The 54365-nt window shown below is 67.2% G+C and carries 61 protein-coding genes and 1 pseudogene (1 of these 62 running past the window's edge); 39 read left to right on the top strand and 23 right to left on the bottom strand.

Annotated features, from left to right (window positions below; genetic code table 11):
- The 8 genes from speB to KBY95_RS12990 all read left to right on the top strand — a co-directional run.
- Positions 1-495: the 3' portion of an agmatinase gene (speB, locus tag KBY95_RS13025; protein WP_254965561.1), read on the top strand. 720 nt of this gene lie to the left of the window's left edge; 495 of the gene's 1215 nt are visible here — the last part of the coding sequence; the start codon falls outside the window, past its left edge; the stop codon is at positions 493-495.
- Positions 496-499: 4 nt separating this feature from the next.
- Positions 500-901, top strand: a complete 402-nt coding sequence (locus tag KBY95_RS13020; RefSeq protein WP_254965559.1) for a hydrogenase maturation nickel metallochaperone HypA — start codon at positions 500-502, stop codon at positions 899-901.
- 6 nt (positions 902-907) lie between these two features.
- Positions 908-1609 carry a hydrogenase nickel incorporation protein HypB gene (hypB, locus tag KBY95_RS13015; protein ID WP_254965557.1) on the top strand — a complete coding sequence of 234 codons (702 nt, stop codon included), beginning with the start codon at positions 908-910 and terminating at the stop codon, positions 1607-1609.
- Between the two features lies 1 nt (position 1610).
- Complete coding sequence (glnT, locus tag KBY95_RS13010; protein WP_254965556.1) at positions 1611-2975, top strand: type III glutamate--ammonia ligase; 1365 nt, start codon at positions 1611-1613, stop codon at positions 2973-2975.
- A gap of 128 nt (positions 2976-3103) precedes the next feature.
- A complete protein-coding gene (locus KBY95_RS13005) occupies positions 3104-4114 on the top strand; it encodes an ABC transporter substrate-binding protein (RefSeq protein ID WP_254965555.1) in 1011 nt (336 codons plus the stop codon).
- A gap of 5 nt (positions 4115-4119) precedes the next feature.
- The gene (locus KBY95_RS13000; protein WP_254965554.1) at positions 4120-4896 is read left to right on the top strand and encodes an ABC transporter permease; all 777 of its coding nucleotides are present in this window, start codon (positions 4120-4122) and stop codon (positions 4894-4896) included.
- A gap of 5 nt (positions 4897-4901) precedes the next feature.
- Positions 4902-5669 carry an ABC transporter ATP-binding protein gene (locus KBY95_RS12995; protein WP_254965552.1) on the top strand — a complete coding sequence of 256 codons (768 nt, stop codon included), beginning with the start codon at positions 4902-4904 and terminating at the stop codon, positions 5667-5669.
- Positions 5670-5679: 10 nt separating this feature from the next.
- Positions 5680-6729 carry an aromatic ring-hydroxylating dioxygenase subunit alpha gene (locus KBY95_RS12990; RefSeq protein WP_254965551.1) on the top strand — a complete coding sequence of 350 codons (1050 nt, stop codon included), beginning with the start codon at positions 5680-5682 and terminating at the stop codon, positions 6727-6729.
- Here the strand turns inward: KBY95_RS12990 and KBY95_RS12985 are convergent.
- Both KBY95_RS12985 and KBY95_RS12980 read right to left on the bottom strand, forming a co-directional pair.
- Entirely contained in the window at positions 6678-6887 is a 210-nt protein-coding gene (locus KBY95_RS12985; RefSeq protein WP_254965550.1) for a hypothetical protein, read from the bottom strand. The two genes, KBY95_RS12990 and KBY95_RS12985, sit on opposite strands and share 52 nt — an antisense overlap.
- A 22-nt stretch (positions 6888-6909) precedes the next feature.
- A complete protein-coding gene (locus KBY95_RS12980; RefSeq protein WP_254965543.1) occupies positions 6910-7770 on the bottom strand; it encodes a sugar phosphate isomerase/epimerase in 861 nt (286 codons plus the stop codon).
- Positions 7771-7998: 228 nt separating this feature from the next.
- Here KBY95_RS12980 and KBY95_RS12975 point away from each other — a divergent pair, with 228 nt between their 5' ends.
- The 5 genes and pseudogenes from KBY95_RS12975 (at position 7999) to KBY95_RS12960 (ending at position 13883) form a co-directional block, all read left to right on the top strand.
- Positions 7999-8913, top strand: a complete 915-nt coding sequence (locus KBY95_RS12975; RefSeq protein WP_254965541.1) for a fatty acid desaturase — start codon at positions 7999-8001, stop codon at positions 8911-8913.
- An 11-nt stretch (positions 8914-8924) separates the two neighbouring features.
- A complete protein-coding gene (locus tag KBY95_RS12970) occupies positions 8925-9956 on the top strand; it encodes an alpha/beta fold hydrolase (RefSeq protein ID WP_254965539.1) in 1032 nt (343 codons plus the stop codon).
- 43 nt (positions 9957-9999) lie between these two features.
- Complete coding sequence (locus KBY95_RS16425; protein ID WP_315858930.1) at positions 10000-10131, top strand: hypothetical protein; 132 nt, start codon at positions 10000-10002, stop codon at positions 10129-10131.
- Positions 10132-10143: 12 nt separating this feature from the next.
- A pseudogene (gene glnT, locus KBY95_RS12965) lies at positions 10144-11247 on the top strand (type III glutamate--ammonia ligase); the annotation flags it as partial.
- A 632-nt stretch (positions 11248-11879) separates the two neighbouring features.
- Positions 11880-13883 (top strand): glycosyltransferase, encoded by a 2004-nt coding sequence (locus tag KBY95_RS12960; protein ID WP_254965537.1) that lies wholly within the window; start codon positions 11880-11882, stop codon positions 13881-13883.
- Here the strand turns inward: KBY95_RS12960 and KBY95_RS12955 are convergent.
- On the bottom strand, positions 13792-14148 hold the full coding sequence (locus KBY95_RS12955) for a helix-turn-helix domain-containing protein (RefSeq protein ID WP_315858929.1): 357 nt from the start codon (positions 14146-14148) through the stop codon (positions 13792-13794). The genes KBY95_RS12960 and KBY95_RS12955 overlap by 92 nt on opposite strands.
- Before the next feature lie 145 nt (positions 14149-14293).
- Here KBY95_RS12955 and KBY95_RS12950 point away from each other — a divergent pair, with 145 nt between their 5' ends.
- The 10 genes from KBY95_RS12950 (at position 14294) to KBY95_RS12905 (ending at position 22141) form a co-directional block, all read left to right on the top strand.
- Complete coding sequence (locus KBY95_RS12950) at positions 14294-15361, top strand: alkene reductase (RefSeq protein WP_254965535.1); 1068 nt, start codon at positions 14294-14296, stop codon at positions 15359-15361.
- A 1-nt stretch (position 15362) separates the two neighbouring features.
- Positions 15363-15881, top strand: a complete 519-nt coding sequence (locus KBY95_RS12945) for an NADPH-dependent FMN reductase (protein ID WP_254965534.1) — start codon at positions 15363-15365, stop codon at positions 15879-15881.
- 8 nt (positions 15882-15889) lie between these two features.
- Positions 15890-16582: a pirin-like bicupin family protein gene (locus tag KBY95_RS12940; RefSeq protein WP_254965533.1), complete on the top strand. Its 693-nt coding sequence runs from the start codon at positions 15890-15892 to the stop codon at positions 16580-16582.
- A 71-nt stretch (positions 16583-16653) separates the two neighbouring features.
- The gene (locus KBY95_RS12935) at positions 16654-17019 is read left to right on the top strand and encodes a hypothetical protein (protein WP_254965531.1); all 366 of its coding nucleotides are present in this window, start codon (positions 16654-16656) and stop codon (positions 17017-17019) included.
- 13 nt (positions 17020-17032) lie between these two features.
- Positions 17033-17461 (top strand): Hepatitis C virus core protein, encoded by a 429-nt coding sequence (locus tag KBY95_RS12930; protein ID WP_254965529.1) that lies wholly within the window; start codon positions 17033-17035, stop codon positions 17459-17461.
- A gap of 107 nt (positions 17462-17568) precedes the next feature.
- The gene (locus KBY95_RS12925; protein ID WP_254965527.1) at positions 17569-19737 is read left to right on the top strand and encodes a glutamine synthetase III; all 2169 of its coding nucleotides are present in this window, start codon (positions 17569-17571) and stop codon (positions 19735-19737) included.
- 139 nt (positions 19738-19876) lie between these two features.
- The gene (locus KBY95_RS12920; RefSeq protein WP_254965525.1) at positions 19877-20143 is read left to right on the top strand and encodes a DUF3136 domain-containing protein; all 267 of its coding nucleotides are present in this window, start codon (positions 19877-19879) and stop codon (positions 20141-20143) included.
- Between the two features lie 110 nt (positions 20144-20253).
- Positions 20254-20673, top strand: a complete 420-nt coding sequence (locus KBY95_RS12915; RefSeq protein WP_254965517.1) for a tellurite resistance TerB family protein — start codon at positions 20254-20256, stop codon at positions 20671-20673.
- The gene (locus KBY95_RS12910) at positions 20670-21809 is read left to right on the top strand and encodes an NAD(P)/FAD-dependent oxidoreductase (protein WP_254965515.1); all 1140 of its coding nucleotides are present in this window, start codon (positions 20670-20672) and stop codon (positions 21807-21809) included. The genes KBY95_RS12915 and KBY95_RS12910 overlap by 4 nt, the downstream gene beginning before the upstream one ends.
- Before the next feature lie 185 nt (positions 21810-21994).
- A complete protein-coding gene (locus tag KBY95_RS12905; protein ID WP_315858928.1) occupies positions 21995-22141 on the top strand; it encodes a hypothetical protein in 147 nt (48 codons plus the stop codon).
- A gap of 13 nt (positions 22142-22154) precedes the next feature.
- Here KBY95_RS12905 and KBY95_RS12900 read toward each other — a convergent pair whose 3' ends face one another.
- The 3 genes from KBY95_RS12900 to KBY95_RS12890 are packed head-to-tail and all read right to left on the bottom strand — an operon-like array spanning position 22155 to position 24379.
- Positions 22155-22433 carry a DUF427 domain-containing protein gene (locus KBY95_RS12900; protein WP_254965512.1) on the bottom strand — a complete coding sequence of 93 codons (279 nt, stop codon included), beginning with the start codon at positions 22431-22433 and terminating at the stop codon, positions 22155-22157.
- Between the two features lie 45 nt (positions 22434-22478).
- Entirely contained in the window at positions 22479-23057 is a 579-nt protein-coding gene (locus KBY95_RS12895) for a DUF2808 domain-containing protein (RefSeq protein ID WP_254965502.1), read from the bottom strand.
- Positions 23058-23083: 26 nt separating this feature from the next.
- Positions 23084-24379, bottom strand: coding sequence for a glutathione S-transferase family protein (locus KBY95_RS12890; RefSeq protein WP_254965500.1), 1296 nt, complete (start codon positions 24377-24379; stop codon positions 23084-23086).
- 118 nt (positions 24380-24497) lie between these two features.
- Between KBY95_RS12890 and KBY95_RS12885 the strand changes: the two genes are divergently transcribed.
- The 4 genes from KBY95_RS12885 to KBY95_RS12870 all read left to right on the top strand — a co-directional run bounded on the left by KBY95_RS12885 (position 24498) and on the right by KBY95_RS12870 (position 26838).
- A complete protein-coding gene (locus tag KBY95_RS12885) occupies positions 24498-25016 on the top strand; it encodes a phycocyanin subunit beta (RefSeq protein WP_254965498.1) in 519 nt (172 codons plus the stop codon).
- 323 nt (positions 25017-25339) lie between these two features.
- Complete coding sequence (locus KBY95_RS12880) at positions 25340-25693, top strand: hypothetical protein (RefSeq protein ID WP_254965496.1); 354 nt, start codon at positions 25340-25342, stop codon at positions 25691-25693.
- Positions 25690-26028: a P-II family nitrogen regulator gene (locus tag KBY95_RS12875; protein WP_254949536.1), complete on the top strand. Its 339-nt coding sequence runs from the start codon at positions 25690-25692 to the stop codon at positions 26026-26028. The genes KBY95_RS12880 and KBY95_RS12875 overlap by 4 nt, the downstream gene beginning before the upstream one ends.
- A 90-nt stretch (positions 26029-26118) precedes the next feature.
- Entirely contained in the window at positions 26119-26838 is a 720-nt protein-coding gene (locus KBY95_RS12870; protein WP_254965494.1) for an SDR family NAD(P)-dependent oxidoreductase, read from the top strand.
- Between the two features lie 7 nt (positions 26839-26845).
- On the opposite strand, the gene hemN is transcribed toward KBY95_RS12870, so the two are convergent.
- The gene (gene hemN, locus KBY95_RS12865) at positions 26846-28216 is read right to left on the bottom strand and encodes an oxygen-independent coproporphyrinogen III oxidase (protein WP_254965492.1); all 1371 of its coding nucleotides are present in this window, start codon (positions 28214-28216) and stop codon (positions 26846-26848) included.
- A 38-nt stretch (positions 28217-28254) separates the two neighbouring features.
- The gene (locus tag KBY95_RS12860) at positions 28255-28980 is read right to left on the bottom strand and encodes a biliverdin-producing heme oxygenase (protein WP_254965490.1); all 726 of its coding nucleotides are present in this window, start codon (positions 28978-28980) and stop codon (positions 28255-28257) included.
- 140 nt (positions 28981-29120) lie between these two features.
- On the opposite strand from KBY95_RS12860, the gene KBY95_RS12855 reads away from it, so the two are divergent.
- Positions 29121-29564: a hypothetical protein gene (locus KBY95_RS12855; RefSeq protein WP_254965488.1), complete on the top strand. Its 444-nt coding sequence runs from the start codon at positions 29121-29123 to the stop codon at positions 29562-29564.
- Positions 29565-29797: 233 nt separating this feature from the next.
- Here KBY95_RS12855 and KBY95_RS12850 read toward each other — a convergent pair whose 3' ends face one another.
- Complete coding sequence (locus KBY95_RS12850; protein ID WP_254965486.1) at positions 29798-31183, bottom strand: hypothetical protein; 1386 nt, start codon at positions 31181-31183, stop codon at positions 29798-29800.
- A gap of 438 nt (positions 31184-31621) precedes the next feature.
- Between KBY95_RS12850 and KBY95_RS12845 the strand changes: the two genes are divergently transcribed.
- The gene (locus tag KBY95_RS12845) at positions 31622-32041 is read left to right on the top strand and encodes a tellurite resistance TerB family protein (RefSeq protein ID WP_254965484.1); all 420 of its coding nucleotides are present in this window, start codon (positions 31622-31624) and stop codon (positions 32039-32041) included.
- Positions 32042-32144: 103 nt separating this feature from the next.
- Positions 32145-33074, top strand: a complete 930-nt coding sequence (locus tag KBY95_RS12840) for an L-lactate dehydrogenase (protein ID WP_396095023.1) — start codon at positions 32145-32147, stop codon at positions 33072-33074.
- Positions 33075-33087: 13 nt separating this feature from the next.
- On the opposite strand, the gene KBY95_RS12835 is transcribed toward KBY95_RS12840, so the two are convergent.
- Both KBY95_RS12835 and acsF read right to left on the bottom strand, forming a co-directional pair.
- Positions 33088-33777, bottom strand: coding sequence for a long-chain fatty aldehyde decarbonylase (locus tag KBY95_RS12835; RefSeq protein ID WP_254965480.1), 690 nt, complete (start codon positions 33775-33777; stop codon positions 33088-33090).
- A 50-nt stretch (positions 33778-33827) separates the two neighbouring features.
- Positions 33828-34880, bottom strand: a complete 1053-nt coding sequence (gene acsF, locus KBY95_RS12830; protein ID WP_254965478.1) for a magnesium-protoporphyrin IX monomethyl ester (oxidative) cyclase — start codon at positions 34878-34880, stop codon at positions 33828-33830.
- Between the two features lie 146 nt (positions 34881-35026).
- Here acsF and KBY95_RS12825 point away from each other — a divergent pair, with 146 nt between their 5' ends.
- Genes KBY95_RS12825 through gorA form a run of 3 tightly spaced genes read left to right on the top strand, consistent with a single transcriptional unit; the run spans position 35027 to position 37321 of the window.
- Positions 35027-35332, top strand: a complete 306-nt coding sequence (locus tag KBY95_RS12825) for a metalloregulator ArsR/SmtB family transcription factor (RefSeq protein ID WP_216905208.1) — start codon at positions 35027-35029, stop codon at positions 35330-35332.
- On the top strand, positions 35310-35966 hold the full coding sequence (locus tag KBY95_RS12820; RefSeq protein WP_254965476.1) for a pentapeptide repeat-containing protein: 657 nt from the start codon (positions 35310-35312) through the stop codon (positions 35964-35966). The genes KBY95_RS12825 and KBY95_RS12820 overlap by 23 nt, the downstream gene beginning before the upstream one ends.
- Positions 35963-37321, top strand: coding sequence for a glutathione-disulfide reductase (gene gorA / locus KBY95_RS12815; RefSeq protein WP_254965474.1), 1359 nt, complete (start codon positions 35963-35965; stop codon positions 37319-37321). Before KBY95_RS12820 ends, gorA begins: the two co-directional genes overlap by 4 nt.
- Positions 37322-37336: 15 nt before the next feature.
- On the opposite strand, the gene KBY95_RS12810 is transcribed toward gorA, so the two are convergent.
- The 3 genes from KBY95_RS12810 to cysK form a co-directional block, all read right to left on the bottom strand.
- On the bottom strand, positions 37337-37618 hold the full coding sequence (locus KBY95_RS12810) for a 2Fe-2S iron-sulfur cluster-binding protein (protein WP_254965472.1): 282 nt from the start codon (positions 37616-37618) through the stop codon (positions 37337-37339).
- 95 nt (positions 37619-37713) lie between these two features.
- Positions 37714-38139: a hypothetical protein gene (locus KBY95_RS12805; RefSeq protein ID WP_254965470.1), complete on the bottom strand. Its 426-nt coding sequence runs from the start codon at positions 38137-38139 to the stop codon at positions 37714-37716.
- 37 nt (positions 38140-38176) lie between these two features.
- On the bottom strand, positions 38177-39157 hold the full coding sequence (cysK, locus tag KBY95_RS12800; RefSeq protein ID WP_254965468.1) for a cysteine synthase A: 981 nt from the start codon (positions 39155-39157) through the stop codon (positions 38177-38179).
- Between the two features lie 134 nt (positions 39158-39291).
- On the opposite strand from cysK, the gene KBY95_RS16420 reads away from it, so the two are divergent.
- From KBY95_RS16420 to KBY95_RS12780, 4 genes are read left to right on the top strand one after another with little or no spacing between them, the layout of a single operon-like run.
- Positions 39292-39789, top strand: a complete 498-nt coding sequence (locus KBY95_RS16420) for a MotA/TolQ/ExbB proton channel family protein (RefSeq protein WP_254965466.1) — start codon at positions 39292-39294, stop codon at positions 39787-39789.
- A complete protein-coding gene (locus KBY95_RS12790) occupies positions 39786-40139 on the top strand; it encodes a hypothetical protein (RefSeq protein WP_254965464.1) in 354 nt (117 codons plus the stop codon). The genes KBY95_RS16420 and KBY95_RS12790 overlap by 4 nt, the downstream gene beginning before the upstream one ends.
- Positions 40136-40501 carry a biopolymer transporter ExbD gene (locus KBY95_RS12785; RefSeq protein ID WP_254965462.1) on the top strand — a complete coding sequence of 122 codons (366 nt, stop codon included), beginning with the start codon at positions 40136-40138 and terminating at the stop codon, positions 40499-40501. Before KBY95_RS12790 ends, KBY95_RS12785 begins: the two co-directional genes overlap by 4 nt.
- Complete coding sequence (locus tag KBY95_RS12780) at positions 40498-41196, top strand: hypothetical protein (protein ID WP_254965460.1); 699 nt, start codon at positions 40498-40500, stop codon at positions 41194-41196. The genes KBY95_RS12785 and KBY95_RS12780 overlap by 4 nt, the downstream gene beginning before the upstream one ends.
- Before the next feature lie 13 nt (positions 41197-41209).
- On the opposite strand, the gene KBY95_RS12775 is transcribed toward KBY95_RS12780, so the two are convergent.
- The 7 genes from KBY95_RS12775 to corA form a co-directional block, all read right to left on the bottom strand.
- Positions 41210-42415: an aminotransferase class I/II-fold pyridoxal phosphate-dependent enzyme gene (locus KBY95_RS12775; protein WP_254965458.1), complete on the bottom strand. Its 1206-nt coding sequence runs from the start codon at positions 42413-42415 to the stop codon at positions 41210-41212.
- A 1-nt stretch (position 42416) separates the two neighbouring features.
- The gene (locus KBY95_RS12770; RefSeq protein WP_254965456.1) at positions 42417-43517 is read right to left on the bottom strand and encodes a cell wall metabolism sensor histidine kinase WalK; all 1101 of its coding nucleotides are present in this window, start codon (positions 43515-43517) and stop codon (positions 42417-42419) included.
- On the bottom strand, positions 43518-44210 hold the full coding sequence (locus KBY95_RS12765) for a response regulator transcription factor (protein ID WP_254965454.1): 693 nt from the start codon (positions 44208-44210) through the stop codon (positions 43518-43520).
- 44 nt (positions 44211-44254) lie between these two features.
- Complete coding sequence (locus KBY95_RS12760; RefSeq protein ID WP_254965452.1) at positions 44255-44887, bottom strand: Crp/Fnr family transcriptional regulator; 633 nt, start codon at positions 44885-44887, stop codon at positions 44255-44257.
- Positions 44888-44964: 77 nt separating this feature from the next.
- Complete coding sequence (locus KBY95_RS12755) at positions 44965-45924, bottom strand: CHAD domain-containing protein (protein WP_254965450.1); 960 nt, start codon at positions 45922-45924, stop codon at positions 44965-44967.
- A gap of 18 nt (positions 45925-45942) precedes the next feature.
- Positions 45943-46980 (bottom strand): PstS family phosphate ABC transporter substrate-binding protein, encoded by a 1038-nt coding sequence (locus KBY95_RS12750; protein WP_254965448.1) that lies wholly within the window; start codon positions 46978-46980, stop codon positions 45943-45945.
- A gap of 145 nt (positions 46981-47125) precedes the next feature.
- Positions 47126-48226 carry a magnesium/cobalt transporter CorA gene (gene corA, locus KBY95_RS12745; protein ID WP_254965446.1) on the bottom strand — a complete coding sequence of 367 codons (1101 nt, stop codon included), beginning with the start codon at positions 48224-48226 and terminating at the stop codon, positions 47126-47128.
- A gap of 144 nt (positions 48227-48370) precedes the next feature.
- Between corA and KBY95_RS12740 the strand changes: the two genes are divergently transcribed.
- Positions 48371-48658, top strand: coding sequence for a hypothetical protein (locus KBY95_RS12740; protein WP_315858925.1), 288 nt, complete (start codon positions 48371-48373; stop codon positions 48656-48658).
- 30 nt (positions 48659-48688) lie between these two features.
- Here KBY95_RS12740 and KBY95_RS12735 read toward each other — a convergent pair whose 3' ends face one another.
- Positions 48689-50491, bottom strand: a complete 1803-nt coding sequence (locus tag KBY95_RS12735) for a pyruvate kinase (RefSeq protein ID WP_254965444.1) — start codon at positions 50489-50491, stop codon at positions 48689-48691.
- Positions 50488-52416 (bottom strand): NAD-binding protein, encoded by a 1929-nt coding sequence (locus tag KBY95_RS12730; RefSeq protein ID WP_254965442.1) that lies wholly within the window; start codon positions 52414-52416, stop codon positions 50488-50490. Before KBY95_RS12730 ends, KBY95_RS12735 begins: the two co-directional genes overlap by 4 nt.
- Positions 52417-52549: 133 nt before the next feature.
- Here KBY95_RS12730 and glgP point away from each other — a divergent pair.
- Positions 52550-54365, top strand: a 1816-nt coding sequence (gene glgP, locus KBY95_RS12725) for a glycogen/starch/alpha-glucan family phosphorylase (protein ID WP_254965440.1), incomplete at its 3' end; no start/stop codon positions are given.

The raw sequence follows: 54365 nt of genomic DNA, 5'->3' as shown, positions 1-54365 counted from the left end.
GCCCCAGCCGAAAACCTGGTGCAGCTGGGCATCGGCGGTTGGCAAGTGCCGCGCGAAGGGGTGAAGGTCTGCCGCGAGCGGGGCACCAACGTGCTCACCGTCACCGACATCTGCGACATGGGCCTGGAGGCGGCGGCGAAATTCGCCATCGAGCGGGCCACCGACGGCACCGACTGCGTCTACATCTCCTTCGACATCGACTGCATCGATGCCGGTTTCGTGCCAGGCACAGGCTGGCCCGAGCCGGGCGGGCTGCTGCCGCGCGAAGCCCTCAAGCTGCTGGAGCTGATCGTGCGCAACGTTCCGGTCTGCGGCCTTGAGGTGGTGGAGGTTTCCCCCCCCTACGACGTCAGCGACATGACCTCCCTGATGGCCACCCGGGTCATCTGCGACACCATGGCCCACCTGGTGGTGAGCGGCCAGCTGCCCCGCAAGTCAGCCCCTGCCTGGCTGCACAGCGACTGCAACATGCAGGTCGACCGCGCCTGGAGATAGGGGCGTGCACGAAGTCGACATGACCCGCTGCCTGCTCCTCTCCATGCACGAGTGGAAGCAGCAGCACGCCCCCCGGCGGCCCCGGGTGAACCGGGTCCACCTCGAGGTGGGCACCTTCACCTGCGTGGAGCCCGATCAGCTGGTGGTCACCTGGTCCGATGCGGTGAAGGGCACCTGGCTCGACGGGTCCGAACTGGTGATCGAGACGGTGCCCCTGGTGGGGCGCTGCGTCCGCTGCCAGGCCACCTACAACCCCGATCCGGCCGACGGGTTCCACTCCCCCTGCTGCCAGCACCCCATGGAGGAGATCGTCAGCGGCCGCGAGCTGCGGATCCGCTCCGTCGCCTATGGCTTCGAAACCGCCACCCCACCGCCCACCGCTTCCTGTCCCACCCCCGCCTGCTGAGCCGCCATGCACATGCCCCTCGAAGACAACCTCGGCCTCAACCTGCTGGCGGCCAACCAGCACCGGGCCGACCACAACCGCGCCCATTTCGACGCCTGGAACCTGCTCTGCCTCAACGTGATGAGCAGCCCCGGGGCCGGCAAGACGTCCCTGCTGGAGCGCAGCCTCGCCGCCCTCTCCAGCCGCTGGGCGATGGCCGTGCTCGAAGGCGACATGACCACCCTGCTCGATGCCGAGCGACTGGGGGCCGTCGGGATTCCGGTCGTGCCGATCACCACCGGCCGCGCCTGCCATCTCGATGCGGCCATGGTGAGCGGCGGGTTGAAACTCCTGCAGCAGCGGCTGGATCCGGCCGAACTGGATCTGCTTTGGGTGGAGAACGTCGGCAACCTGGTCTGCCCCGCCGAATTCGCCATCGGTGAGCACCGCAAGGTGGCGCTCCTGAGCGTCACCGAGGGTGACGACAAGCCGCTCAAATACCCGGTGATGTTCCGGGAAGCCGATTGCGTCCTGATCACGAAGGTGGATCTGCTGCCCCACCTGCCGGTGGATGTGGAGCGGATCGAAACCCACATCCGCCAGGTGAATCCCCACACCGCCGTGTTCCGCCTCTCCGCCACCAGCGGCGAGGGCTTCGACGCCTGGCACGACTGGCTCGGAACACAGCTGAACGCCGTCCAAAGCCCCCCCGCCCTGATCCACGCCTGAGATGAGCCACCAGCATCCTGCCTCCGACCCGACCACAGCGCTGCAGGCCGACCTGCGGGCCAAGGGCGTCCGCTACGCCCTGGCGAGCTTCGTGGATCTGCACGGGGTGAGCAAGGCCAAGGCCGTGCCCCTCGAGCACCTGGCCCAGATGATGGCCGGCTCCGAACTGTTCACCGGGGCGGCCCTCGACGGGGTCCCCCAGGAGGTCAGCGACGACGAGGTGGCCGCCGTGCCCGATCCAGCCAGTGTCACAGTGCTGCCGTGGCAACGGGAGGTGGCCTGGTTCGCCAGTGACCTGCATCTGCACGGCCAGCCCTTTGGGGCCTGCAGCCGCCACATCCTTGGCCGTGTCCGCCAGGAGGCCGCTGCGATGGGCTTCCGCTTCAACCTCGGCATCGAGACCGAGTTCTTCGTGCTCAAGAAAGGGGCGGCGGGCGGCTGGGTTCCCTACAGCGATCGCGACACCCTCGACAAACCCGCCTACGACGTGCGCGGCCTGCTCGACAACCTGCCCTGGCTGGGCGAACTGGTGCAGGCGATGAACGATCTTGGCTGGGGCGTCTATTCCTTCGATCACGAAGATGGCCCTGGCCAGTTCGAGACCGACTTCGACTACGCCGAGGTCCTCACCATGGCCGATCGGCTGACTTTCTTCAAGCTGATGGCCAAGGAGATCGCCCATCGTCACGGCCTGCTGGCCACGTTCATGCCCAAGCCCTTCGGCGATCGAACCGGCAGCGGCGCCCACTTCAACATGTCCCTGGCGGATGGACAGACGGGCGCCAACCTGTTCGCGACCCCCGAAGCCACGCCGGGGAAAGTCACCCGGCTGGCCGAACACTTCATCGCCGGCGTGCTCCGCCATGCGCCCGCCATCTGCGCGGTGATCGCTCCGACGGTCAACAGCTACAAGCGGCTGGTAGCCCAGGGAAGCATGTCGGGATTCACCTGGGCACCGGTCTTCGTTTGCTACGGCAATAACAACCGCACCAACATGCTACGGATTCCCTCACCAGGGGGAAGGGTGGAATGCCGTGCCGCCGACATCTCCTGCAACCCCTATCTTGGCGCCGCCCTGATGCTCGCGGCTGGGCTGGAGGGGATCCGAGAAGAACTCGATCCCGGGGCACCCAATCTGGTGAATGCCTACACACTCAGCGCAGCGGAACGCGCCGAACGGGGCCTGACCATGCTGCCCCGAACCCTCGGTGAGGCCGTCGATGCCTTCGCCCGGGATCCACTTGCTGAAAGCGTATTCGGTGATGCCATGTTCAAGTCGTTTATCACCTACAAACGTGAAGAGTGGGAGTCCTATCACTCTGCGGTTTCCGAATGGGAACAGCAACGTTATCTGGAGTTCTTCTGACCCCCTCTCCATAGGCGCTCCAACGATCACCCCACCTCGAACACCATCGCTCGAAGTGATCGTCCAAAACGCTGAAGTCAGCCTCGATCCCCCCTCCTCCAGGCCCATCCCTTTACCCGATTTTACTGATGTTGAAACTCTCTTTGTTCCGTCGTCAACGCCGGGCCCTTTCCATCGTTTTGGTCGCCACCCTCGGGGGAGGACTCCTGGCAGGTTGCCAGCAACCGGTGAGCCAGGAAGCGCCCGTGAAAATCGGCTACAGCGCCTGGCCGGGATGGTTCCCCTGGAAGGTCACCGAAGTCAAGGAGCTGTTCAAGGGGGAAGGCGTCGCGGCCTCCATGCAATGGTTTGACGGCTACCTCGACTCGATCAACGCCCTCAACGCTGGCCAGCTCGACTGCAACAGCCAGACCCTGAACGACACCATCAGTTCCGTGGCTGGCGGAGCGGATCTGCAGGTCGTACTCCAGAACGATTTCTCCACAGGCAATGACCAGATCATCGCCGCCGCGGAAATCACCTCGATTCCAGGCCTGAAGGGCAAGAAGGTTGCCGCCGAAGAAGGCACGGTCGACCACTTCCTGCTGTTGAAAGTGCTCAAGGACGCGGGTCTTTCCGCCAAGGACATCACCTTTGTCCCCCTGGAAACCGGCGCCGCTGCCGCGGCCTTCGCCGCCGGCAGGGTGGATGCGGCGGGCGTCTATGCCCCCTTCACCACCCAGGCCCTGAAGCGTCCAGGCAGCCGGGCCCTGGCCACCTCCAAGGACCATCCCGGTGCGATCAGCGATCTGCTCGTCTGCCGCACGGACTTCGTCGCCAACAATCCCGAGAAAGTCCAGAAGATCGTCAATGCCTGGTTTGCCACGCTCAAGACCATCAAGGACGATCCCGCCGGCACCCTGCCGATCCTTGTGGAGCGCGCCGGTGTCAGCGAGGCGGAATTCAAGGAGTACAACGCCGGCACCACGATTCAGACCCTCGAGGAAAACCGCAGCAACTTCAAACCTGGTACCACGATGCTCTCTCTTCCCTATGCCGCCGAGCAGATCAGCGCGTTCCTGGTGGATACGGGTCTGGCCAAGAGCAAGCCTGACCTGACCAATCTGCTGAATTCCCAGTTCGTCGACAACGCCCCTTGACCACCATGGTCTGGTCTCCCCCCCTGCGGCGCTTCTTCTCCCACCCCTGGGTTCTGGGGGTGCTCGGCATCCTCACGGTCTTTGTGGCGTGGTGGCTGGTCACCTCCAGCGGCATGGTCGACAAGCTCTTCCTGCCTGGGCCAAGGGCAGTGTGGTTGGCGGGCAGCGACCAATTTCAGCAAGGAATCCTGGTGGCCGATGCGGTGGCCAGCGTCCGGAGAGTCTTCCTGGGATTCATGATCTCTGCAGGGCTGGCCCTGCCGATCGGCATCGCCATGGGCACCAACCGGAAGATCTGCCACTTCCTGGAGCCGCTCATGGCTCTGATCCGGTACATGCCGGCGCCGGCCTTCATTCCCCTGCTGATCATTTACTTCGGTCTTGAAGAACTGCCGAAGGTGATGCTCATCTTCATCGGCACCTTTTTCTTCAACACCCTGATGATCATGGACGCGGTGAAGTTCGTTCCTTCCGAACTGGTGGAAACGGCCCTTACCCTGGGGGGCCGGGGCTTACCGATCCTCACCAGGGTGGTGGCGCCCTTCATCGCGCCCCAGGTGCTCGACACCTACCGGATCAACATGGCCTCGGCCTGGAATCTCGTGATCGTCGCTGAACTGGTGGCGGCCAACGAAGGCTTGGGCAAACGCATCAGCCTGGCCCAGAGATTCCTGCGCACCGATGAGATCTTCTTCGGCCTCATCGTGATCGGCTTGATCGGCTTGATCATCGATCTTGGCTTCCGTTTCCTGATGCGACGGGCCTGTTCCTGGGCCAACTGAACACCATGCACCTTCAGGTTTCCCAGGTTTCCAAGAGCTTCGGTGATGGCCGGGATTGCAAGCTCGTGCTCCAGGACATCAGTTTTGAGTTGGTTTCGGGTCAGTTCATGGCCCTGGTGGGGAGTTCGGGGTCCGGGAAATCCACCGTGATGCGCCTGATCGCCGGTCTGGAGCAGCCCAGCGAGGGCACCATCCACCTCGACGGCGAGCTGGTCCAGCGCCCCGGCTCCGACCGGGGCATGGTGTTCCAGAAATACAGCCTCTACCCCTGGCTCACGGCGGCCCAGAACGTCGCCTTCGGCCTGTCGCTCCAGGGCAGGGGGAAGGCGGAGATCCGGGAGCGGACCTCCTACTTCCTCGACGTGGTCGGGCTGGCCGATGCGGCCCGGCTGCTGCCGAGGGAACTCTCCGGGGGCATGCAGCAGCGGGTGGCGATCGCCCGGGCCCTGGCCACCGAGCCGAAGGTTCTGCTCCTGGACGAACCCTTCGGGGCCCTCGATCTGCAGATCAGAGAATCGATGCAGGAATTCCTGCAAGACCTCTGGAAGACCACGGGGCTCACGGCCCTGCTGATCACCCACGACATCGAGGAAGCCCTGCTTCTCGCCGGCACGGTGCACATTATGGCGCCGCGACCCGGCAGGATCGTTCACAGCGTCGACGTGCGGCTGGACCGTTCCGATCTGCGCCACCTGCGGGTGTCCCAACCCTTTCTTGAGCTGCGCGAGGAGCTCGCGGGCCGCCTACGCAGCCTGGATGGCTCCCTGCTCTGAGCGCTCTTCGATGGATTCCGCCCCCGCAGCCGCCTTTCTGCCGCCAGAGCTTTACCGCTCCGAAGCCGTGGCCGCCCTCGAGCGCCAGCACGTCGCCACCCGCTTCTGGCATCCCGTCGCCGCCGCCGCCGATCTGCCGCCCGGGCACGTGCGGGCGCTGGAGCTTCTGGGCCTTCCTGTCCTGCTCTGCCACGACAGCGACGGCCTCGTGCGGGCCTTCCGCAACCGCTGTCCCCACCGGGCCGTGGCCTTCCACGAGCCGACCGAAGGCTCCGTGGCCTGCCGCAGGCTGGTGTGCCCCTACCACGGCTGGACCTACGACCTGGGCGGCACGCTGCTGGCGGCCGCCCGGGAAGCGGAGTTCGTCGACCCGTTCGATCGCGGCGCCTGGCCGCTTGAGGCGCTCGGTTGTCAGGTGCGGGCCTCCCTGATCTGGGTGGCCCTTGGGGCCGATCCGATCCCCCTCGACGACCAGCTGGATCTACCCCTGCAGGAAGCCGCCAAAGCCCTCAGCCAGCCCCTGGTGCCCCTGGCCTTTCACAGGCAAACGCTGGCCTGCAACTGGAAGATCGCCCACGACAACACCCTCGACGACTACCACGTCGCCATCGCCCATCCCACCACCTTGCACAGGATGCAGGGCCCTGTGCGCCACTACAGCCACCGCTTCGGCACCTGGGCCAATCTGCTGGCCACCCCGTGGCAGGACGGGGAGACCGAATTCCTCACCTTCGGCCTGCCGCCCTGGAACCACCTGCTGCTGTGGCCCGACGGGCGGCTGGCCCTGATCCAGTTTCTGCCTGAGAACCTCACAAGCTGCACGATGCAGGTGTGGCTGCTGGGCCCGGAAGCCCGCAAGGGCGAAGGCGGCGTTCTGATGGCGGAGATGGTCAGCTTTCTGGCCGAAGACCGCGTCCTGGTGGAATCCGCCCAGCGGGGCTACGGCGAAGGATTCCGCACGGGACCTCCCCACCGACTGGAGGCCCGGATCCTGCACCAGCAGGCGATCTACGCGGCGCTGCTGGAGCCCTGGTACGCGTCGGGGCGGATGCCCAGATAGACGGCCTCCTTGAACAAGGCGCGCTTGGCGTCGGCATCCTGGCGCTGATCGGCGATCGCGTAGCGGGCGCGCAGGGAAGCGACCAGCACGGCCTGGCGAGGATCGGATCCTGCGGAGGAAAGGGTGGCTGCAGGAGTTGCGATCGGAGCTTCCGTCATGTCCATCACGGCTTAAGTCTGTTCACTGTGAACCTATCCTATCGCCGGCTGCAGCTGGAAAAAGGCGACGCAACCAACCGGCCATGGCGGTATTGATCGTCAGCAGATCGGCCACCGGCTGGTTGGTGAAGGGCAGGGTGGGCATGTAGCCGTCCGGACCGAATTCGGGCGTGAAGCTCGGCGGCGGTGCCCCCCGCTTCAGGGCCCGTTCGCTGAACAGTTGCCAGCAGGCCAGGTGGGCCGCCAACGCCTCGCCATGCTCGGGGGCGAAGGGGTGGGACACCTGAGGACCCTGGGCATGGCCCACCCGGGCATGGATGTGGTCCACCCGATCCGCCATCGCCTGGACCGGCTCCAGTTCCGGGGTCATCAGCCGCTCGGCGACAACACACCAGTGGCTGAGATCCGCCGTGAGCCGCAGCCCGGGCAGGGCGTCCAGCAGGGGGCCAATGGTCCAGGGCATCCCCAGGCAGCGGGATCGGTGGGTTTCGAAGCTCACCGCCAGACCGGTGGCTTCCGCCAGCGCCAGCGCCTCAGCCAGAAAAGAGCGTTGTCGTTCAAGCGGCCAGGCATCGCTGCCGGTGAGCACGGTCACCCGATGGGGCCGTAACCCGACGCAGCCGCGCAGCAGCGCGTCCAACTCCGCCAGGTGTTGCTCCGCTGTGCAGCCCAGCTCCGGCACATAGCCGCCGCCGGTCACCACCTCCAGCACCAGGGGCCTGCCGGAATCCCGCAGGCGGGCGGGGCCTTCCGCGTCGGCCAGCAGGCAGGGATGGCGGATGTTCAGCTCCAGCCCATCGAAGCCACCACACTCGGCCGTCTCAAGAGCCAGGGCCAGGGAGCCTTGGAATCCCCACAGGGAAAAAAACAGAAGGGACGTCACCAGACCCGCCTCAGGCGCGTCCCACTCTTCCCTGCCGCCCCGCGAGGACCGGTAACCGTGCCCACCAGGCGCCAGGCCCGGGGCAAATGTTCACGACGGACGGTGGCAGGCGGACCGCGAGCGGGACAGTGGATCCTGGTCTTCCACGTCCACAGGCCAGCGGCCCCCTTCGTGACTGCTTCACCCTCCTCCGCGCCACCAGCGACCGGCCCCGGAGCCGGCGCGCCGTTGCTGTCAGGCCCTCTGTTGCAGCGTCTCAACGAGCGCCGCGATGGGCCAGGTTGGCGGCAGCTCGGCTTCCATCTCACCCTGCTGGCGGTTGGCGCCTTGCTCTGGGGCTTCCCTGCCTTGCCCGAGCTGCCCAGCCCAGCCCTCTGGGCCCTGCGGCTGGTGGGTCTGCTGCTGCTGGGCTGGAGCCTGGCGTTCGGCTTCTGCGCCATGCACGAGTGCGGTCACCGCACCGCCTTCGCCAGCAAGGACGCCAACGATGCCGTGGCCTGGTGGGCCGGTGTACTGAGCTTCTACAACGCTGATCACTACCGCCGCTACCACCAGTGGCACCATCGCTTCACCCACCAGCCGGGCCTCGATCCCGAGCTGGAGCAAGCCCCCCCCAGCACCCTGGCCAGCTACCTGCTGGAGCTCAGCGGCCTGCCCTGGTGGATCGGCAAGATCCGTGGCCACGCCGCCGGCCTGCGGGGTGACTTCGGCGGCAGGCCCTACATCCCCGTCGAGGCCGCGACGGCGGTCACCCGCTCGATCCGGCTGCAGTTCGCCGTCTACGCCGTGTTGCTGGCGGCCTCCCTCTGGCAGGCCAACGGCGCCCTGTTCTGGTTCTGGCTGCTGCCCCTCGCCGTCGGCCAGCCCCTGCTGCGTTTCGTGCTGATGGCCGAGCACGGCGGCTGCAGCACCGGCAGCGACGGCCTCAGCAACACCCGTACCACCCTCACCTGGGCGCCCCTGCGCTGGCTGATGTGGGAGATGCCGTTCCACGTCGAGCACCACCTGTACCCCTCCCTTCCTTTTCACGCCCTCGCCGAGGCCCACGGCCATCTGGCCCCCCATGAAGTGCACCTCGATCCGGGTTATCTGGCCGTGCATCGAACCTTCGTACGCGACCCCGCCCGGCTCGCCCTCCCCTGAGTCCCGATCCCTTGCCACCCACCCTTGCTCCCCAGCGCCGCTTCGCGCTTGGGGATGTCCCCCTCGCCGGTGGGGGATTGCTGCCCGCCGCTTGGCTCGATTACCGGGTCTATGGAACCCTGGCCGCGGACCGCGCCAACCTGGTGCTCTACCCCAGCTCCTATGGCGCCTGGCCCGAGGACATCGACTGGGTGGTGGGTCCGATCCTCGATCCGGAGCGCTGGTGCGTGGTGCTGGTGAGCCAGTTCGGCAACGGCCGCTCCAGCAGCCCCAGCACCGGTGATCCAGCGCTGGCAGGCGGCCGCTGGCCCGTCGATCACCGCGACAACGTGGCCGCCCAGCGCCGGCTGCTGGAGGAGGTGTTCGCGGTGACCTCCCCCGCCCTGATCTACGGCTGGTCGATGGGGGCCCAGCAGGCCTATCACTGGGCGGTGCTGGAGCCGGAGCGCACCCAGCGGGTCTGTTGTGTCTGCGGCACGGCGCGCACCACCCCCCACAACCGGGTGTTCCTGCTCAGCCTCCGCCAGGCCCTCACCGCCGACCCCAGCTGGGATGGACGCCGCTTCCGGGACGCGCCGGAGCAGGGGTTGCGCACCTTTGCCCTGATCTACGCCAGCTGGGCCGCCAGCCAGCCCTTCTACCGCCGAGGTGCCCATCACCAGCTGGGTTACCCCAGCGTCGAGGCCTATGTGGAGGAGGCCTGGCTGCCGGCGTACCGCCGCCATGACCCCCACGACCTGCTGGCGATGCTGGACGTCTGGCTGGCGAACGACGTGGCCGTCGCCGCGGGGCTCGCTTCGGGGGACGCCGAGGCCGACCTGGCCGCGGCCCTGGGACGGATCCGGGCCAGCACCACCGTGATCGCCGGTCGCCACGACCTCTACTTCACCCCCGAGGACTGCGGAGCCGAGGCCGCCCTGATCAGCGGAGCCCATTTCGAGGTCCTGGAGTCCGACCTTGGGCACCGGGCCGGCAATCCCCGCGATGCCCCGTCCGAGCAGCGCCAGCTGCGGGCCGCCGTGGACCGGCTCTGCGCCGGCTGACCGCCTCCAGGCCCCCTGACACCTGTTCCTTCTCACACCCTCGATGACCGATCTGGCCCGCTTCGCCGCCACCCATGGCATCCGGCACTTCCTCTTTTCGTTCTGCGATCTGTTCGGGGTGCAGCGGGCCAAGCTGGTGCCTGCCGCCGCGGCCGCCGAACTGGCCCGTTCCTGAGCCGGCTTCGCCGGTTTCGCCGCCTGGCTGGACATGACGCCGGCCGACCCGGACGTGCTGGCAATCCCCGATCCCACCAGCTTGATGGTGCTCCCCTGGCAGCGCGAGGTGGCCTGGGTGGCGACGGATCTGCAGGTGGAAGGGCAGGTGCTGGAGCAGTCCCCCAGGCGGGTGCTGCAGCGGCAGATCGCCAAGGCGGCCGCCCTGGGCCTGCAGTTCCGCAGTGGCGTCGAGGCGGAGTTCTTCCTGATGGACCCGGAGCGGGACGCCATCGCCGATGGCCTCGACCGGCAGTCGAAGCCCTGCTACGACCAGCTGGCCCTGATGCGGCACTACCCCCTGATCAGTGCGCTGCTGGAGGGCATGGAGACCCTCGGCTGGGGGCCATACCAGGCCGATCACGAAGACGCCAACGGCCAGTTCGAGCTCAACTGGACCTATGCCGAATCGCTGCTGACGGCCGATCGCCATGCCTTTTTCCGCGTGATGGCGGCCGCCCAGGCCGAACGCCATGGGGTCCGCGTGAGCTTCCAGCCCAAGCCGATCGCGGCCCTCACCGGCAACGGCGCCCACCTGCATGCCTCGCTCTGGGACGAGGCGGGGCACAACGTGTTTCATGACCCGGCGGGGGAGAAGGGCCTGTCGGAACTGGCCTATCAGTTTGTCGCCGGCCTGCTGGCCCATGCCCCGGCCCTGTGCGCCCTCACCAACCCTGTGGCTGGCAGTTACCGGCGCCTGGCCCGCTCCGTCACCAGCTCCGGCGCCACCTGGTCACCCTCCTGGATCAGTTACGGCGGCAACAACCGCACCCACATGGTGCGCATCCCCGACGACCAGCGGATCGAGCTGCGCCTCGGCGACGGCGCCGCCAACCCCTACCTGCTCCAGGCCGCCGTGCTCGCGGCGGGGCTCGACGGCATCGAGCGCCGGCTCGACCCCGGTCCTCGCAGCGATCTGAACACCTATGTGGAAGCCCCGGTGGGTGCCCCCTCCCTGCCCACCTGTCAGGCCGATGCCCTGGAGGCCTTCCGCCACGACGGGCCGCTGCGGGATTCCCTGGGCGAGGCCTTCTGCACGGCCTACGAAGCCCTGGTGGCCCAGCGCCCCGATGCCTGAGATCGCCAGGGGCTCGTTTTGCCTGGCCCGTGGAAGATCAGCAAAACTGCCTATAGCCAGGCAGCCCCAGAAGGAAGAGAGTGACGACATCAACCAGGAGGCTCCAGCGATGGAAGAGACACCACCCGGTCAGATTTCAGGAGTTCGTTGACGGCAGGCCCCTGCTCCAACAGTCTTGTTCCCAACAACGGTTTCCCGTTCTCTCGCAGATCACCCGATGCATCGTTCAGGTGCCCACGGGTTTATGGAAATCGGCTCCTGGATGCCTCGGCCCCAGGTGCCCACCGCCGGCAGCTCCGACTCCGAAAACCACCTCCCGGGGACTCCCACGGATTCCCATTCCAGCTGACCTCTTTCGATGGCGCGTTCATGACGGAGAGGGCATCCTCGGCCTTCTTTCGTCATCACCCATCAATGGTCCCCAAGGACCTGATCGTCAGCCCATCTGATCGTCCAAATCCACACCGACATCAGACCGATCAACACAAGACAGGAACGATCCCCGTTCCACCCAAGCCCGGCTCTCCTGGAAGCCGGGCTTTTTCATGGGCTTCAACGGCAGACAAGCAAGCAGACGGAGGACTGGGGCCCGTCGGAACCTCCTAGGTTTGCTTAACAATTGGTCAGGGTCGATGACGCGTTTGCCCTGGGCCGTGGTGCTGCTGACGTTGCTGGGGGCCAGGTACCTGCACTGGCGCGTCAGCGCCAGCCTCAACCTGGCCACCCCCCTGTCCACCACATTGAGCCTGTTGACGCTGGCGGCTGAGCTGGTGCTGCTGGCCGGCTTCTTCCTGCAGCTGTGGTTCACCCTGCTGCCCGAGCGGCCCGTGCCCCCGGCACGCCCCATCCCTGTGCCAGCGCCGGCGATCGATGTGCTGGTGCCCAGCTGCGGTGAACCGGCCGAGCTGGTGGAGCGCTGCCTGCGGGGCTGTCTGGCGATGGACTACCCGAACCTGACGGTCTGGCTGCTGGACGATGCCGGCAGGCAGGAGCTGGCGGAGCTCTGCGAGCGCCTCGGCTGCCGCTATCTCGCCCGGAAGGACCACCCCCATGCCAAGGCCGGCAACCTCAACCACGGACTGCACCACTGCCAAGGCGATCTGGTGGCGGTGTTCGATGCCGATGTCGTGCCGCTGCGGCCCTTCCTGAGCCGCACGGTCGGCCTGTTCAGTGATCCGTCCGTGGGGTTCGTGCAGACCCCCCAGAGCTACATGAACGCCGATCCGGTGATGCGCAACCTGCGCCTGGAGCGCTGGCTGCTGCCGGATGAAGAGAGCTTCTACCGCTGGATCCAGCCCACCCGCCAGAACCTGAATGCGGTGGTCTGCGCCGGCACTTCCTTCGTGATGCGGCGCGATGCCCTGGAGCGGGTGGGGGGCTTTGAAACGGCCACCCCCTCGGAGGATCTCGCCACCGGCATCCGGATCACGGCCGCGGGCTACCGCAACCACTACCTCTCCGAAAAGCTCAGCGCCGGCCTGGCGCCGTTCACGGCCGCGGCCATGGCCAGGCAACGCTGTCGTTGGGGCAGCGGTTCGCTGCAGACCCTCCGCACCGGCGCCGATCCGCTGCGGATCCCCGGGCTCAGTCCTCTGCAACGGCTGGCCTACAGCGAGGGCATCCTGCATTGGTTCAGCTTTCCGGCCCAGCTGGTGCTGCTCTGCACGCCGCTCAGCCTGGGCCTGCTGGGGATCGCCCCAATCCTCATCGGCGGCGAGGCGCTGGTCAGCATCGCCCTGCCGTTCTTCCTCAGCCAGCTGCTGCTCACCCGCTGGCTGAGTGGCCATGCCCGCGCGGCGATCCTGCCGGAGCTCTACCGCTGGATCTTCCTGCTGCCGATCTGCGCCGCCGTGGTGTCCACGGCCCTGGGCCGGCCACGCCGGTTCAAGGTCACCCCGAAGGCGGTGACGGGCCAGGGGCCCACCGGCCCCGCTGCGGGCCTGCTCCTGCCACTGGTGGTGCTGCTGGCCCTGCAGCTGCTGGCCCTGGGGAACCTGGCGCCGGGTCGGCTGCCGCTGCTGGCCGGCCAGGGGGCGGCGCTGCCGGTCACCGCCGCCACGCTCGGGGTGGTCGCTGGCTGGAGTCTGCTCAATGGTCTGCTGCTGCTGCTGGCCATCCGTAGTTGCTGGGACCGGCCCCGGAGTGATGGGGTGCCCTGGTTCGCCCTGTCCCTACCGGTTCAGCTGCGCCACCAGAGGGGAGTCGAGCCAGGACGCCTGCAGGCGATCAGCGCCACCGGCGCTGAACTCTGCCTGGCAAGCGCAGAGGCGGCTCGCGCTCTGGAGGCGAGCGGGCCTCTCACCTTGGAGGGTCTGTGGCCGGATCTGGCGCTGCCCTTCGTGCCGATGGCCCAGCACGCCAGCGCTGTCGGCGGGACCTGGGGGCCGCTCACCGCGCTGCAGCGGGATCGGCTTGAAGCCCTGCTTTACCGGCGCGAAGGGCTCTGGCCCACCCTGCGGGCGCCCTTCGAGCTCCGCACCCTGCCGCTGGTCTTGCTGCGAACCCTGCAGCGGATCGGGCCGGAGAGCTGGTTTCGCCGCAGCCTCATTCCTCAGCGACCACCGCTGGGGGCGCTGCCGCTCCCCAGGCATGCAGACCTTCCAGCACGGGCAGCAGTGCCTGACCACGTTCGGTGAGGCCGTACTCCACCCGGGGCGGCACCTCGCTGTAGACGCAACGCCACACCACGCCGTCGGCCTCCAGTTCCCGCAGCTGGGCCGTCAGCACCTTGTAGCTCACCCTATTCAGGGACCGCTGCAAGGCCGAGAAGCGGCGCCCATCACCACTGAGCTCACGCACAATCATCAGCTTCCAGCGTCCACGCATCACCCGCAGGGCGAGTTCCGCCGGGCAGACCTGGTGATCACCGCTGCTGCCCTGATCGTCGAGAAAGGTTGTCACGGCTGGAGGGTTACCGGTGGGTGACCCAGGCACCCACCGGTGCGTTCTTGTCAGGCACGCTGCATGTCCGCCAGAGTCACCCCATGACCTTAACGATCCCTTCCAGTCCAGGACCTTCCCGCTCCCCCCTGCCGGTCTCCGCACGATGAGCGACCTGTTCACTCCCCTGGCGATGGGGCCCCTGGAGCTGCCCAACCGGGTGCTGATGGCTCCCCTCACCCGCAGCCGCGCCGAACCTGGCCACGTTCCGGGCCCCCTGATGGCCACCTACTACCAGCAGCGGGCCAGCGCCGGCCTGCTGATCGCCGAGGCCACCATGGTGATGGAGGGACATTCGGCCTTCTGGCACGAACCCGGCATCCATTCGCCGGCCCAGGTGGAGGGCTGGCGGCTCATCACCGAGGCGGTGCACGCCGCCGGTGGGCGGATCGTGCTGCAGATCTGGCATGGCGGGCGGGCTTGCCACCCCCTGCTCAACGACGGCCGGCAGCCAGTGGCGCCGAGTCCGATCGCCATCACCGGCGATGAGGTGCACACCCCAGAAGGGAAGCAGCCCTACGTCGTGCCCAGGGAACTGGCCGATGACGAACTGCCGACGATCGTGGCCGGGTTCCGGCTGGCCGCCCGCAACGCCATCGCCGCCGGCTTCGACGGGGTGGAAGTGCATGGCGCCAACGGGTACCTGCTCGACGCCTTCCTGCGGGACGGCAGCAACCGGCGCCGTGGACCCTATGGGGGACCGATCGCCAACCGGGCCCGGCTGCTGCTGGAAGTGCTGGAGGCCGTGCGCAGCGAATCTCCCCTGGTGGGCCTGCGGATCTCGCCGCTGAACGGCTACAACGCCATGGTGGACAGCGACCCCATCGGACTGTCCAGCTGGCTGGCGGAGCGGCTGAACGACACCGGACTGGACTATCTGCACGTGATGCGGGCCGACTTCCTCGGCCAGCAGCACGGCGATGTGCTCACTCCGATCCGGGCCGGCTTCAGCGGGGTGCTGGTGGGAAACATGGGCTACACGGCCGAGGAGGCCAACGGCGCGATCGCCGCCGGGCAGCTCGATGCGGTGGCCTTCGGCACGGCGTTCCTGGCCAACCCCGACCTGCCCGAACGGTTCCGCCGCGGTGCGCCCCTGCAGGAACCCGACCCGGCCTCCTTTTACACCGCCGGTCCTGCCGGCTACACCGACTATCCCTTCCTGGAGCCCGCCTGAGATGGCCACCGATCTTCTGGTGCTGAGCGCCAGCAACGGCGACAACCTGGCACTCTCGCAACGGTTTGCCGCCGCTGCTCGCGCCCGCGGCATGGGGGCGGAGGTGCTCGACCTCACGGCCCTCTCCCTGCCGCTCTACAACCCCCGCACCCATGCCGAAGCCGGCCTCCCCGCCGCCGTGGGCACGCTCAGCCAGACCCTCGGGGCCGCCCCCCGCTGGGTGATCTGCGCCCCCGAATACAACGGCTCGTTGCCGCCGGTGCTGACGAGCGCCATCGCCTGGCTGTCGGTCCAGGGGGAGGGCTTCCGCACCCTGTTCAATGGTCGGCCGATCGCGATCGCCACCCATTCCGGCGGGCCCGGAGTGGAGGTGCTGGCCGTGCTGCGCATCCAGCTGGCCCACCTCGGGGCCCATGTGGTCGGTCGCCAGCTCTCCTGCAGCCGCCAGAACCCCGCCAAAGACAGCAGCATCGACGACATCGTGCACCGCCTGCAGCGGATGGAACTGATCCAACCCTGACGACCCCCATGAGCCTTGTTTTTCGAGCTGCCGGCGAGCGGTTCCACAGCCAGCTCGACTGGCTGGACAGCTGGCACAGCTTCTCCTTCTCCCACCATCACGATCCGGCCTGGATGGGCTACGGGCCGCTGCGGGTGATCAACGACGACACCATTGCCGCCGGCCGCGGCTTCGGCCTGCATCCGCACCGGGACATGGAGATCGTCACGGTGATGGTGGAGGGCCAACTCAACCATCGCGACTCCATGGGCCACAGCGAGGTGCTTCGGGCCGGGGAAGTGCAGGCGATGAGCGCTGGCACCGGCGTGGTGCACAGCGAGATGAACCAGGGCGAGCGCGCCTGCCGCCTGCTGCAGATCTGGATCGAACCAAACCGGGAGGGCCACGCCCCCGCCTACCGCCAGAAGCCGTTTCAGCTTCGCCAAGGCTGGGTGCCGCTGCTGGATCCGGACGAACGCCAGGGCGCCCTGGCGATCAACCGGCCGGTGCGCCTCTGGCGGGCACGGCCCGCTGTGGGAGACCACCTGGATCTGGCCATCGCCCCTGGGGCCAGCGGCTGGCTGCAGCTGATTGCTGGCCAGGGGACGGCCTTCGGCCGGCCGCTGCAGCGGGGTGACGGCTTGGGGTTCGCTGCGCTCCCCCCGGACAGCTTCGAGGCCGGTGCCGATGGGGCGGATCTGCTGCTGTTCGAACTCCGCTGAGTGGAGCTTGTCGGCACCGGTTGGTGCACAACCTCGACACGGCTTCAGGATGGGGGGAACTGTTGGATGCCATGGCCCGTTTTCTGCTCCTTTTCAGGCCCCGGCTGCCGCTGCCGCCACCCGAACTCATCGGCCGGCTCGATCCCCTGATCCAGCGGTTCCATGCCGAGGTGGAGCATCGCTCACCCGCCCACCTCAGCGCCATGGTCCGGGGGGAGCACGAGACGCTGCGGCTGCAGCTGATCGCCGATGTGCAGGCCAAGGCGGATGGTCCCGTGCTGGAGCTGGTGCTGATGAGCCGGGAGGCCATGGGGGCCGGCGCGCCCCACACCAAGCAACTGTTCGAAAACCTGGTGGCGATCGCGGCCCAGGTCATGCCGGACCTTGACCTGGTGTTTCGATCCGACCGGGACGGCGCCCTGCCCGACCGCAACTGAGACAATGGCTGCGATGCAGACCCTTTTCACGACCCCTGACGCCCTCGCGGAACTGCAGCCACCGCGCGGCTATCGCACGCTGGCCTGGCTCGGACTCGTGACCAACCTGATGGTCCTGCCGCTGGGCCTGGCGGCGATCCTTCTCTGGGGCTTCTGGAGAACGGCCAATGTCGCCATCTACACCAGCGCCGTGCTGCCCGCGGTGGCCCTGGGGGTGGTGGCCTGCATTGCGCTGCTGAAGTGGCGGCTGTGGGGCCAGGTACTGGCCATCGTGGCGCTGTCGCTCGATCTGGCCATCGAAATGGCTTACGGCATCGTGCGGATGGCGCTGGTGGGCGAGGGGCGCCTCCTGCTGGCCGTTGCAGCCCCCCTGGTCTGGGGACTGACCCTGGCCGCGCTGGTGTTCTGGTGCCGGCCGTCGATCCGCTCCTACCTGAGCTGAGGGGCCAACCCGGGCCGCCGAGCAACCTGGCGTTCTGTATCAACGGCACCACCGATGGCCCCCGACACAAGGATTGGATACCCCTCAGCCGAATCCAAGCCTCTCCAATGCCCAGTCCCCAACGCTTCGCCGCCCTGCAGGAGATTCACAATCGTCTTCCGGTGGTGACGCCTCCCATCGAGTCCCTCGATGATCTCTGGGCCAGCGACGTGTTCAGCCTGTCCAAGATGAAGGCAGCGCTGCCCAAGGACATCTTCAAGTCGGTGCAGCGCACCATCAGGGAAAGCGGCAAGCTCGACGTCTCGGTGGCCAACGTGGTGGCCCAGGCGATGAAGGAATGGGCCACCGGTCGCGGTGCCCTTTACTACGCCCACGTCTTCTACCCGCTCACCAACGCCACCGCCGAGAAGCACGACGGCTTCATCTCGGTGCAGGGCGACGGCTCGGTGATCACCGAATTCACCGGCAAGGTGCTGGTGCAGGGCGAACCTGACGGCTCCTCCTTCCCGAGCGGCGGCATCCGCACCACCTTCGAGGCCCGCGGCTACACCGCCTGGGACATCACCAGCCCGGCCTTCCTGATGGAGACCCCCAACGGTCTCACCCTCTGCATTCCCACCGTCTTCATCTCCTGGACCGGCGAGGCCCTCGACAAGAAAACCCCCCTGCTGCGCTCCAACGCCGCCATGAACAAGCAGGCCCAACGCCTGCTGCGGCTGCTTGGTGAAACCGATGTCGCACCGGTCAACTCTAGCTGCGGCGCCGAACAGGAATATTTCCTCATCGACAGCGCCTACGTGCCCCTGCGTCCCGACCTGCTGCTGGCCGGCCGCACCCTCTTCGGCAAGCCCTCCGCCAAGGGCCAGCAGTTCGACGACCACTACTTCGGCGCCATCCCCCAGCGGGTGCAGGTGTTCATGCAGGACGTGGAACGCCAGATGTACAAGCTGGGGATCCCTGCCAAGACGCGCCACAACGAGGTGGCGCCTGGTCAGTTCGAGATCGCCCCGTTCTTCGAGGCGGCCAACGTGGCCACCGACCACCAGCAGCTCACGATGACCATCCTCAAGAGCACGGCGCGGCGCCATGGGATGAACTGCCTGCTGCATGAGAAACCCTTTGAGGGCATCAATGGTTCCGGCAAGCACGTCAACTGGTCGGTGGGCAACCCCACCCAGGGGAACCTTCTGGATCCGGGCAACACCCCCCACGAGAACATGCAGTTCCTGCTGTTCTGCGGCGCCGTGATCCGCGGGGTGCACAAGTTCGGACCCCTGATGCGGGCCGTGGTGGCCACCGCCGGCAACGATCACCGCCTCGGTGCCAACGAAGCACCACCGGCAATCATCTCCGTCTACCTGGGCAGCCAGCTCGAAGACGTCTTCCGCCAGATCAAGGAAGGGGACGTGACGGGCTCCACCCATGCCGGCGTCATGCAGCTGGGCGTCGACACCCTGCCGGAATTCCCCAAGGATCCCGGCGACCGCAACCGCACCTCCCCCTTCGCCTTCACCGGCAACCGCTTCGAGTTCCGAGCCGTTGGCTCCAACCAGTCGGTGGCGGGGCCCCTGGTGACCATGAACACGATCCTGGCCGACTCGCTCGCCTACGTGAGCGACCAGCTGGAGCAGAAGATGGCCGCGGGCGAAAGCCTGCCCGGTGCCGCCTTCTCCGTGCTCAAGCAGATCATGACCGACCACGGCAATGTGGTCTTCGGGGGCGACGGCTACTCCAGCGAATGGCACCGGATGGCCGTGGAGGAGCGGGGCCTGGAGAACCTGCCCACCACCGCTGATTCCCTGCCGGTGCTGCAGCGGCCTGAAATCCGCGACCTGTTTGCCAGCCAGGGTGTCCTCAGCCCCCTGGAGCTGGAGAGCCGCTTTGAGGTCTATGCCGAGCAGTACGTGCTGGCCATCGACGTGGAGGCCAAGCTGGCCGTGCAGATCGCCCAGACCCAGATCTACCCGGCCGCCATGCGCTACCTGGGTGAACTGGCCAGTTCCCTGCAGCTGCAGACGGCGATGGGCCTTCAGGTGTCCCCGGAAACCCAGCACAAGGTCGCGTCCCTCAGCGCCAAGTCGATGGAACTCAGCAGTGCGCTCGAAAGTGCCATCAGCCAGGCTCCCCACGGCACCATGGCGCACATGCGTTACTCCGCTGACACCCTGATGCCCCTGATGCACCAGCTGCGGGAAGCGGTCGATGGTCTTGAGGCCCTGGTCGACGACAACCTCTGGCCCCTGCCCTCCTACCAGGAGATGCTGTTCATCCGCTGAGCCCCCCAGGTCTCAGCAGCGGGAGGGCCTTACGGGGCCCTCCTTTTTTTGGGCCTCCCGGCGGGCGGCACCTCACGTTCTGCACGCTTGGTTCCCTTCGGCACAGTCGGGCCGTCAGGGGAGGTGCTGGAGTCGACCGATGAGCCCTCCAGCCGACCAGCTCCCTGCCGCCGACGGATCCCCCGAACTAAGGGACCTCGAAGATCACTACGGCTCCTACTGCCGGGCCATGGGGATGCTGGTGCGGGAAGGCAAGAGCCTCAAGAACGTGCAGCGCACCGTCTGCTGGCAGCAGCTGGCCCGCCTGCACGACTGCCGTCCGGCCCGCTACCAGGAACCCGATGCCCTCTATCTGAAGCTGTGGCGGGAGAGCGGCAGCGGCGGGACTTCGGCCTCCAAGCGCTGAGCATCGGAGAGCGGAGGCGGGGACTCTTTCGTGGATTCGGTCACATCGGCCACTGACAGGCACCCCTGGGGCGAACGATGACGGGTGTTCTCCTGCTTTCGACGTTGTTCATGGACGCACCTACGGCCTTCGCCGCGGTCGCTCTCGCCGCCGTCTCCTGGGATGGCGCTCTCACCATGGCGGGCACTCGGGCCCTGCGCCACGCCCTGGATTACCGCGCCCCCTTCAGGGGACGCAGTGACAAGGACATGATCACCCTGATGGACACCCTGCTTCAGGGCCTGCGGGCCAAGGGTTCGATCGGGCTGATGGAGGAAGCCGCTGCCGTGCTCGATGACCGCCAGCGCCACACGGCCTACGCCGTGGCGGCGGAGATCATGCGCTCCGACGGCCCTTTGCAGGAGCAGGAACAGAAGATCCTCGCCGACCTGGCCGCCACCCTGCGCCTCGATCCGGAGGAAACCAGCAAGGTCCTCGCGGTGATGGACGTCCTCCATGCCAGCATCCTGGAGCCTGCCGTGAGCGCATGAGTTCCGCCCCCACCGGCCTTCGCATCGCCGTGGTGGGGGCCGGCAGCTCCGGCCTGCTGCTCGCCTTGATCCTGCAGCGCAAGGGCCACAGGGTCACCCTGTTTGAGCGTTCACCGCTGCTGCGCACCGAAGGTTGCGGCATCCTGCTGGTCAAGAGTGGCGTCGAGGCGGTGGCCGCGGCCGCCATCCCTGGCCTGCTGGACGACCTGTTGGCCGGCGGCCATCCCGTGCAGCGGTTCGTCTTCCGCAACCTCAGGGGTGATCTGATCGAAGCCAGCCCGGCCGAACGGGAAGCCGGCGACCTGCCGTCGCTGCTGATTCACCGCCGCGCCATCCTCGACGCTCTCTGGCGCCATCTCGATCCCGCCTGTTTCCAGGGCAGTCGCTCGCTCGTCCGCTGGAGCCAGAGCGACACGGGCGTTGAGGCGCGGTTCGCCGAGGGCCCGCCATGGACGGGCGATCTGCTGATCGGGGCCGACGGGATCTTCTCCAAGGTGGCCACCCTGCTCCGCTCCGATCGCCGCTTGCAGTACCTCGGGGATCGGGTCTGGCGTGGGGTGGTGACGGACGAGACCTTCTGCAGCAACGGGGATTTCTTCGTCTACGCCCGTGGCCGGGGCATCTACGCCAACTTCTTCGATCTGGGCCCCGATGGGGAAGGGAACGGACGCACCCACTGGGGCTTCTTCCAGGAGGAGGCGCTCCCCGACGACCGCGGCACCCGGCAGAAGCTGCTGGAGGAAGGGGTGCCGGCCGCCGCCCTCGCCAAACTTCCCGCCGATGCCGCCGCGATCATCAGCGCCACGGCCCCGGAAGGGGTGGTCGCGAACTGGTCGTATGACATCGACCCCCTGCCGGCGTTCGTGGCGGGGCGGGTGGCCCTGATCGGCGACGCCGCCCATGCCATGAGCTCATCCCAGGCCCGGGGGATGACGGCGGGACTGGAAGATGCGGTGGCCCTGGCCTCGTGGCTCGCACCCGGCGCCTCCGCCACCCCCGTGCTGGCCCTGCGGAGTTATCAGGACGAAAGGCTGCCGGTGGTGCACCGCTACCAGGAGCGCAGCCGCCAGGTCAGCCACCGCACGGGCCGCAGACGCCCCCCCAGCCGCGACCCTGCCGGGGCCCATCTGCCGTAGCGACACCGAAAGATGTTGTGAAGGTGACAGTTCCGATCTGGCACAGGGGGCAGAATGCCATTCCTGTATCGAGGCAAGACGTGGCGATCTCCTTACCTCAGACCCGTGTTCGTGGCCATTCCCAGTCCTGCCGGACCTACCGGCTGGTGGATCAGCAGGGTGAGCCCCATCCCATCCTTGACGACTTGTACGAGTCCCTGGATGCGGCCTGGAGCGAGGCCCTGCACTGGTGGCAGGAAGAATTCGGCCCCGTGCAAGGACCGGTGGGCATCGGCGTGGAAGTGAGCACCCTGAGCGGCGAATGGCGCACCCTGCGCTATCCCGGCACCTGAGGACCTGAGGGTCTCAGCGCACCGTCACCCCTTTCCAGAAGGCCACCCGGCCACGGATGTTGCTGGCGGCCTGCTTCGGCTCCGGGTAGTACCAGACGGCATTGGCGTTTTCCTTGCCGTCCACCACCAGGTCGTAGTAGTGGGCTTCCCCTTTCCAGCCGCAGACGGAGCGATGGCTCGAAGGCCGGATGCAGGCGGCATCCAGCGACTCCGCCGGGAAATAGGCGTTGCCTTCCACCGTCACAATGTCCTCGCTGCTGGCGATCACCGTTCCGTTCCAGCTGGCCTGCATCGTTGACGCCGTCGAAGAAGCGCCATTCTGGCGCCCTCCGACCTCTTACCAGTCCTTGGGCTGGTAGATCCGCAGGGTGCCCACCCCCACGGGACTGGGTAAGGGGTTGGGGCCGAAGGGAATCGCCGTCACCTGAAACAGGTAGGTATCGGCCTGGATGGGGTTGAACCAGGGCCGCAAGGACACCGTGACGGTGGCGCCGGGGGGAACGGGCTCAGGGAAGCTGAGGGTGAAGAGTCGGGAGGCAGGCTCGAAGCTGGCTCGTACCGGAATGGGACGACCCTCGCGGCGCGGAACGCCCAGGAAGGCCCGGGTCCGCTCGACGGCGAAGGGGAATTGCCAGTCGGCACCGCGGGTCTGCTGAATGGTCAGGCCGCCGAGAGAAGCACCCGCCTGCCCATCGAGGCTGAGGGTGAAGAAGTACTCAGCCGGGGATTGGCCCACATTGGTGGTGTAGCTGGTGAGGACCACTTTCCAGGGGGCCCGCACGAACTGGGTGCGCCCCCCCAGCTCAAGGGCGTGGGCGCCTGGTGGCGCGCACCAGGCCAGCAGCAGTGAGAGGGTTGCCACCGGCAGGATGGCGCCGTTCTTCGCCGAGAGCCTGCGCCGCGGAGGACGTGCCATGGCCACCTCAAGCTTCACAACTCACGCTAGAGGGACGCTGCTTCAGAGGGGTTCGCACCGGCCAGGAAGGGCGACGGATCCTGGTCGCGGCGATGCTGAACCGGAATCGGCTCCCCCTGAGCCGAGGGATCGGCTGGATCCAGGCAGGCGGTGAACTCCAGGGATCGGCGCAGCAGACGGGCGGCGTGCAGCGGCATGTCCCTGGGCACGCTGATGCGATCACGCAGGTAGCGCAGCCCCCTGGCCGACCCGGCCGGTGGTGGGCATGGCCTGTCTGTGATCAGGCGGGTGAGCGCACAGCGCAACGCCCGATCCAGACCTTCCGGGCCCAGGGGGTTGCGTGCCAGCAGGGTGTTCCGGTGCCGCAGCACCCTGGCCAGGGCCACGCCCGCCGCCTCGGCCGGCTCGCGCTGGCTGGTTTCGGGGTCAGCTCCAGGGTGGACCAGCACGGGCCAGGGGCCGGCGTCGATCCGCTGGGCCAGATCCCGCTGCTCCGGCGTGCCACTGGCGTGACAGCCCCCCATCTGGGGAGGGAGGTCGTGGGCATGGGTGTGGAAGTCGCTCTGGGTGCCCAGGTAGGTGGAGCGCCGCTCAAGGGCGTCGAACCAGCGGTCGATGGCGGGGTAGCGCTCCCGGAGGAGGAAGCCCTTGTAGTAGGCCAGGCTGGCGTTCATCCGCTCGAGGTAGGGCACGAAAATCAGGTCCACCGTGCCCAGGTCCCCCAGCAGAAACGGTCCGGGGTCGGCGGCGAGGGCGATCGCGAAGCGTTCGGCGAAGCGCTCGAAGCCCTGCTGGCCCCGGGCCTCCTCAGCGGCGCCACGGCTCGGGACGCAGAGCCATTGGCACCAGGCCCGGAACAACTGACGCTCCAGCTGGCGCAGGGGAAGCGCCTCGCGCGCGTTCATCCCCAGCCCCAGGGGACCGAAGGCCGTCTCAAGGACCTCCAGAATGCGATCACTCTCGGTGACCAGACGGCCATCCAGCTCAAGGGCCGGCAGCATGCCGCCCCGCACCAGGTCGGTGTACCAGGGCTCCTTCTGCCCATAGCAGAACATCGTCACCTTGCGGATCCGATAAGGAATCCGCCGCTCCTCCAGCCACAGCCAGACCTTCTGGCAGTAGGGGCACCAAGCGTGGTGATCCCGGTACAGCGTGACGCGGATCTCCCCTGCCGGGCGGCCGAAAAGGCGCTGCTGGGCCTGGGCGCTGGTGGGACCTGCGGCGGGATCCACGAAGGCCGGCGTCGCCAGAACTGGCGCCGCTTCGGAGGCCAGCGCCGCCCAGTCCAGGGGCTCGAAAAGCTCAGACACGGAGCCGGCCATGCAAGGGGAATGGGGCCGATCAGCCTAGACAGACCCCCTTGGCAACACCCACCCCGGCCCTCGCACCGGCACGGACTACGAACCTAAAGTTGGTTGATCCACGCCTTCCAGCGACCCCATGTTCGACGCCTTCACCAAGCTCGTCGCCCAAGCCGATGCCCGCGGCGAATTCCTCAGCCCCGGTCAGATCGATGCCCTGGGAGCCATGGTGGCCGAGAGCAACAAGCGGATGGACACCGTCAACCGCATCACCTCCAACGCCTCCAAGATCGTCACCAACGCGGCCCGCGATCTGTTCGACCAGCAGCCGGCCCTGATCGCCCCCGGCGGCAACGCTTACACCCATCGCCGCATGGCCGCCTGCCTGCGCGATATGGAGATCGTTCTGCGCTACATCACCTACGCGATCTTCACCGGTGACGCTTCCGTCCTGGAAGATCGTTGCCTCAACGGTCTGCGTGAGACCTACCTGGCCCTCGGCGTCCCCGGCGCTTCCGTGGCCGAAGGCATCCGCAAGATGAAGGAGGCTTCCATCGCCATCGCCGGCGATCGCAATGGCATCACCCAGGGCGACTGCGCGGCCCTGATGTCCGAAGTGGGCACCTACTTCGATCGCGCCGCCGCGGCCGTCGCCTGATTGGGGTCGGTCTAACGGTCAGCCATCAACCCACATCGCCGGGAGTTTCTCCCGGCTTTTTTGTGACCGTTCGCTGGCCGGACGGCTGGTTTGTCATTTTCGCTACACGGCCCCGCTTCGCCTGCACTGAAGGTTGCCTTCGATATTTCATCGATTTCACCCAACCCCCGATGCTTTGACCCCCGGCGGATGACCCTGCGTCCCCAGCGACGACCAGACGCTCTCCCAAAGGCCACCTTCGCCACCATCGGTTAAGGGGAGGACGCTCCTGTTGGCGTTCACCACACCCCTGGCCCACCCACAAGCGGCTGCATCACCATCCCATGGGTGATCCTGAGGGCACCATCAAGAAGCCTATCTCTTGCCTCTGGTTGGATAGCGAGTTTTCCTTTCAGTTCGCCGGTTGTTCGATACTTCTAGGCTGCCTATCCACAGATGTGGTCAGGGCGCTTATGGCGATGTCTGGTGACATTGGCCTGATTTTCAACAGGCCGAAAGCCATTCTCCTCAGCGACGGGATACTGGCCTTGGGAACTGCTATCATTTCGAAGATTCTCGGTGCACTGATGCCCCTTCGCGTCAGTGGCGAAGAGGAGGAAGAACGCGGACTCAACTTCGTCTTCAACGGAGAAGAGGCGTACGACCCAATGACCAAACTGAGGCCTTCAAATCCATGAAAATGATCACGGCAATGGTTCGCCCTTCCAAGGTCGATGCCATCAAGACAGCCCTCGTGGCCCTCGACATCATCGGCATGACGGTCACCGACTCGCGCGGATTCGGTCGCCAGAAAGGCCAGGTCGAGCGCTATCGGGGTACGGAGTTCACCGTCGAGTTTCTCCCCAAGGCCAGGATTGAGATCGTTGTCCCTTCCGCCAAGCTGGAGGCGGCGATCGCCGCCATCACCGAAGCTGCCCACACCGGTGAAATCGGCGACGGCAAGCTTTTTGTCACCCCCGTGGAGTCGGTGGTTCGGATCCGCACCGGCGAATCCGGCGAAGCCACCCTCTGAAGAAGCGGCCCCAGCATCAGCGAGCCGATCAACAGGAGCTGGCCGGGATGGCTGGCTCCTTTTTCATGACCTCCCCCGTACGCGCCGGCCGTGGCCCAGCCCCGCACCCTGTTGATCAGCGGCGCCAGCCGGGGCATCGGCCGCGCCATCGCTGAAAGGGCCCTGGCCGAGGGGCATCGGCTCAGCCTGGGGGTGCGGGATCCAGCCGGTCTGCCGGAAGGCCCGCTCCGGGAGGCCTCCCGCCTGCAGCCCGACCGGATGCTGCTGCAGGCCTACGACGCCGGCGACCCCAGCCAGGCGAGCACCTGGGTGGCGGCGACCCTGGCCCAGTTCGGCGCCATCGACGGGCTGATCCACTGCGCCGGGGTGTTCTCCAGGGTCGGTCTGCTGTTCGAGGCTGGCCAGGAGCAGGAGATCGAAGCGCTATGGCGCGTGAATCTGATGGGACCCTGGTGGCTGACCAGGGCCGCCTGGCCGGCGCTGGTGGCCAGTGGCGACGGCCGGGTGATCACCCTGGTGTCAATGAGCGGCCAGCGGGTGAAGGGGCCGCTGGCGGCGTACCCCTGCAGCAAGTTTGCCCTGATGGCCCTGTGCCAGTCGATGCGTATCGAGGGCTGGGACGCTGGCATCCGGGTGACAGCGATCTGCCCAGGCTGGGTGAACACCCGCATGGCCTCCCGGGTGACGGCACTCCCCGCCGAGGCCATGACCCAGCCCGAGGATCTGGCCTCCCTCACGGCCCAGTTGCTGAGGCTGCCCGCCAGCGCCGTGCCCTTCGAGCTGAAGATCAACTGCGTGCTGGAGCTCTGAGGCCGGCTCAGATCAGCCGCGATCCGGAGGCCGCCCTGCGCTGGGTGGGATCGAACACGGCCGCCACGGTGCGAATCAACCAGCGGCCCGAGTTGGTCACCTCCACCAGGCCCCGGCCATCGACCTGGCTCAGCCGCACCAGTCCATCGTCGGCGAGCAGCGTCAGATCGGCCCATTCGCGGCTGAAGCGATCCGGCTCGATCGCCACCCGGAAATGGCACATCACCTCCCGGATCAGCTCGCGGCGTTCCAGCACCTCCGGATCGGTGACCAGCAGCCCCCGCTCCACCGGCAGCTGCCCGGCGGCGATGCTGGCCGCGTAGGCCTTCAGACCACGCTGGTTCTGGCTGAACAGGCCGGGGAACTGGCTGATCGCCGTGGGGCCCACGCCCAGCAACTCCAGTTCCCCGCCAGTGGTGTAGCCCTGGAAGTTCCGGTGCAGGCGCCCCTGCCGCGCCGCGACGGCCAGGCTGTCGCCTGAGAGGGCGTAGTGATCCATGCCGATGGCGTCGTAACCAGACCCACCCAGAAGGGAGGCGGCACTCTCCAGCATCTGCAGCCGCTGCCGCTGGGAGGGCAGCTCCTCGCGCGCGATCTTGCGCTGCAGGGGCAGCTGATCGGGGAGGTAAGCGAAGGAGAACAGGGACACCCGATCGGGGCGCAGGTCCTGAACCAGCGCCAGGGTGGCGTCGAAACGCTCCGGGGTCTGGAGCGGCAGACCGCAGATCAGATCCACGTTGACGCTGTCGAAGTCCGCCTCCCGCATCCAGGCCATGGCCCGGCGCAGCTGGTCGACCGGCACCACCCGATTCACCGCCTGCTGCACCAGGGGGTCGGCATCCTGTATGCCGAAGCTGATCCGGGTGAAGCCCAGGCGGCGCAGTGCAACGACGTCCTCCCGGCTGAGGGCCTCCGGATTGACTTCGATGGAGGCCTCCAGGTTGTCCTCGAGATCGAAGTGACGCTCGATCAACCGCCAGAGGCTCTCGCGCTCGGGGATCGTCAGGTAATTGGGGGTGCCCCCGCCCCAATGGAGCTGGGCGAGGCGTCGCCGCTGGGCGGAATGGCGCGTGATCAGCTCCAGTTCAGCGGCCAGGGCGTCCAGGTAGGGACCCACCACCTTCGAACCGGCGCCGGTGGTGATGCGGTTGCAGCCGCAGAACCAGCAGGCGTTGCGGCAGAAGGGCACATGCACGTAAAGCGACAGCGCCTCGTCCGTGGGGCGGGCCAGCTGGGCCTCCAGATCGGCCGCCGTGACACCCCCGTGGAAGGCCGCAGCCGTGGGGTAGCTCGTGTAACGGGGCACGGGCCGGTCGTGCTTGAGCAGCAGATCGATCGTGATGGCGCCGGGCGATGCAACGGTGGCCACTGGGGTCATGGGAGGAATGGAGGGTGGAACGGGACGGTTTGGAGTGATCAGGCCTCGGTGCTGGCAGGCGCGGGCGTCTCCAGAGCGGCCAGCTCCGCCAGCAGCCGCTGGGTGGCGAGGAAGGCGACCACCGATTCCTCCAGCAGCTCCTCCTCTTCCACCTCGCTGAGGTCGAGCTGCTCAAAGGCGTCGTGCAGCGCCTGCTTCAGCTCGGCGATGGGGCGCTGGAACTCCCAGAACTTCAGGCTGGCCAGGCCATGGCTCGAGAGAATGGCCGTGGCCTTCTCAGCCAGTTGCTGGCCACCGGAGAGATCGCCGCCGTAACGCACATAGACGTGGGCCATGAAGCGGTGCGGCGCCTGGCGGGCCAGGCCGCGCAGCTGATTCAGCCAGTCGTGGGCTGCGGCTGAGGCCGGTGTGGCCGGGATGGCGCCCAACATGGCGACGTCCTCCCGCAGGGCCTGGCGGCGGGCCAGGTCGGCCCAGGGGAAGGCTTCCGCCCCAAGGGCGGAGGCCAGCTCGGGGCCGTCCGCCTCGAGCAGGTCGTAGGCGGGGGCAAGGGCACGGATCAGGGCCGCCAGCTGCCGGGGACTGGCCTGGCCCTCCAGCAGGGACCGGGAGAAGGTCATGCCCTCGGCCTGGTGGTGGGCGGCGCCGATGCGGGCATGAAGCCGACGCACCCTGGGGCCGAAACCCTTGCGCGCCATCACATCGGCGGGCCTGGCATGGTCGGAGATGGCTTCGGGGATCGCTGTGGGGATGGCCGTGGTCATGGGGATCGGTGCCAGAGAGAAAACGTGGGTCAGCGCAGGGCGCTGATACATACGCTATAACGGTACTGTTGTTACATGCTTCTGTGGCAACAATTTCGTTGCAACCCCCGCATCCGCCGCCCCTCACCACGCACACCGCCATGTCCGCCACCCCCCAGGCCTCGACCACCGAGCCCACACGCTCCCTGTCCTTTCTCGTGGCTCCGCTGGGCCAGCTCAGCGAGGACGGCCAGCTGCGTGAACTGATTGTGGAACGCCGGCAGTGCAAGGGAGCGGCCGTGGAGCTCTGGTACCTGGGGCCGGATCTGGTGGAGGAGCTCTGTCTGAGGCCGGCCTTCAGCCACCCTCCAGGGAAAGGTGACGAGCGCCGCCCAAGCGAGAAGCCCATCGAGGCGATTGTGGCCGGCGAAGCGGCGGTGATCACCTGGCTGCAGCTGCGCTTCGGCGGCTGCACCGGAAGCCTCGCCGTGCCGACAACCTGGCTTCAGGAACGGGCAAGCCGACTGCCGCCCCTGGCGCCAGCCAGCAACACGGGCAGCGGCAATGACTCCATAAGGACCTGGGGACGGCCAGCCTCTGGGTAGGGCCTGCAAAAGGTTGGCTTCCGTCGATCCAATGCCTGATCGGCCAGGCCCCTCAGCTGCAGCAGGGCCAGATCAAGGGTAGAAGCGTGTCCTTTTGAACGAAGGGTCTCCTACCAATCAGAATCGCTGGCGTCCCCTTGCCTGAGTTGGTGTCTATCTGCCTGCAGTTCGTAACGAGGAGCTGGAGAGCAAGACAGAGACTCCCAAAGTCTCCGCCTTGGGTTGAAACCACACTAATGGCTATCTAGAGCTTGTTTTGATTGCAGCCAGGAATAAAAGAATGCCAAAGGCAGAATATAGGCCAAGCTGAGACGGCCTGCCTCCTGTCCGCCATTTCCCACAATCGTAAAGAGGAGAGGCGCGAAGCAGGCCAACGCTGAGAATAGCAAGGCTCTTTGACTTACGCTTTTCATGATATTGGCAAGAATCATGCGCGCCAGAGGGTAGTAGAGAAAAATGCAAAGAGCTCCCCACATGAGCCACTGCAAGGCCTCCTCAAGCCCTGCTGCTGGGCTGGGAAGCTGGATGTACTTCCATGGCGAAAAGGGTGCCGGAAAAACAATCCTTGCCAGACGCTGGGGCTCCAGAATGTCCCCCAAGGCGCTCAATGGGTTAGACAGGATATAGTTCTTGATAATATGCTGATTTTCTTTGCAATACTCAGCCACTTCGATTCCACTGTGCACCGACATATCTATACCGCCTTTGAGATTCGGTGCACGCACGAAGACCTCTGCAAGATTGCAACCCGTGTAATTCGTTAGCATAAATGTATTAATCAAGCGATACTGATTGATGTGGTATGGGGAGGCCAGAAGGAGCCCAAGCAACAGCCCCAAAGACACCAGTAATTTTCTATTCAGCAGCGATGAGACAAGAATCAATACCAGGACATAAGGAGCATAGGGCCTTGACATGTCCGCATTGAATGCGAAGAAAAGCGCAAGCAGGCCAACGGAAACGCCAACCGAAATGGAGACAGGTTTACCACCACCCAAGTGAATCAATGCAAGCAGGCCTATGATGGCAGCTGGGTATACAGCGTCGACAAAGGACCCGCCTGAGAACAGAATGATATAGATGGGTAAAATGAACAGAATCCATCGCGCCCAGCGCTGCTGATGCGGGAGTTGCGCTGGCGCTTCAAGGATACGGAAAAGGTATCTCGATAACAACAGAACACCAAAAAGCAATGCTGAGAAGTAAGCCAAGTCATAATAGAGATGCAAGCATGCTTCTCCGCAGGCATGTCCAAGCTCCTTCTCGATATGCAGAGATGGACGCATGACTGAGGTAACAGTCTCAAAGGCGAGTTCAGCATGGGTTTTCAACAGCAGAGACCGGAGGTCTGGGATGCTCCTGCACCACCCATAGTTGGGGGTGTGATTCTTTAGAAATGCGCCGGCGGAGGCCACCACCAGCGAATAGGCCATGGGTTTAGTGACCACCATTGCTCTCGGCATGGGCAGTGGCATCAACAGCAATTTCACTCCTGAAGCTAAGGCCAGGCTCGCCGTGGAGGCGATCAGCCGCCGCAACACGCTCCAGTCGATCCCCGCCTCGGCATGGGAGCGGATGGGCTGCTTTGCTATCTGGGACTCATGGCTAGGGCCTTCCACCCCATCGCTCCAGCCGGCCTTGTCGTCGGCAGCATCGCGATGCTGCTCGCCGTTGGCATGGTTGTGCTTGCCTTGAAGGCCACCAGATCGCGGAATGCCTTGAAGGGCCCAAGCGGATCGGACCGGGAGCTGCGCGGGGGTGGGGGGCGAACTTGGAATACACGCAGAGATTGCCCCCTTCCTGCGTCACCGCTGCATCCAGATGGGCACTGCTAGCTTTAGAAGGCTGCGCCGCCACCATCACCATGGTCTCGCATCGTGCATCACCAAGGGGTGTGTCCCAGGCCGCTTGACGGCAGGGCTCCCTTGACTGTCAGATGGGAAAAATGTTGCTGGAAGGCGGGAGCCCCCACCAACGAATTTGCCAAGGTTTGTGTCGCGCTGGCTTCCTGATTCACACAGAACAGCTGCAATGAATGCAAAGGATCGAGGACAGTCATGACCCCCGCCGAGGCCTTCGCCGCCATTCCCCTGGCCGCCGTTTGCTGCGACAGCAACTTCGGCCGTGAAGAGGCCCACATTCTCAAAGAACAGTTGGTCCATCGCTCTCCTTACCGGAGCATGACGCCGCTGGCCTTCGGCGAGCTGATCGATGGGCTGCTGCATCTCTTTCGCCGGGACCACTGGCAGGAACTGATCCGCCAGGCCATACCAGTACTCACCAGCGACCAGCAGGAGGTGGCCTACGGCCTGGCCGTTCAGCTGGTGTTATGCGATCGGGAGGTGAAGCCGGAAGAGGCCACCTTCCTCACCACCCTGGGCAACGAGCTTTCGCTGCCACCGGGCCGGGCCGCCCAGATCCAGGAGGTGCTGGCGCTGCTGCAGCGCGATGTTCTGATCGGCGAAACCGTTGCCTGATCTCACCCCGGCCGTCGGCAACGCCTCAGCCGCCCCCTTCTGCAACCTGCTGCTGCCCACCGGCGCCCAGGCGCGGGCGCGCACCCTGCCCGGCCGCAAAGTCGTGATCGTGGGCTGCGGTGCCGTTGGCATGGCCTGCGCCGTGGCCATCCTGCATCGGGGCTGCCAGGAGGAACTGGTGCTGGTGGATGTGGCCCAGGACCGGCTGGAGGGGGAGGTGATGGACCTCTGCCATGGCCTGCCGTTTCTGCCCCGCACTGACCTGCGGGCCGGGAGCGTGGAGGAGGAGGGCCGGGACGCCGACCTGGTGGTGATCACCGCCGGCGTGGCCCAGCAGCCAGGCCAGTCGCGGCGGGAGCTGATTGAACGCAACGCCGCCCTGTTCCGCAAGATCGTGCCACCGATCGCCACCCATTGCCCCCGGGCGGTGCTGCTGGTGGTGAGCAATCCGGTGGATGTGCTCACCCACATCGCCGGCCAACTGAGCGGCTTCCCCCCTCACCGGGTGATCGGCTCGGGGACCGTGCTGGATTCGGCGCGCTTCCGCATGGCCATCAGTCGCCGGCTGGGGATCGATCCCCATGACGTCCAGGCCTATGTGATCGGCGAACACGGCGATTCGGAGGTGCCGGTGTGGAGCCGGGTGGTGGTGGCTGGCTCGGGGCTGGTCGATGGCGGCTGGGAAGGCAGCCGCACCCTGGCGGATCCTGAGCTCCAGGAGTTGTTCCACAGCGAGGTGCGCCAGGCGGCCTACGCGATCATCCGGCTCAAGGGCAGCACCTCCTGGGCGATCGGACTGGCCACCGCCGAGATCGTCGAGGCGGTGCTGCGCAGCAAGGACCAGATGCTCACCGTCAGCAGCCGCAGCCACGGCCACTACGGCCTGCCCGATGTCTGCCTCAGCCTGCCCACGATCGTCAACGACAGCGGCGCGGCCGCCCTGGTGCAGATGGCCCTCACCGAGCCGGAAATGGCACAACTGCTTGGCAGCGCTGAACTGCTGCGCGGGATGCTTGACGAGGCGGGGTTCTGAGCAGTGGCGCCCCCTAAAGAGCCAGCTCCACCGCCTGGCCCGCCAACCGCGCCACCAGCCCCCGGGCCTGGCGCGGCTCGAAGCCGACCGCCTCAATCGCTTCCTGGAAACAGCCCACGAATTCGCCCACCAGCTCGCCGGGGTCGATGCCGATGGCCGTGAGATCGGCACGGACGGACTGGAGCATGGCGAGCACGATCGGCACGGCGCGCTCACAACAGGATGCCAGCGGGGCTGCCACCTCGGGGAACCAGGCCGCCAGCCAGCGCTGGCCGTAATCAAGGTGTTCGGCCTCATCGTCCAGCACCGTCTGGATGATCGGGGCGGCATAGGCATCGGCCACCGGCTGGTAGCAGCGATAGGCCGCCACGGCGAAACTCTCCACGATCAGGCACTGAATCACCAGGGCGCTGACCCGATCGCCCGTTGCCACCGCCTCGCGAAACAACCGGTGCAGGGGCGCGAACAGCCGCTGCGCCAGCGGCAGATCCGGGCGGATCCCCAGCTCCTTGCCGCAGCCAGCGAAGTCGCGGGCATGGCGCCCCTCCATCGCCGCGAGCCGCTGCAACTCCTGCCTGTCCTCCGGCAGCAAAGCGGCCAGCAGGCGGAAGTGGCTGTCCGCCAAGCCCTCACCCACGATCACCAGGGCGTTGATGCGGCTGTAGGCCTCGCAGTAGGCGGGACTCAGATGGGGCTGGGGCATGGGAGAAAGAGCAAGGAGACTGATCCGGAATGGCCGCTGTCGGGCCGCGCTCAGGCCGTTTCCACCCGCAGCATCGGCTGGAAGAACTGGCGCCACAGCAGCCCGCCGAAGCGCAGCTTCAGGCCGAGCTGGCGCATGGGGGAGGCCCCCTCGCGGCGGGCGACGCCCATCTCCTGGAAGCAGGCGACGAGGCGATCGCGAAGGGCGATGAACTGGCCGTTCTCCAGATCAAACACCCAGGGGAAGGCACGGCGGGCCGTGCGATTGGTCTGGCGCATCACCTCCGCATCGAAGGCCTCTGGATCCATGCCCAGGATCCGGTAGAAGTCGCCGCGCTCACACACCGTGAGGCTGTGGGTGAGAAACACCGACCAGAGAAAGAAGCGACTCAGCAACTTGCCGCGAAACCCCTGGCGCAGGCCTGGCCAGCAGCGGATCAGCATGTTGAAGATGTCGCCATGGCGGTTCTCGTCCTGGCACCAGGGTTCGAAGAAATCGAACAGGGGCGCGAAGTTGCTGTCGGGGTGGGCCTTGAGATGGCGGTCGATCAGGATGTAGCGCCAGTAGCCGATCTTTTCCGACAGGAAGACGCTGTAGAGCACCCAGCTCAGGGGGAACCAGGTGATCGGTCGCTTGGTGCTCAGGCTGGGCAGGTCGATCTCGATGCCCTCGGCCACCAGGGCCCGGTTGAGGAAGCCGGCATGGCGGGCCTCATCCCGGGCCATCAGCTGGAACAGCCGCCCCATCTCCGGACGCTGCGCCTGGAACAGCCGGCGGGAGAGTTCCTTGAACAGCAGGAATCCGGAGAACTCCGAGACGCAGGAGCGCACCAGGTAGCTCTCATAGGCCTGCTTCTCCTCGGGGCTGAGATCCCGGAGCCGATCCAGCGGTGCCTTGCGATCGAAATGCTCCCGGTTGTAGTCCGCCTCCATTTCGGCCAGCATCGCGTCGAAGGCCGGCCGTTGCTGCTCCAGGTCGGTGCGGGCCGCCTTGGCGATCTGGGTCGTGTAGAAGCGCGGCGTCAGCAGGTCCTCGCGCAGGTGCGGGGCGGCCGGCGTGGCAACGGAGGGGGCCGCGGCAGCGGAGGAGAGGGTGGCTGTCATCAGGGTGGCGACGTGCTTCACGTCATAACGACAACGTGATACTACGTGGTCTGGTTGATGCAGAAGGTTGTTTTCACGATTCTGCATGACTGGTCTGAGACGACAGCGTGGTACCATCACCCCCATCCCAGCCGCTGGAGCGGTCGATGGAATCCCTGGCCGACTATTTCAAGGTGTTCTCCGAGCCCAACCGCCTCACCGTGCTCGAGACCCTGCGTCCCGGCCCGCTGAATGTCACCGCCGTCGTCGAGAAGACCGGCCTCAGCCAGGCCCTGGTGTCCAAGCATCTCAAGCTGCTCACCATCGCCGGCGTGGTGCGCCGCCGTCCCGAAGGCAGCCTGGTGTTCTATGAAGTGATCGACAAGGGCGTCTTCCAGCTCCTGGTTCAGGCCAGAAAGCTGATGCTCGCCTCCCGCCGCCAGCAACTCGATGCCCTTGCGGCCATCCTCTGACCTCCCCGCTGACCTGGACGCCCTCAAACGTGCCCTGGGTGAGGGACGACGCGACTTCGCCGGCCTGCGGCTGGGGGATCTCGATGGGGTCGCCCTCGATCTGGGCGACTGCAACCTGAGCGGTGGCTGCTTCAAGGAAGGGCGGTTCGGCCATGCCCGCCTGGCAGGCGCCAACGTGGAGGGTGCCTGCTTCCAGCAGGCCCTGCTCTGGGGGGCCGACCTCTCGGCCATGGCGGCCGGCGGCTCCTTCTGGCACGACGCCGACCTGTCGGCGGCCCGGCTGCAGGGGGCCGATTTCGGCGGCGCCCTGATGCACCGCTGTTGCCTGCGGGGCGTGCTGGGGGCCCACAGCCGCTGGCGGGCCGCCCGGCTCGTGGAGGCCGACTTCCGGGGGGGGCTCGACCAACGCACCGACCTGGGCGGGGCCGATTTCCAGGGGGCCGATCTCAGCTTCGCCCTGCTGCAGGGGGCCCTGCTGCAGGGCAGTGACCTTCGCGGCGCCTGCCTCTACGGCGCCAACATGGAGGGGGCCGATCTGCGCGACGCCGACCTGAGCGGCTGCGACCTGCGGGACACCGATCTCCGGGACGCCATGCTGGATGGAACCCTGCTCCACGACGCCCTGCTGCCATGACCGACTGCTTCGATCTGATCGTCCTGGGGGCGGGCTCCGGTGGCCTGGCCGCCGCCAAGCGGGCGGCCTCCTACGGGGCCTCGGTGGCAATCGTGGAAGGCGACCGGGTGGGGGGCACCTGCGTGATCCGCGGCTGCGTGCCCAAGAAGCTGCTCGTCTACGGCTCGGCCTACCGGCACCTGCTGGCCGATGCGGCCAGCTACGGCTGGCAGCTGGATGGCTTCCGGCCCGACGCCTCGGTGCTGCTCGCGAACGTGCGCCGCGAAGTGGACCGGCTCAATGATCTCCACATCAGCTTGCTGGAGAAGGCCGGTGTCGAGCTGGTGCGGGGCTGGGGCCGGTTCGCCGATCCCCACCACATCGAGGTGGTCCATGGATCCTCCACCAGCCGACGGCTCAAGGGGGATCGGATCCTGATCGCCGCCGGCGGCCGCCCGCACCGCCCCGTGTTCCCCGGGGCCGAACTGGGCTGGGTGAGCGACGACATGTTCCTGCAGGAACGCTTCCCCGACCAGGTGGTGGTGGTGGGGGCCGGCTTCATCGCCTGTGAGTTCGCCTGCATCCTGCATGGCCTGGGGGTGGCGGTGACCCTGCTGGTGCGGGGCGACCATCTGCTGCGGGGCTTCGATCGGGAGGCCTCCGCGGCCGTGCAGGAGGCCATGGAGGCCGAAGGCATCGAGATCCGCTTCGCCCACAGCCCCGCCTGCATCACCGGCGTTCCCGGAGCCCTGGAACTCGTCACCCAGAGCGGTGAGGTGCTGCCCTGTGGCGGCGTGCTGCTGGCCACGGGCCGCCGGCCTTTCCTCGACGGGCTGCAGCTGGAGTGTGCCGGCGTGGCGGTGGAAGGCCACCGCATCCCGGTGGATGCCGACCAGACCACCAACGTGCCCCACATCCATGCGGTCGGCGACGTGACCGATCGGATCAACCTGACGCCGGTGGCGGTGGATGAAGGCCGCGCCTTCGCCGACACGGTGTACGGGAACAAGCCCCGCCAGGTGAACCACGACCTGGTGGCCAGTGCCGTGTTCAGCCAGCCGGAACTGGCCGGGGTGGGGCTGAGCGAGGAAGCGGCGATCGAACGCTTCGGAGCCGACGGCATCCGCGTCCACCGGGCCCGCTTCCGGCCCATGGCCCAGGCCCTGCCGGCCCGGGGCCCCCGGGTGCTGCTGAAACTGATCGTGGACAACGCCACCAACAAGGTGGTGGGCTGCCACATGGTGGGCGAGCACAGCGCCGAGATCATTCAGATGGCGGCGATCGCCATCGGCATGGGGGCCACCAAGGCCGACTTCGACCGCACCATGGCCCTGCATCCCTCGGTGGCCGAGGAGTTCGTCACCATGCCCGGCTGATCGGACCCAGGCCGCTCAGAGATCCTCTTCGACGCCCGGCTTGATGGTGCAGTCGGAGAGGGGGTAGCTGACACAGAGCAGGGCGAAGCCTTCGCCGATCTGGTCATCATCCAGGAAGCTCTGGTCGGACTGGTCGACGCTGCCGGAAAGGATCTTGCCGGCACAGGTGCTGCAGGCTCCGGCCCGGCAGGAGTAGGGAAGATCGATGCCCTGCTCTTCGGCCGCGTCGAGAATGTACGTGTCGTCAGGGCAGGTGAAGGTCTTGCCCCCTTCCAGACTGATGGTGAAGCTCGCCATGGCGCCGCAGCAGGAATCGCAGGAAATCCTTGGGGAGTCTGGCTCGGGTGGGTGTATCGAGGCGTACAGCGTGCGCGAGCGGGCACAGGGCCCGCTCAGGCCGATGGTGGGTCGGCGGGGAAGCCCCAGGCGCGCCGCAGGGCGGGGTCGGACAGTTCCCAGGCATGTTCGCTGGCCACGACGGCGGCCCGCACACCACCGTCCGCCAACCCCCGCTCCCGCCGGCAGAGGTCGAGTCGCTGCCGGAAGCACAGGCTCTCCTGCAGCAGCGCTTCGACCCGTTCGGCACCACCGGCACTGGCCAGCATGGTGGGCTGCCGTCCACAGAGTTCGAGGCTCTCGATGTGCTGCTCCAGCCAGGCGGCCTCGTACTGGAGCATGGCGTTGCTGCATCCATCGAGCCGTGAGGCATAGAGCGCCAGATGCTCGTCGAGCCGTCCGGGCGCCTCACCCCGTTCACCCGGGGGCATCGGGGTGGAGCGGTCGTGGAGCCGCTGCATGATCTGGCGCAGATAACTCATCGGCGGTGGCTTCGAAGCGCTCGGGCGGTCGGTGGGCTCAGACGGCAGCCAGGCCCCGTTCATTGAACACCCCTTCGAACAGCACCGAACTGAGATAACGCTCGCCGGAATCGGGCAGCACCACCACGATCGTGCGGCCCTCGAAGGCCTTTTCCCTGGCCAGCCGCAGGGCGGCCACCGTGGCGGCGCCGCAGGAGATACCAGCCAGGATGCCCTCCTCCTTCATGAGGCGGCGGGCCATGGAGACCGCTTCCTCGTCACTGACCGACTCGACGCGATCGACCAGGCTCAGGTCGAGGTTGGCGGGCACGAACCCGGCGCCGATGCCCTGGATCTTGTGGGGGCCGGGCCGGAGATCCTCGCCGGCGATGGTCTGGCGGATGACGGGGCTGTTGGCGGGCTCCACCGCCACCGACACCAGGGGTTGGCCCAGGGTGGTCTTGATATAGCGGCTCACGCCGGTGATGGTGCCGCCGGTACCCACACCCGCCACCAGGGCGTCCACCACACCGTCGGTGTCCTTCCAGATTTCCGGACCGGTGGTGTCGTGGTGGATGCGGGGATTGGCCGGGTTCATGAACTGCTGCAGCATCACCCAGCGGTCCGGTTCGGATTCCGCCAGCTCCTTGGCCGCGCCGATCGCTCCACCCATGCCGAGCCGACCTTCGGTGAGGACCAGGTGGGCGCCGTAAGCGGTGAGCAGCTTGCGCCGCTCCAGGCTCATCGTCTCCGGCATCGTCAGCGTGAGGGGAATGCCCCGGGAGGCGGCCACGAACGCCAGGGCGATGCCGGTGTTGCCGCTGGTGGGTTCGATCAGCTCCTTGCCGGGCCCCAGCAGACCGTCCTTTTCCGCCTGCCAGATCATCGCCGCACCGATGCGGCACTTCACCGAATAGGCCGGATTGCGTCCCTCGATCTTGGCGAGGACCCGCGCCCCGCATCCCTCCGTGACGCGATGCAGCTGCACCAGCGGGGTCTGCCCGATGCTGAGGCTGTTATCCGCATGGATGGGGCTCATGGTGCTCCCGCAAGATCCGGTGCATGGGCACCTTAGACAGCGTTCGTTCGCGGGTGACTGTCAAGCAGCTGCGGCACGTCGCGGGGGCGACACCGGCCCATACCATCAGCTGCAGCCATGCATCGTCGCCAGGGGTGAAGACAACGATCCCCGGGATCAATGGACCCGTCGCCCTGCTGCTGCTGCTCCTCTCCATTGCGGTGGTGACCGTGGCGCTCGACCGGGGCCGCTACTGGTGGAACTGGTGGCGCACGCGGACGTCCCGCAGACAGCAGTGGGAGCGGCTGCTGGCTGAGGAGGGAGGGGGCGCCGCTGGGCGAAGGCTGGAGGACTGGGACCTGGAGATGCGCTTCGGTGAACCGCTGCTGCAGGCCGCCGTCGTGCTGGCCCCCCTGCTGGGCCTGGTGGGCACCGTGCTCGGACTGATGCAGGTGCTCGCCAGCCTCGGCCCCCAGCTGCTGCTGCCGGCGGGTGCCAACCTGGCCGGGTTCAGCCAGGTGTTGCTGAGCACCGCCCTGGGGTTGATCGTCAGCCTGATCGCGAGCACCAGCCTGGTGGCGAACCAATGGCTGCGGCGCAGCCAGTGCCTGAGGTTGCAGCGACTCGGCCGTGCCTGGCCCCCCCAGGCATGACCTACGCCCTCGCTTCGCTTGTGGGGCTGACCCTGCTGCTGTGCGGATCGGTGGCGGCCCTGGCGGATCTGGTCCGGGAGCGCCAGCCGCGGCTGCGCCCCCAGGTCGGGATGGCCCTGACGGGGGCCCTGTGGATCGTGCAGGCGCCGGAGAATCGCTGGTTCGTCAACGGGGAACCGGTGTCCCGCACCCGGCTGCCGGGCCTGCTGGCCTCCCAGCCGGCCAGCACCGAGATCCGCTTCCTGCCGGCCGCCACCCTGCCGCTGGAACAGGTGAGCCGCTCCCTGGCCCACCTGCGTTCGATCAGCCCCCGGCCCGTGGGGCTGGCCCTGCCGGGCCAGGGGCCATGAGGGCAGACGCTGATCGCACCCAGGCCTGGGGGCCAGCGTTGGAGGCCCTGGCCCTGGGGACGGTGGCGACAGGACTGGCGCTTCTGACCCTGGCACTGATCCTGGTTCCCCAGCGACTGGCCCAGCGACCGGCGAGGGAGGGGATCGTCAGCCTGCACCTGGCCGCCGATGGACAGCTGCGGCTGTGGAACCAACCGATCCCCAGCGGGGAGCTGATGGGCGTGCTCCAGAGGCTCGAAGCCGGCAAGGCCCGCCCCACCGTGCGGCTGGTCCCCGATCGCGATGTGCCCTGGGGGGCGGTGCAGCAGCTGATGGGGCGGCTGGGCCGCACCGACCTTCCCATGGAGCTGCAGCTGCCATGAAAGCCAGCCTGCCCTTTCCCGGTTGGCGCCGTCTCCAGCTGCCCCTGCTGGTGGCGCTAGCCCTGAACGGCCTGCTGCTGCTGCCGGCCCTGCGGCCCTCCCAGCGTCCCGTGCCCAGCAGAGCCGCGGCCCCAGCGGATGACACTCCCGAGCTGCTGCGCTTCAGCCGCCAGCAGGCCCGGGAACCAGCCCTGCCACTGCTGGCCCTTCCCTCCCTGAGCTCCCTGAGCTCCCTACCGCCACCACCACCAACGGATCTGCCGGCCGGCCGGCGTGGCAACGCCGCCAGCACCGCCAGACCCCAGTCCCGGGCGGCCACCACCCCCGGCCGGGGCGAGGGGACAGCCCAGGAGCGCCCCCCTTCCAGGTCCGGCGCGGAACCCACGGCGGTCAGCAGACTGCTCGCCCTGGCCCTGCAGGCCAAGACCATCGAGGCGACCGAGGCCACATCCGTGGCGGGTCTGTGGGAGCAGGCCTCGCCCACGAAGGAGTCTCCTGCCGGGATGAGCCTCGCGGCGGACGGCCTGGAATGGCGGCGCTTGCCCCTGGCCAAGGCACGCGCCGGCGGCCTGCCGTTGGGGGATCCCCTGGCCGTGCTTCTGGGCGGCAAGGTACTGCTGCTCTGGCCGGAGGGGACGGCGCTCTGGATGCTGGGCGCCGCGGGCGAAAGCCAAGCGGCCAGCTCCAGCCCCTGAACGGCAGCAACGATCAGCGGCCGGCCGCCTCCAGGGCCGCCACAGCCTGGAACAGGCGCCCCAGGGCCTCCTCCAGATCAGGGGCCTCGAGCATGCCGTAGCTGAGTCGCAGCAGGCCCCGGCCGCCAACTGGCGGCAGGCCGAAGCTGTCGCCCGGCAGGGCCGCCACCCCATGCCCCAGCACCAGGTGCCGCAGCAACGCGGCGCCATCCAGGGCACAGGGAAACCGCAGCAGGCCATAGAAGGCCCCGTCCGGGGGGCCCAGCAGCTCCATGGCCAGTCCGCCGCTACGGGCCGCCGCCACCGCGTCGAGCAACTGCCGCCGCCGCTGACCGAGGGCCTCGACATGGGGGCGGCACCAGGCCGGCCCGGCCTCCAGGGCCGCCAGGGCCGCCCTCTGGCTGACCTGGGGCGGGCAGATCAGCACCGTGTCCTGGACCTTGGCCAGGGCCCCCATCAGCTGGCGGGGAACCGCCGCGTAGCCCACCCGCCAGCCCGCCATGCCGTAGGCCTTGGACAGCGAAAACAAGGACACCGTGTGGCCGCCGCTGCCCGGCAGCCGGCCAGGACCCCGATGGGGCACCGCCCCATGCACGAAGTCGGCATAGGCCTCATCGCTCACATGCACCAGCCCATGGCGGTGGCACAGACCGTTGATGGCCGCCAGCACCTGCGGCGGCGTCACCAGGCCGCTGGGATTGTTGGGGGAGATCGTCACGATCGCGCGGCTGCGGGGGGTGATCGCCGCCGCCAGCCGGTCGGGATCGGGCACCAGCCCCGCCTCTACCGGCACGGGCACGCCGCCGGCCAGGCGGATCGCCATGGCGTGGTTGAAATAAAACGGCAGCGGCAGCAGCACCTCGTCGCCGGGGTCGCAGAGCACCTGGGCGATGGCGTTGAAGGCCATGTTGCTGCCGGCGGTCACCAGCAGGTCACTGCCCTCCAGATCCAGGCCACGCACCTCGGTGAGCTCCCGCCGCACGGCCTCCAGCAGGGGCTCCTCGCCCCACACCGGCCCGTAGCGATCCAGCCGCCGATCGGTCTCCGCCAGGGCCACGGCGACGGCCTGGCGCACCGCCTGCGGTGGCGCCCAGGCCACCATGCCCTGGGCCAGGGAAAGGGCGCCGGGGCACTGGCGCAGCAGGGCGCCGACCTGGGCGATGACAGGATCGGCCACCGCCGCCATCCGCACCGCCACCCCGGGGAAAGCGTCCGCCATCTCAGGCCGCGGCCGGCAGCAGCAGTTCCATCACGGCGCCACCGCCGGGGTGGTTGGCGGCCTGGATGCGGCCGCCGTGGGTGACGGCGATCTGCTGGACGATGGACAGGCCAAGTCCGCTGCCGCCCCGGTCACTGCGCACCCGGGAGGGATCACCGCGGTAAAAGCGCTCAAACATGTGCTCCAGGTCGTCCTCGCTCAGGCCGGGGCCCTCGTCGCGGATGGTGAGCAGGCACCACCCCGCCGTCGCTTCGATCTCCACCCGCACCATGCCCCCGTCCGGGCTGTAGCGCAGGGCATTGTCCAGCAGGTTGAGCACGGCCCGGTGCAGCCGCGAGCCATCGCCCATCACGCTCAAGGGAGGCTCGGCCGTCAGCTGCAGGCGAATGGAGCGGCGCTCGGCCAGGGGGCGCAGGCCCAGCCACACCTGTTGCACCAGCTGGGGCAGATCGACACGGCTGCGCAGGCGTACACCTTCCGGCAGCGTGTTCTCCAGACGGGACAGTTCCAGCAGATCACCGACGAGCCGCTGCAGCCGCAGCAACTCGCGCTGCAGCCGTTCCACCAGCACGGCGTTGGCGTCGTTGACGTGGGCGGCCAGGCTGTCACCCACCAGCAGCAGGGCCGTGAGGGGCGTCTTCAGTTCATGGGCCACATCACTCACCCAGCGCTCCTGCTGCTCCAGCTGGGCTTCGAGCGAACGACGGCTCTGGAGCATCACCGCCACCCAGCCCCGCTCGCCGGGCAGGATGACCACGGCCAGTTGCTGGTTGCCTGGCTCCAGATCCAGCCGCTGGGGTCGCTCCCGCCGGCGAGCGTTGCGGATCCCCTCGAGCAGCTCGCTCGAACGGCAGACCCTCTCGAGCGGTTCCTGACGCCGCAGCCCCGCTCCGGGAACATCCAGCAGCCTTTCGGCCCGCAGATTGATCAGCTGGAGGCGATCAGCAGGGTCGAGGATCAACCAGCCATCGGGGGCCTCGGCGATCCAGCGCAGCAGCTGCCGCAGCGAAAGGCCACTCAGGCTACCGACGGGCTGGCGGCGACGCTGCGCCAGCCACCATCCCAGGGCCAGCCCCAGCAGCCCGGCCAGAAGCACCCCCATTCAGCCGAAGCGGTAGCCGAAGCCCCGAACGGTGATCAGATGCTCGGGTGCCGAGGGATTGGCCTCAAGTTTTTCGCGCAACCAGCGGATGTGGACGTCGACGGTCTTGCTGTCACCGAAGTAGTCGTAGCCCCAGACGCGTTCCAGGAGCTTGTCGCGGCTCCAGACGCGGCGGGGGTTCTGCATGAACAGCTCCAACAGCCGGTATTCCTTGGGGGAGAGATTGACCTCAAGGCCATCGCGGGTGACCCGGCATTCCTCAGGGAACAGGTTCAGGTTGGCGTGCTGCAGAACCTTGGCCGCGACCTCCTGCGAGCGACTGCGGCGCAGCAGGGCCCGGCAGCGAGCCACCAATTCGCGCAGGCCGAAGGGCTTGATCAGGTAGTCGTCGGCCCCCACCTCAAGCCCCAGCACCCGGTCGGTCTCGCTGTCACGGGCGCTGACCACCAGGATCGGGGTCTGGTTACCGGCGGAGCGCAGCTGGCGGCAGAGATCCAAGCCCCCCAGACCCGGCAGCATCAGATCAAGAACCACCAGGGAAAACTCCTCCCCCGGCGGGCACTCCTGCAGGGTGCGCAGGGCCTCCCGGCCATTGCCGCAGGCCGTGACGGCAAAACCCTCGAGCACGAGGACGTCGCGGATCGTTTCACGGATCGTGTCGTCGTCCTCGACGACCAGGAGGGGGGGGTGCATGCCGGCATTATCGGCGTCTGCGGGGGGCAGATCCCAGAACTGACTCAACGACGTGGGAGATAGCTGACCACGAGGCGACGCTGGCCGTCCAGCTGCAGCCAGCCCTCATCACGCAACGTACCGATCACGCGGGTGACGGTGACGCGGGTGGTCGCCAGGGCACTGGCCACCTCCTGGTGGGTGAGGCGCAGGTTGAGGCGCAGGCCCGATTCGCAGGGCTGGCCATACTCACTGGCCAGGAGTTCGAGAAAACCACGCACCCGTTCATCGACGCGCTTGAGCCCCATCAGAGCCAGCAGGGCCTGGCTCTGATGGATGCGCAGGCCGAGGGCCTCGAGCATGGCCACAGCCAGGGCACCGTCCTGACGGATCTCGCTGCAACTCAGGCAGAGCAGGTCCGTGTCGGCCAGGGTGGTGGCGGAGTAGGCCTCGATGCCGTTGAGGGGATCACCAAAGGGTTCGTTGGGGCCGGCCAGCCCGAGGAGCATGTCATCGCCGTGAATCGTGATGGCACTGAGTTTGACCATGCCGCGAACCACAAGCCAGACATTATTTTTCAGCAGCGGCACATTGCTGCCTGCACTGACATGAACCAGACTTCGTTTCTGATAATTGGCTTCGAGAAGCTCGCGGAATCCATCTTTGCTGCCGGATTCACGGGAAGGCGTGAATACCATCGGGAAAAGCGCGTTGGATGCACCAAACTGTATGCAGCAACACCCCGGAATCGAGCAAAGGGCTGGTAGTGCTTTGGTTAAGGCCTTGGTAAGGCCTGGGCCATCGGGGCCGGTTCCGGCGGGGCGTCAGGCCGCCGTTCGAGCCAGAGGGCCAGCGACAGGCTGCGGCGCCGCTCGGGAAGGATGAGCCCATCGGCCCGTTGCCGCCACTGCTCCCAGCAGCCCTGGGCCTTGCGGCGCAGCAGAGCTTCGAGAACCGGCAGGCTCCTTGCCAACCCGGACGGCAACTGATCATCGATCGCCTTCTCCAGGACGTGGAGATCGTTGAGTTCGCCGAGCAGCTCCTGCAGCTCCCTGAGTTCGACCACCCACTGCCGGCAGCGTGAGCCGGTGACGGCGGCGAGATTCTCGAGTCCGTAGCGCGCCGTCTTGAGTCGCTTGCGCAGGTCATGGACGCGTTCCATCTCTGCCTCCTGCTCGAGGATGAACCAGCCGGGGTGCTGAAACAGCCCGGCGATCATGGGTGCCTGCCACTCCAGGGTCCACCCCAGCAGCGGCAACTCCCCCAGGGGCGTGAGATCGGGACGGCGCAGCCAGCTCTGCAGCTGGGAGAGCAGCTTCAGATAGCCACCGCTCTGAAGGGTCGACACCACCTGCTCGTAGGCCAGGGCACGCTCGCGGCGCAACTGTTTCAGCACCGGCTTGAGCGCCTTTCGCTCCGCCTCGGGCAGCTCCACCATCAGATCCTGCTCGAGCCGCTCCCGCAGCACATCCAGGTCCCTCGCCATGCCGAGCCGCCGCACCGTCTTGGCCAGGCGGGGATCGCCGACGGCTCTGGGTAGCAGCAGCGCCGGGCCGAACTGGTGCAGGCAGGTGCGCAGACGCCTCAGGGACACCCGCATCTGATGCAGGGGCTCGGGGTCGTTGTCGGCCAGCACGGGGCCCTGGAGGGACACCAGCTTGTGGGTGAACCGACCGATCAGACCGACGGCGAACGCTCCGTTGCTGGAGGCCTGATCATCGTGCGGGCTGGCCATGGGAGGGGCCCGGAGGCCTCAGCGAGGTGATTTCGAACGGATTTGCTCGAAGCTGCGCCGGATCGCTTCGTTGATCGAGAGTCCGATGGGCAGGTCACCCCCGAAGGAGGTGCCGATCAGATGGCGATAAAGCTTGGACTCCACAACACGATAGGTGTCGGGGGGCAGGGGAATCACCCCGGCCTTCTCGCTGAATCGCAGCCCCCCCTGGACGGTGAAGGTGATGAAACGACGCACCTCGGGCCGCGCCCTCAGATCCTTGTCGTTGATGTAGACGAACAAGGGGCGCGACAGGGGGACGTAGCGCTCCTGCTGCACGTTGTCGATGGTCGGAGGCCAGGTTCCTCTGGGTCCTGTGACGGCCAGTGCCTTGAGCTTGCTGCCCTCGGCGCGGTAGTAGGAAAAACCGAAATAACCGAGGGCCAACGGATTCTTCTCGACACAGCGGACCAGGACGTTGTCGTCTTCACTGGCTGTGTAATCGGTGCGCGAATTCGCCGAATCCCCGTTGATGGCCTGGTTGAAATAATCGAAGGTGCCTGAGTCGGAACCGGGCCCGCAGAGATTGATCGGCCGATCCGGCCAGGCGGCATTGACCTGCTTCCATCGCTTGATGCGCCCTTGCGCCTTGCGGTTCCACAGGGTGGACAGCTCGGCCGTGGTGATGCGGCTGGCCCAGGTGTTGCTGGGATGGACCACCACCGAAATGGCATCGAAGGCCATCGGCAGTTCGATGAACGTGACCCCCTTGGCGGCGCAGGCCTTGAGTTCCTTGGAGCTGATCGGCCGGGAGGAGTTACTGATCGGAATCTCGCCGCGGCAGAACCTGCGCATCCCCGCCGAGCTGCCGGTTTCCTTCAGGGCGATGGAGGCCGGCCGATCACCCTGGCGCTTCATGAAGGCCTTGGCGGCCTCTTCCATGATCGGGAACACCGTGCTCGAGCCCTCGACCCGCACCACAGGAGCGGCCTTCGTCTGGGCCTGGACCGGCACCGGAGCCAGGGACGGCGCCAGCCAGGCACCGAGAAGAACACCAAGACCGCTGCAGGCCACCACGCACCTCGACCGGACTGTCGCAGGCAGCTTCAGGACCATGGTTCGGGACCAGCGAAGGAAGGGCGCTGCGCCGATCCTGCACCACCAAGCCGAGGTGTTGGGTTAAGGACAGATTGTGGCTGCAAGCCGTTGTGGTGGCGAACCCTCAGCCCTGCCCGGTCCAGTCCTGGAACCAGCCCCGCCGCCACAGCCACCAGGCCTGCAGCAAGGCCACAAAGAGCATAAGAACCATTACAAGAGCGTAACCGTAATGCCACTTAAGCTCGGGCATGTACTCGAAGTTCATGCCGTAAACGCCAACGATGAACGTGAGCGGCGCGAAGATGCTGGTGAGGATGGTCAGGGTCTTCATCACCTGGTTCATCCTGTTGCCCACGCTGGCGGCATAGGACTGGGTGATGGCATCGCATTGGTTGCGCAGCGACCCGCAGGCCTCAAACAATTGGTCGACGAGCTCGGCCATGTCCCTGAAGCCTTCCAGGGCCTCGGTGCCCAGCAGGCGTTGCCGTTGCCGGAGCAGCAGGCCGATCTGGTGGCGAAGGGGCCAGATCAAGGTGCGAATGATCCGCAGGTTGCTTCTGAATTCGTAGGAACGGCGCAGGATCAGGGGGCGGGGATTGCGCAGGGAGGATTCCTCCAGCGCATCAAGCCTCTGGGACATCGCCTCCAGCATCGGAAACAGGTCATCGAGCAGGTCATCGATGACGAAATGCAGGATGTCGTCCAGATCCCTGTCGGCCAGGGACCCCGACTTCGACAACAGCCAGTCGGTGAGATCCGGGAAGGGATCGCCACCACAGCCTTCCTCCATGGTGATCAGCAATCCGGGCAGCAGCACCAGGCCCACCTGTTCGCTGACCAGATGGGCCGGGTCCTTGGCGAAGCTGAGCCGGTGCAGCACCACCAGCAGCACATCCTCCAGGCCGTTCACCTGGGGCCGCTGGGGCACCTCGAGCAGGGGGGGCAGCAGCACCGCCGGCACCTCCAGGTGCTCCAGGAGCTGCTGGATGTAGCGGCGATCGCCCAGCCCCTGCAGACGCAGCCACAGGGGGGTGCCCGCTCTGCGCAGGCTGGCCAGCTGCTCGATGGCAGGGGCGGTGGTCCGCACCGGTCCGGTATCCAGGAACAGCACCGCATCGGCCCGGGTGGGCCCGAGTCCGCCATGGACGTAGAGATGGGTGGGGAGGCCCGCCGGACGCTGCTCCAGGCGCTGGGAGTTCAGCGCCCCTGGGGTGAGTCGCACCACGGGAGTCCCGGTTGTTGCCAGGATTCAAACGCAGCTTCGAAGCGGTGGGTATGGCGTCCGCCGGGAGCCCGCAGCCGTCATCCCAGGTCTTTACGGCGTCTTAAGGCAGGCTGCCTAGACTAATAGGCTGATGTGCCGCAGCCGTTGACCAACCCCCCCTCCCCGGGAGCGTTCAACCCCGACGTCGGCCAGCAGGAAAGGGATGTCAAATCCCCGATGGAGGCCCACAGCAGCTATCGCGGCAGCGACTGGAGCCCGGAGCGGCTGATGTTTCATCAGAATCTGGAGTCCTTCGCCGACCAGGTGGGCCTGATCGTTGGGCTTCAGGCCAACGGCAAGATGAGCCAGGACGAGGCCTACGCCAAAATCAAGAAGATCTGGAAAGGTCTGAAATTCACCCGCGATTCCCTCTTCGACGAATCAAGGGACTGATCCATCAGGCCGGTCAGCCTGTGGCGGAGATCACGGCAGTTGGTCTTCTGGTTCACAGTTGCTCTGAAACGCCAGGCAGGTGAGCATCGGCTCGCTGCTGGCGCTACTGGCCACGATCGCCTCCAGCACCTTCACGGTGGCCGTGATGTTGGGTCCCTTGTTGAGCATCACCGCATCGGCCCGGGCCCCCATGGACGCATCGGTGATCTCGGCGCGGGTGGGATGGCCGTGCTGGGCCAGCGTGTCGAGCACCTCGGTGGCCCAGATGCAGGGCACGTGCGCCGCGGCGCAGATCCGCAGGATCTCCTCCTGAATCGGAGCCAGGGCCTCCCAGCCGCACTCGATCGCCAGATCGCCCCGGGCGATCATCACCCCCACCGGCGCCCCGTGGCCCATGGCCGCGAGCAGCAGCCGGGGCAGGTTGAGAAAGGCCTGGCGGGTTTCGATCTTGAGCACCACCGCCAGGTCCCCCCGGCCCCGGTCCTCCAGGCACTGGCGCAGGGTCTGGATGTCGGAATCCCTGTGCACGAAGGAGTAGCTGATCATGTCGGCGTGCCGCGTCACGAAGGCCAGGTCTTCGATGTCCTTGGCGGTGAGGGCCGGTGTGCGCAGGTCGCTGTCGGGGAAATTGATCCCCTTGTCGGAGCGGAGCCGGCTGCCCCTGGCCTGGGCGGCCGTGATCACGAGCCGCACCTCCTGGGCCGACACCCCGCGGATCACCGCAGCGATGCGGCCATCGTCGAAGAGCACCCGTTCACCAAGGCGCAGATCGCCGAACACCTCCGGCAGGGTGCAGGGAAGCGTGCCTGGGCCCCGGTCCGGCTCCGGCGTCAGACGAATGGCCTCGCCCGGGCGCAACAGCCGTTCGCCGCTGACCGGGGCCAGCGGACCGACGACCAGCCGGGCTTTGCCGTGCCGCTGGCGGAACATCAGGCCGGTCACGAAGTGGCAGGACTTTTCGGCCTGCAGCACCACCCCATCGGGGACACGCCGAACCACGGTGAGGGTGCGCCGGCGGCCGGAGGCATCCTGCCCCCGCAGCCGATGGCCTGCCTTCAACCGCTTCGCCCGCGACAGCCGCGCCGGCAGCAGCACCACCTCGGCATCCTGCAGCATGGGCCTGGCTCCCGACGGCACCGCCAGGATCCGCACAGGCTGGGTGGGACGTCCCAGTCGGTCGCGGGGGGGGCGCGCACGGATCACCGCGGGCTGGGGGGCCAGCTGACCGGTGCGCAGCTTCGGGCCCGCCAGGTCCATGGCGATCGCACAGGGGCGGCCGGTGGCCACCCGGGCCTGGGTGAGGACGTCCACCATCCGGCCCCAGACCACGGGGTCGTCATGGGCGCAATTGATGCGGGCGATGGTCATCCCCGCCTGCAGCAGATCGGCGATCAGGGCGGGCTGCTCGGCCGCCTCCGCCGGCAGGGTGACCATGATTCCTGTGACCCCAGCGGCGGCCAGGGCTCCGAACAATCGGTCGCAATGCCGCTCCAGGACGTCGGGACCGACCAGGCCAGGGGAGGCGCCCAGCTCGGACCCCAGTCCCTCAAGCGCTTCGAGGGCGGTGATCACCGCCTCAAGGCTGGACAGCAGGTGGGCATCGCAATCGGTGAGGGGACACAGTCCCCGTTGCCGCAGCGCCTTCGGCAGGCCGGGATGGGCATGGCGATGGAAGGCGATGAAATGCAGCAAGTTGCGGGCACTGGCCCGGTAGTCGGGGTGAATGGCCTCCAGGCAGTCGGCCTCCTCCAGCTCGATGCGCTCCAGGTTGGTTCGCAGGGTTCGCAACGTGTCGAGCAGCCAGCGGGCCGTTGCAGGCGTGGGGTCCTTCATGTCCTGGGGCCCTCGGTGGTCGCAACGGCTTCCACCTCACAGTGGAGACCCTGGCGGCGCAACTCCTCCGCCAGCTGTTCGGCAAGGTCGCGGTCGAGGGCGGGGGTGAAAGGCTCCGCCCCATCGAGCAGGTGGGCCATCGCCCCTGGGGCTCCCCCCAGATGCCGGGCCAGGGACTGGAGCGCCTCGAAGCGACCTTCCTCCCTGGGGGAGCCCTGCAGGCGCAGGCGCCATCCAGGCGGATCGGGGCAGCCCAGCTCGATCCGCCGCAGCTGGCGCAGGGTGGCCAGCACCACCAGCTGATCCCCCGCTGCCAGCACCAGATCGAGGGAGGGCAGCACCAGGGGAGAACGGCGCCCGGGGCGCAGCAGATGGATGGTGGTGACCCCGTAGCCCTGCTCGACCCTGGAGAGGTTCAGCCCCGCCAGGCCATCGCCCTGCTGAATGCGGTAGCGCACCAGCAGATGGTTGGCCCCATCGATCCGGCAGATCTCCTCCACCCGTTCGCCGAACGCCGTGGCCACGACCGCATCGGCCACCAGGTCCATGCTGGAGATCACCGCCACACCGCCGAGCAGGTCTCCGAGTTGTTCGGCCGCCTCGACCGCATGGGAGAGGATCGCGTAGCGGGCCTCCGGCCAGGACTTCTGCAGCTGGAAGGTCTCCTGCAGGTTGGCGAGCAGATCCACAGACAGCAGACCGATCCCCTCCAGTCGGCAGTGCTGCAGCGCGGCGAGGGCGGTCTCCCAGCGGTGGAACACCACCATCCCCGGCCGTTGCAATGGCTGCACGGGCCGTGTATCGATCCGCAGCACCTGCAGCCCATCCCTGACCAGGTTGTCGGCGACCCGCCCGGCGAGTTCCTCCCCCTCGGCCAACAGGATCCAGCGGCTGCCACGCCGGAAGCGGCCGGGATGGCCCAGTCCGAAACGCTCCCGCAGCAGCCTCTCCAGGATCACCGCCACCAGGGCGGAGGTGAGCAGCGTGCCCACCAGGGAGTACACCAGCGTGAGGCCGATCATCCAGGGGGCCGCCGCGGCGATGCCGTCATCCGGGGGCAGCATCACGTTCACCGGATCGACGTATTCCCCCTTGAGCAGGGACAGGGTGACGAACATCCCCTGGCGCCAGCCGCCGCCGGTGGAGAACAGGGCCATGCCGAGGCCCATCAGCCCCCCGAACCCCAGCAACACGGCCTGCTGGAGCCGGCTGCGTTGCCGCCACAGCCGCAGCGGTGCCCCCAGGCCGCGGCGCAGGGCCAACAACCGGCCCGGAACCGTTGTGGCAGGAACGGCATCCGCAGCGCGGTGATGGTGCGTCCCCATCGGAATCACCTGCAGGGGCCGGGTCGGGTCGGCGCCGGCCTGACGCAGGCAACGCTGCTGGCGTCGATCCTGGCCGCTTCCCTCCACCACCAGATAGGACTGACCATCGACACGGAAACTGGCTTCCTGCTCGCCAGGCCGAACGGCCTCGGTGATGGCACCGGCCGTGAGCAGCAGGGGATCCACAACGGCCACCCCGCTCAGGCGCTCCTCGAGCAGGGCTCCGAGGCTGGCCAGCTGGCCGGAGGAGCGCACCACCACATCCGCCGATGGATTGAGCAACCTCACCTGCAGGGCCGCCTCCACGTTCACCGTGCTCTCGGTGCTCAGCAACAACACGGCGCGGGCCGTCTCCACCCCGGCCTGGGAGAGGACATGGGGCAGGCGCATGTCCCCCAGCACCACGCTGGAGCCGAAACGCTCCTCCAGGCGGGGATCGCGCCAGTCCGGTCGCTGACGATCCAGGCAGCGCAGTGGCACGTCAAAGGGAAGCAGCCGCAGCAGGCAGGCCTGGCCGAGGGATCCGAGGCCGCAGATCAGCACCGATCCCTCCCGCGGGCTGGACGCCCCGGGTGCGGAGAACGGGGTGCCACTGGCCACCCCGGCGAGGGCTGCGGGATCGGGAATGGAACGCTGGCAGTCCCTTCCATCTTCCCAAGGCGACGGGGAAGCGGCTGCCCCGGGTCTTAACCATTCCTGGTGAGGGTTGAGGGGTGCCCATCGCCTTGCCGCCATGACCAGCACCCTTGCCCCTGTGATGGGTCTGCCCGAGCCTGGCTCCTACGCCGACCCCCAGCGCAACGGCCTGGCGGCGAAGGATCTTCTCGATGGCCTGATCGAGCACCTCTTCTATTCCCTGGGCCGGCGTGTCCAGGAAGCCGACCACCACGACCTCTACATGGCGCTCAGCTACGCCGTGCGCGACCGGCTGATGACCCGCTACCTGGCGGGCCTCGATGCCATCCACGCGAGCCCGTCCCGGGTGGTGGCCTACCTGTCGGCCGAATTCCTGATCGGCCCCCAGCTCGGCAACAACCTGCTGATGCTCGGCATCCAGAAGGAGGCCGCCGAGGCCCTCAAGCCGTTCGGCATCAACGACATCGAGGAGATCCTCGACGTGGAAGAGGAGCCGGGTCTGGGGAATGGCGGCCTGGGGCGCCTCGCCGCCTGCTTCCTCGAATCCCTCGCCTCCCTCGAGATCCCCGCCACCGGCTATGGCATCCGCTACGAGTTCGGCATCTTCGACCAGCTCATCCGCGACGGCTGGCAGGTGGAGATCACCGACAAGTGGCTCAAGGGCGGCTGGCCCTGGGAAATTGTTCAACCGGAGAAGGCCTGCTACGTGGGCTTCGGCGGCCACACCGAAAGCTTCCGTGACGACCACGGCACGTTCCGGGTGCGCTGGATCCCCGGCGAGCACGCCATCGGCATTCCCCACGACGTGCCGGTGCTGGGCTATCGGGTGAACACCTGCGACCGGCTGCGCCTCTGGCGAGCGGAGGCCTGCGAATCCTTCGACTTCCAGACCTTCAACAGCGGCGATTTCTACGGCGCCGTGGAAAGGAAGGTGGGCTCTGAAACGCTCTCCAAAGTGCTGTATCCCAACGACGGCACCGACGCAGGACGGCGCCTGCGCCTGATGCAGCAGCACTTCTTCGTCAGCTGCTCGCTGCAGGACATGATCCGCAGCCTCGAGGCCCGCGGCCTTGCCATTGAGGACTTCCCGGCCCACTGGGCCATCCAGCTCAACGACACCCACCCCTCGATCGCCGTCGCCGAGCTGATGCGGCTGCTGCTCGACGACAAGCACCTCGGGTGGGACGCCGCCTGGGCCATCACCACCGCCTGCCTCTCCTACACCAACCACACCCTGCTGCCCGAGGCCCTCGAAAAGTGGGGCCTCGATCTCTTCGGGTCGCTGCTGCCTCGCCACCTGGAGCTGATCTTCGAGATCAACCACCGCTTCCTCCAGCAGGTGCGCCTCAAGTACCCCGGCAATGACGCCGTGCTGCGGCGCCTCTCGATCATCGATGAAGGCGGCGACAAGGCCGTGCGCATGGCCCACCTCGCCACCGTCGCCTCCCACCACGTCAATGGCGTCGCCGCCCTGCACAGCGCCCTGGTCAAGCAGGATCTGTTCCCCGACTTCGCCGCCCTCTGGCCCGGGAAGTTCACCAACGTCACCAATGGCGTGACACCAAGGCGCTGGCTGGCTCTGGCCAATCCAGCGCTGCATGCCTTGCTCTGCGACAGCCTCGGCCCCGACTGGCCAGCCCGGCCCCAGGCCCTGCGGCGCCTCGAAGACTTCCAGCATGACGGGGCGTTCCTGGAGCGCTGGGGGGCCTGCAAGCGGATCGCCAAGCAACGCCTGGCCGGCTACATCCACCGCCACCTCGCGCTCAGCGTCGACCCCGAAAGCCTCTTCGACGTGCAGGTGAAGCGCATCCACGAGTACAAGCGCCAGCACCTCAATGCCCTGCAGGTGATCGCCCAGTACCTGCGCATCAAGAACGGCCTCGCCGATGGCCTGGCCCCCCGCACCGTGATCT

The organism is Cyanobium sp. Aljojuca 7A6 (assembly GCF_024346455.1).
Taxonomy (GTDB): Bacteria; Cyanobacteriota; Cyanobacteriia; order PCC-6307; family Cyanobiaceae; genus Cyanobium.
This window is presented reverse-complemented; position numbering and strand designations above follow the sequence as displayed.

Coding starts and splice junctions, on each gene's coding strand:
- KBY95_RS12810 (WP_254965472.1), bottom strand. CDS start 37,618: ATGGCGAGCTTCACCATCAGTCTGGAAGGGGGCAAGACCTTCACCTGC.
- KBY95_RS16425 (WP_315858930.1), top strand. CDS start 10,000: ATGACCGATCTGGCCCGCTTCGCCGCCACCCATGGCATCCGGCACTTC.
- KBY95_RS12995 (WP_254965552.1), top strand. CDS start 4,902: ATGCACCTTCAGGTTTCCCAGGTTTCCAAGAGCTTCGGTGATGGCCGG.
- KBY95_RS12860 (WP_254965490.1), bottom strand. CDS start 28,980: ATGACCACGGCCATCCCCACAGCGATCCCCGAAGCCATCTCCGACCAT.
- cysK (WP_254965468.1), bottom strand. CDS start 39,157: ATGAGCCCCATCCATGCGGATAACAGCCTCAGCATCGGGCAGACCCCG.
- KBY95_RS12760 (WP_254965452.1), bottom strand. CDS start 44,887: ATGGTATTCACGCCTTCCCGTGAATCCGGCAGCAAAGATGGATTCCGC.
- KBY95_RS12945 (WP_254965534.1), top strand. CDS start 15,363: ATGGCCACCGATCTTCTGGTGCTGAGCGCCAGCAACGGCGACAACCTG.
- KBY95_RS12960 (WP_254965537.1), top strand. CDS start 11,880: ATGACGCGTTTGCCCTGGGCCGTGGTGCTGCTGACGTTGCTGGGGGCC.
- KBY95_RS12805 (WP_254965470.1), bottom strand. CDS start 38,139: ATGAGTTATCTGCGCCAGATCATGCAGCGGCTCCACGACCGCTCCACC.
- glnT (WP_254965556.1), top strand. CDS start 1,611: ATGAGCCACCAGCATCCTGCCTCCGACCCGACCACAGCGCTGCAGGCC.
- KBY95_RS12890 (WP_254965500.1), bottom strand. CDS start 24,379: ATGGCCGGCTCCGTGTCTGAGCTTTTCGAGCCCCTGGACTGGGCGGCG.
- KBY95_RS12940 (WP_254965533.1), top strand. CDS start 15,890: ATGAGCCTTGTTTTTCGAGCTGCCGGCGAGCGGTTCCACAGCCAGCTC.
- KBY95_RS12930 (WP_254965529.1), top strand. CDS start 17,033: ATGCAGACCCTTTTCACGACCCCTGACGCCCTCGCGGAACTGCAGCCA.
- KBY95_RS12875 (WP_254949536.1), top strand. CDS start 25,690: ATGAAAATGATCACGGCAATGGTTCGCCCTTCCAAGGTCGATGCCATC.
- KBY95_RS12845 (WP_254965484.1), top strand. CDS start 31,622: ATGACCCCCGCCGAGGCCTTCGCCGCCATTCCCCTGGCCGCCGTTTGC.
- KBY95_RS12990 (WP_254965551.1), top strand. CDS start 5,680: ATGGATTCCGCCCCCGCAGCCGCCTTTCTGCCGCCAGAGCTTTACCGC.
- KBY95_RS12790 (WP_254965464.1), top strand. CDS start 39,786: ATGACCTACGCCCTCGCTTCGCTTGTGGGGCTGACCCTGCTGCTGTGC.
- KBY95_RS13005 (WP_254965555.1), top strand. CDS start 3,104: ATGTTGAAACTCTCTTTGTTCCGTCGTCAACGCCGGGCCCTTTCCATC.
- KBY95_RS12950 (WP_254965535.1), top strand. CDS start 14,294: ATGAGCGACCTGTTCACTCCCCTGGCGATGGGGCCCCTGGAGCTGCCC.
- KBY95_RS12770 (WP_254965456.1), bottom strand. CDS start 43,517: ATGGGGGTGCTTCTGGCCGGGCTGCTGGGGCTGGCCCTGGGATGGTGG.
- hypB (WP_254965557.1), top strand. CDS start 908: ATGCACATGCCCCTCGAAGACAACCTCGGCCTCAACCTGCTGGCGGCC.
- KBY95_RS12785 (WP_254965462.1), top strand. CDS start 40,136: ATGAGGGCAGACGCTGATCGCACCCAGGCCTGGGGGCCAGCGTTGGAG.
- KBY95_RS12920 (WP_254965525.1), top strand. CDS start 19,877: ATGAGCCCTCCAGCCGACCAGCTCCCTGCCGCCGACGGATCCCCCGAA.
- KBY95_RS12835 (WP_254965480.1), bottom strand. CDS start 33,777: ATGCCCCAGCCCCATCTGAGTCCCGCCTACTGCGAGGCCTACAGCCGC.
- KBY95_RS12915 (WP_254965517.1), top strand. CDS start 20,254: ATGGACGCACCTACGGCCTTCGCCGCGGTCGCTCTCGCCGCCGTCTCC.
- KBY95_RS12855 (WP_254965488.1), top strand. CDS start 29,121: ATGTCCGCCACCCCCCAGGCCTCGACCACCGAGCCCACACGCTCCCTG.
- KBY95_RS12885 (WP_254965498.1), top strand. CDS start 24,498: ATGTTCGACGCCTTCACCAAGCTCGTCGCCCAAGCCGATGCCCGCGGC.
- acsF (WP_254965478.1), bottom strand. CDS start 34,880: ATGACAGCCACCCTCTCCTCCGCTGCCGCGGCCCCCTCCGTTGCCACG.
- KBY95_RS12780 (WP_254965460.1), top strand. CDS start 40,498: ATGAAAGCCAGCCTGCCCTTTCCCGGTTGGCGCCGTCTCCAGCTGCCC.
- KBY95_RS12880 (WP_254965496.1), top strand. CDS start 25,340: ATGGGTGATCCTGAGGGCACCATCAAGAAGCCTATCTCTTGCCTCTGG.
- KBY95_RS12895 (WP_254965502.1), bottom strand. CDS start 23,057: ATGGCACGTCCTCCGCGGCGCAGGCTCTCGGCGAAGAACGGCGCCATC.
- gorA (WP_254965474.1), top strand. CDS start 35,963: ATGACCGACTGCTTCGATCTGATCGTCCTGGGGGCGGGCTCCGGTGGC.
- KBY95_RS12825 (WP_216905208.1), top strand. CDS start 35,027: ATGGAATCCCTGGCCGACTATTTCAAGGTGTTCTCCGAGCCCAACCGC.
- KBY95_RS12775 (WP_254965458.1), bottom strand. CDS start 42,415: ATGGCGGACGCTTTCCCCGGGGTGGCGGTGCGGATGGCGGCGGTGGCC.
- KBY95_RS12925 (WP_254965527.1), top strand. CDS start 17,569: ATGCCCAGTCCCCAACGCTTCGCCGCCCTGCAGGAGATTCACAATCGT.
- KBY95_RS12755 (WP_254965450.1), bottom strand. CDS start 45,924: ATGGCCAGCCCGCACGATGATCAGGCCTCCAGCAACGGAGCGTTCGCC.
- KBY95_RS12985 (WP_254965550.1), bottom strand. CDS start 6,887: ATGACGGAAGCTCCGATCGCAACTCCTGCAGCCACCCTTTCCTCCGCA.
- KBY95_RS12900 (WP_254965512.1), bottom strand. CDS start 22,433: ATGCAGGCCAGCTGGAACGGAACGGTGATCGCCAGCAGCGAGGACATT.
- KBY95_RS12910 (WP_254965515.1), top strand. CDS start 20,670: ATGAGTTCCGCCCCCACCGGCCTTCGCATCGCCGTGGTGGGGGCCGGC.
- KBY95_RS12735 (WP_254965444.1), bottom strand. CDS start 50,491: ATGAAGGACCCCACGCCTGCAACGGCCCGCTGGCTGCTCGACACGTTG.
- KBY95_RS13000 (WP_254965554.1), top strand. CDS start 4,120: ATGGTCTGGTCTCCCCCCCTGCGGCGCTTCTTCTCCCACCCCTGGGTT.
- KBY95_RS12820 (WP_254965476.1), top strand. CDS start 35,310: ATGCCCTTGCGGCCATCCTCTGACCTCCCCGCTGACCTGGACGCCCTC.
- KBY95_RS12765 (WP_254965454.1), bottom strand. CDS start 44,210: ATGCACCCCCCCCTCCTGGTCGTCGAGGACGACGACACGATCCGTGAA.
- KBY95_RS12935 (WP_254965531.1), top strand. CDS start 16,654: ATGGCCCGTTTTCTGCTCCTTTTCAGGCCCCGGCTGCCGCTGCCGCCA.
- hemN (WP_254965492.1), bottom strand. CDS start 28,216: ATGACCCCAGTGGCCACCGTTGCATCGCCCGGCGCCATCACGATCGAT.